Here is a 57,502-nt window from a genome sequence, read left to right as displayed (position 1 = left end):
CGGACGCCATCGCCTTCAACAATACCAAGCACAAACGCACCGATGTCAATATCGACTGGACGGCCCTGGCGCGCTATACCTTCAATGACATGCAGACTTACGAACTGGGTGTCGCTAGAAAAACGCGCTCGCCAAGCCTGTACGAGCGCTACGCCTGGTCGCGCGGCACCCGAATGGGCATGATGGTCATGCCGATGAACATGTTCATGAACAATTGGGTCGGCGACGGTAACGGCTATGTGGGCAATATCAACCTGCAGCCCGAAGTCGCTCATACGATCAGCGCGACCGCCGACTGGCATGACGTGAATCAGGAAGACTGGCAAGTCAAGGTCACGCCTTTTTACACCAATGTCGACAATTATATCGATGCCGAACTGTGTCAGCCGGCCAACGGCCTGACCTGCGCCAGCCCGTCGCACGGGGGCTTTAATCTGCTGCAACTGAACAACTTTGAAGCGCATCTGTTCGGCGTCGATGTGTCCGGCAAGAAATTGTTGCTGGAAACCAGCCGATACGGCAGGCTGACCGGCAGAACGGTCATGAGTTATGTCCGGGGACAAAACAACGATACGGGCGGCAATCTGTATCAGCAGATGCCGTTCAATGCGCTGATCGCTCTGGAGCACCAGCTGGGTGGCTGGTCCAACACGATCGAAACCCAGATCGTCGATGCCAAAGACGACGTGCAGGACGTGCGTCTGGAACCTAAAACCGCAGGTTTTGCGTTGCTGAATCTGCGCAGCAGCTACAGCTGGAAGCATATGCGCGTCGATGCCGGCATAGACAATGTGCTGGATAAGAACTACGCCCTGCCGTTAGGCGGTACTTACATAGGCGAAAGACACCCTGTCTCAGGGCAGTATATAGCCGGAACCGCCGTGCCCGGCATGGGGCGGTCGTTCAACGTCGGGCTGACGTTGACCTACTAGCCCTTCTCCGGTTGGCGTATGACAACCGGACTCTCTATGACGCAACCGCGAAGGACACGAAGTTTTATTTTGATTTTCTTTGTGTCCTTCGTGGTTTATCAATTTAATTGACTGTCGCTTATTTCAAAGCCGGCGTCACATGCGACTCGATCGCCTGATACATGGTTTGGTGCATTCTGGGATTGGCCGCAATCACATTGCCCGATTCCATGAATTTGTCATTAAAGGAAAAATCGGTGACGACGCCGCCGGCTTCTTTGATCAGCAGGATGCCCGCCGCCATGTCCCACTCGTGCAGGCCAATTTCCCAAAAACCATCCAGCCGTCCGGCGGCCACATAAGCCAGATCCAGCGCCGCGGCACCGGCTCGGCGAATACCGGCCGAATCCGACATGGCGCGGAACATGCCCAGATAAGCATCAAGATGCTGCAGATTTTTAAAAGGAAAGCCTGTACCGATCAGCGCACCCACCAAGCCGGTCTGCGTTGTGACCCTGATGCGGCGGTTATTCAGCATCGCGCCGCCGCCGCGCTTGGCGGTAAACAGCTCATCGCGCAACGGATCATAAACCACGCCGACTTCGATTTTGTTTTTATGCATCAAGGCAATGGAAACGGCATATTGAGGGAAGCCGTGCAGAAAATTAGTCGTGCCGTCCAGCGGATCGATCACCCAGACATAATCATTGCCTTTGTGCGCGCCGCTTTCTTCAGCCAGGATAGCATGCTCGGGATAAGCGGTTTTGATGATATTGATGATTTCCCGTTCGGCCATCTGATCGACTTCGCTGGCAAAATCATTTCTGCTTTTTTGATTGATGCGCAAACGGCCGACATTGTCGGATGAACGTATGATAAGGTCGCCGGCGCTTCTTGCAGCGCGGACGGCAATATTAAGCATTGGTTGCATAGGCTGAATTTATAATGAGCAAGTAGAAAACCTCCATAGCATACCAAATCTTTTGGTAAACTTGGCTCTTTTTTCCACGAAGAGACAATCATTGCTGTCTAATATCAAAATCGTTCTGGTCGAAACTTCGCACCCGGGCAATATTGGCGCCGTTGCCCGTGCCATGAAGAATATGAAAATGAATAATCTGTGGCTGGTTGCGCCTAAAATTTTTCCGAGCGCCGACGCAACCTCGCGGGCATCCGGCGCCGATGACGTGCTCGCGCGCGCAACCGTCTGCCAGACCTTGGAGGAAGCCATTGCCGATTGCCAGCTGGTCATCGGCGCCAGCGCCCGTTGCCGGACGATCAGCTGGCCGGAAATGACGCCTCGGGAATGCGCCGAGAAACTCGCCGTCGACGCGCAAACGGCTAAAGCCGCCATTATTTTTGGCCGCGAAAATTCCGGGCTGAAAAACCATGAACTGGACCTGTGCCGCTATCTGCTCCGTATTCCCTGCAATAGCGAATACAGCTCGCTGAACCTTGCCGCGGCCGTGCAAGTGATCTGCTATGAATTATTCGTCGCCTCCGGCCAGCCGCACGAACTAATGATCGGCGACAAGGGCGAAGACCCTTCAGCCACGACGGCGCAGATGGAGATGTTCTATGACCATCTATACGAGGCCTTGACCGATATCGGTTTCATGCATCCTGACAAGTCAAAGTCGATTATGCGGCGTCTGCGCAGACTTTTTAATCGCGCGCAACTCGATACAAAAGAAGTGGACATCCTCAGAGGCATCTTGAGAATGTCCCAGGGCCATAAAAGGAATCAGTGATATGCTTAACAGATTGAGAGAAGACATTCTGTGCGTTTTCGAGCGTGATCCGGCGGCACAATCCGTTTTCGAGATCATTACCGCCTATCCCGGCATTCACGCCATCTTGATTCACCGCATCAGTCATTATTGCTGGAACGCCGGCCTCAAATGGCTGGCGCGCTTTATCGCCCACATCGGCCGCTGGCTGACAGGCATCGAAATTCATCCCGGCGCCCAGATAGGCCGCCGCTTCTTTATCGATCACGGCATGGGCGTCGTGATCGGCGAGACCGCCGTGATCGGCGATGACTGCACGCTGTATCACGGCGTAACACTGGGCGGCACGACCTGGCAGAAAGGCAAGCGCCATCCGACGCTGCACAATGGTGTGGTCATAGGCGCCGGTGCGAAGGTTTTAGGACCTATCGAGATAGGGCAAGGCGCTCGCGTCGGCTCGAATTCAGTCGTACTGAAATCCGTACCGGCCGGCGCAACGGTAGTCGGCATTCCGGGCCATATTGTCGATTCCAAAACCAGAAAATCAACGCTGGGGCGCGATGCAATCGCCACCAAGATGGGGTTTGATGCCTATGGCGCGACGGCCGATATGCCGGACCCTATCGCTAACGCGATTAACCGCATGCTTGATCATATCCATGTGCTGGACGAGCAGATAGAAGGCATGAAAAAAGCGCTGAATGATGCCGGCATCGCCTACTCGCAGCCCCCGGTGCCCGATCTGGAGGGCTGTGAAATCGAGGACAGCTACGTGAAAGACAGGAAAGAAGAAATTTAATCAGTTATTTGTGTCCCTGGACATGTCATCAATCCAGGGACACAAGCGCATTCCCTTCCCCTGCCTGTTCAATTCAAACAAACTGCCGGGCTTTACCATCAAGCCGGCAACTCCTGCTTAATTAATCCTTAACTATCTGATTACAATAGTTTAATACTTCAATAATAGTCATGATTTATCTGTAAAAAAACAACCTTTTAAAAGTTGACTATTTTGCTAGGTTAAGTATAGTAATGAGAACCTATTGTATTTTTGAAGGATAGTTTTATGCGCTTAACCACTAAGGGTCGCTACGCCGTGACTGCTATGCTGGACTTGGCTTTTCACAGTCAAAAAAAGCCGGTCACCTTAACCGAAATAGCAACTCGTCAAACTATTTCCCTGTCTTATCTGGAACAGTTATTCGCGCGTTTACGCCGTGCCGGCATGGTAAAAGGCGTACGCGGACCGGGCGGCGGCTATAAGCTTAGCCGCAAAGCCAATGAAATCAATATCGCCGATATCATTGCCGCTGTGGACGAGCCGCTTGATTCAACCAAATGCGGCGGCGAAGGCAACTGCCAGAATAACCAGGCCTGTTTAACTCATGACCTGTGGATGGGCCTGAGCGAGCAAATCCGCCATTATCTGACAGACATCAGCCTGGGCGCGCTCCTGGAAAGGCATCAGGTTCAGGAGGTTGCCAGAAGGCAGGAACAAGACGCTCAGCACGTCATTGTAGTCCATCGCCAAAACGGAGTTAGCGCTTAAATTAAATGATCTACCTTGATCATAACGCGACAACGCCGATAGACGAGCGGGTGTTGGACGCCATGCTGCCTTTCCTGACCACCTTCTACGGCAATCCTTCCAGCCTGTACCGCCTGGGCCGTGTCGTTCGAAGCGCTATAGAGACGGCCCGCGAGCAGATTGCGTCACTGGTCGACGTACAGCCTGGGCAAGTCATTTTTACCAGCGGCGGCACCGAAGCCAACAATATGGCCCTCGCGACAGGCAGATCCGATGCCGGACTTGCCGTTTCAGCCATTGAACACCCTTCCATTGCTGAGCCGGCCCGGCGCTTGGAAACCCAGGGACGAGAGCTTGCCATCATTGACGTGGATGCCGACGGACTGATCACGCAAGAAGCCATCGATCATATCGTCAGGCGCAAGCCCGGCCTGGCGTCTTTCATGCTGGCAAACAACGAAACCGGCGTTATCCAGGATGTAGCCAAGTACGCGCAGCAATTAAGAGAGCACCAGATCCTTGTTCATACGGATGCGGTGCAAGCCCTGGGAAAAATACCGGTGGACTTCAACCGACTGGGCGTGCATTTAATGTCTCTGTCCAGCCATAAAATCTACGGACCGAAAGGCTGTGGCGCCCTCGTATTCGAAAAAGGCGTCGAAATCAATCCGCTATTGCTGGGCGGCGGCCAGGAGCAGGAACTGAGAGCAGGAACCGAAAATGTAGCGGCCATCATCGGGTTTGGCAAAGCAGCGGAACTTGCGAAAGCAGAACTTGCCGAACGCGGCCAACGCCTGCTCGCTTTAAGAGAACAACTCGAAGATGGCTTAATGGCCATTCCCGGTTTAACGATTTTTGCCCGGAAGGCTCAGCGGCTGCCCAATACCGTCCAGTTTGGCATTGACGGGCTCGACGGCGAAATGCTGCTCATGAAGCTGGACCAGAAAAATGTCTCCGTCTCCAGCGGCTCGGCCTGCGCCAGCGGCGCAAGAGAACCCAGTGCCGTGCTGACGGCCATGGGCATCGAGCCCGATCTGGCCAAAAGCGCCATTCGCGTCAGCCTAGGGCAAGCCAATGCGGCCGCTGACATCAGCAAATTCATTGAATTATTGAAATCCTTGTTGTAAAGGAAAAAAGTACCCAGAGGTTATTATGTCTGTTTCACTAACAGAAAGCGCAGCGCGTCAGATTCAAAAACAACTTGAAAAACGCGGCAAAGGCATCGGCTTAAAACTCGGCATCAAAAAATCCGGCTGCTCCGGTTACGCTTATGCCCTAGATTATGCCGATGCACTCACTGAAAGCGACGTCGTCTTTGAAAACTTCGGCGTTAAAATCATCGTTCAGGAGACCGATCTGCCTGTGGTTGACGGCATCGAGGTCGATTATCGCCGCGAAGGCATCAATGCGGCGTTTCAGTTCAACAATCCCAATGTCAAAGGCACCTGCGGCTGCGGCGAGAGTTTTTCTGTTTGATAGCCAATAGACAAGACGACTAACGAAGGTTAGCCGCCCCTCCACTATCAATCTGCTCAAATTCAACAAACTCAACGATGCAACCCATTGGCAAAGCGTCCTTGTTGAATAAAATGCAGCGCCTGCTCTATGGCATGCTCTCGCCGCATAATAAAAGGATGTGAATAAGGCACGACAATAAAGTCTCTCATGCCATCCACCTTCGCCCGGTTTACCGACACCTTGCCATCGTTAATGCCGGAAATGATCAGAGAAAGTAAGGGATTGACGCTTCTATCGCCGGCAATAATCCCTACAGGAAAATTCACAGGCCCTAATGCGCTAGGCAGACTGTCTTTATCCGTACCCAACTGTAATCCGGCAGGACCGTTTATACGATAAAACAACGGCCAGCCTGCCAGTCTGTCCACAATTTCACTGCCTTGGCTGGGCGGAGCCAGCATAACTACCTGCCCCAGTTTGTCGATGTTTTTTGCCGATAAGTAATAGCGAACCAGAATCCCGCCCATGGAGTGGGTCAGGAAATGAATTTTTTTAATCCGGCTTGAATCACATCCTTTCAGCGCCTGGGCTATATACTCCAACGCTAACGACTCAATTTCCCTTTCGCGAGACGGATAATTCACATTGATGATTTTATAGCCGTATGCCGCAAGCAATTTACCGGCCTTATTCATGCTGAAACTGGTCCTGGCCAAACCGTGCAGCAGAATAATGGCTTCCGACCCCTGCTCTATATTTTTTAATCTATGTTTTAAATTTTCCATAATGTAACAATACGCCCGGCAATAATAATAAGTTCAGCAATGTTGAAGACGCCAGCCCGCCGATAATAATTGCTGCCATCGGCCCCATGATTTCGCGCCCCGGATTGTCGCTGTTGAAGGCGATCGGGAACATGGCCAGCCCGGTCACCAGCGCCGTCATCAGGATGGACGGCAAGCGCTCCTGGGCGCCCTGAGTGGCGGTTTCCAGGTTCCAGCTTTTTCCCTCGACTTCGACCAGATAGCGGTAGTGCGACAATAGCATGATGCTGTTGCGCACGGTAATGCCGAACAGGGTCACGAAGCCGACCACCGAGCCGACCGATAAGGTCGCGCCGGTCAATACGACCGCGGCAACGCCACCGATCAGGGCAAACGGCAGATTAGCCAGCGTCAGCAGGACGTGACGAAAACTGCCTATGGCAATATAGATAAAAATCAGCACGCCGGCGCCGGCCAGCAAGGCATGCAGAATCAGCTCGTTACGGGCCTGGGCCTGCTCGATCGCGGCCCCCGTGAATTCAGGGTAAACATCGGCCGAGAACGGAATATCCTCCAGCACGCGCGTTTTAAGCTCCCGCATGAAATCATCCAGGTCCCGGTCGATGATATTGCAGGTAACGGTTTGCCGGCGTTGCACGCCCTGATGCAGGATGTTGTAGCGACTGGCCGCGTGCCTGATCTCAGCGACTTGCGACAGCATGATCAAACTACCGTCCTGAGTTCTGATCGGCAGTTGCGCAATCGATTCGGGCTGCTTTCTTAACGCCGGCGCAAGGGCCACGGCAACATTGAAGATTTTATTGCCTTGGGCGTGCTTGCCGACAAGGCGCGTCTCGTAGGCGGTCTGCAGGGTATCGATGACCTGCGACGGCAATATGCCCCAGAAGCCAAGCTGATCCAGATCCAGATCGATTTGCAGCAGCGGCGTGCCGGGCGGCGAGCGCAACTGCACGTCGGAGGCGCCGGGAATGCTGCGCATGATTTCGGCCAGTGTCTGGGCCTTGTCGTCAAGAACACCCAGGTCGTTGCCATAAATATTGACGACGACCGGCGAGGTGTAACCGGAAATGGTCTCATCGACCCGCTCCGTCAAAAAAGTATTGGCTTCGAATAAAATGCCCGGAAAATCACTCAGAATGTCTCTGAGCCTGTTCAATATCTGCTGCTGCTCCGATCCAGACATGGGCTTGAGGCGGACCTCGTACTCGCTGTAATGGCTGCCGTACGTGTCGGCGCCGCGTTCGGCCCGCCCGGCCCATTGCGATACGGATTCAACGCCTTCAATCTTCATGAATTGCTCGGTCAGTCTGGTGCCGATCCTTAGCGATTCCTGCAAGGACGTGCCAGGCATGCTGGTCGTATGGACAATGTAATGGCCCTCGCGCAACTCGGGCAGGAACTTGCTGTCAAGGCCTAAAAACGCCAGTAAGCCGGCCAGACACACGATCATGCTGCCGGTCATGACTGTCTTGAAATGCCCGATCACGAAACTTAACAAGGCCCCGTAGCGCGGCTTGATGCGCCGGATCAAAGGCGGCTCGTCATCGCCGGCACGACTGCCGAGCAGCACGTAGCACAAGGCCGGCGTCAGAGTCAGCGCCACCAGCAGCGACATTAGGATAGCCAGAATGTAGGAATAGCCCAACGGCGCAAACAGGCGCCCTGCCACGCCGTTCAATGTCAATAACGGCACAAACACCAGTGCGACGATAAAGCTCGCGTAAACGACCGAACTGCGCACCTCCAGCGATGCCTTGTAAACGACGTCGACCACAGGCAGAGGTCGCTCTGACAGGCGGTTCTCGCGCAAGCGCCGGAAAATATTCTCGGTGTCGATAATGGCGTCATCGACGACTTCGCCCAAGGCGATCGCCAGGCCGCCGAGCACCATGATATTGAGATTGACCCCGGCTTCCAGCAGGACGATGACGGCACTGATCAGCGACAACGGAATGGCCAGCGCCGAAATAAAGGCCGTGCGGAAGTTAAACAGAAACAGATACAGAATAATGACCACGAACAAGCCGCCGATCAGCAAATGCCCTGACAAATTGGCCAGCGACGTTTCGATATAGTCAGCAGGCCGGAACAGGTGCGAATGGAACGTGAGGGCCTGCTTGCTGAAAATAGGCCCGAATTCCTTCAGCGCCTGCTCCACCTGCCTGGACACAGACAGAGTGTTGGCCCCGTATTGACCGATCACCATCATGACGATGCCGGGCTTGCCCATGATTTGCGCGGCGCCAATCGGCGGCTCCGGCGCATAAGCAATCGTGGCCACCTCGCCCAGCGTAATGTTGCGGCCCTGATCGCGTTTAACGATGATTTTGACGAACTGTTCGGGCGTGACGGGTTGACCGGTCACCTGTAATGTAAATCGCTGGCTGTCGTTTTCGATAAACCCGCCGCCCTGAATAGTACCCGCTTGTGAGGCAGCCCGAATAATGTCATCGAGCGCCAGATTAAAGCGATGCAACTGCACGGGATCGACCTGAATCTGCAACTGCGCGATCTCGCCGCCGAACACATTGACATCGGCAACCCCGGGCACGGACAAAAGGCGCGGCACGAGCGTCCAGTCGACCAGGCTGCGCAAGGCCATCAGGTCTTTGCTGTCGGAACTTAAGCCGATAGTCAACACCGTGGCTGACGACGAAGACAGCGGAATTGCCACAGGCGTGCCTATGCCTTGCGGCAGCCGACCCGATAAACTGGCCAGCCGCTCGCTGACCAGCTGCCGGTTGCGGTAAATATCGCTGTCCTCGCTGAATATCGCAGTCACAATCGACAGGCCCTGAATCGACTCGGAGCGCACCGATTCCATGCCGATCAGGCCGCTGATCGCCATTTCGATCTGCTGCGTCACCAGCACTTCAACCTGTTCGGAAGAAAGTCCGGGCGATTCGGTTTGGATAATGACCTGTTTGGGCGAAAAAGCCGGAAAAATATCGAGTCCCGCCGTCGAAAAGCGATAAATGCCATACAGCAGGATCAGCACGGCCAGCGCGATGACGATGCCGTAGAAGCGGATGGAAAAACGGACGAGAGCGGCCAGCATGATTTTGTTAATATTCCCGATTAAACACGATTTCAGTCGTCGACTGTAAGGCTTCCTGGATGGATACGCTTCAGCCGGCCAGCGGCTGGATGAACCGTATGACTATGACGGACTAATCATCATCCTCATCGGGAATCTGCCCGCGCAACTCTTCCGACAACAGCATTTGAGCGCCCGTCGTCACCAGTTCCTCGCCGGGCTCGATGCCGCTGCCGACAAAATAACCGTCGGCTGCGGCTGAGAAATGCGCGACAGGGCGACGACTGAACCGATCCTTATCGGTTTTGACATAAACATACGCCTGATCCAGATGCCAGATCAATGCCGGTTTGGGAATCATCACGCCGACCCGGTCTTCATCCTGCTGCGTAATCCATGCCGCGACGCGCATGCCGGGCCTGATGCGGCCGCTATCGGCCTGGAAGAAGTAGCTTTCACCCTGAAGTGCGCCATCGATTTGCGGCGCGGCCGATATGAGCGTAGCTTTACTGGCTTTGCTGCGAACGCCTGACGGTTCAATATGAATTTCTTTAATGCCGTCGGCCAAATGACTGTTGGCTGGCAGGGTGATTAAAAGCAGGATTTGTCGGCCCGATAAAAAAGGTGCCAGCTTGCCCGAGTCAGGCGACAGAACCCAGTCGGTCAATTCCTTGCCCCAGCTGATCAAGGCTTCGTCATAAATAACCTTGAGGCGGAGTTGTGAAGCGTCCAATAGAGCTTTGTCGGTTTGCCATAGCGACTGCTGATTTTGCAAGCTGCGTTTTGACGCGATGTCATTATTATATAGGTCCTGCTGACGCTTGATGCCCTGCTCGGCCAGCTTGAATTTTGCCGTCGCGTTCTTGTGCTCGGCCAGCGCGGCCAGATACTGACTGCGCAGGGCGAGCAGCGGCTGGATGGCAACAGCCTTCCCGTATGCGGTAAATTCAGGCTGATAATTTGAAGCGGTCAGCGTTATAGACTCCAAACCTGATAATTTCTGCGCTTCATCGCTCAGAACCACAGCCGGCTGCCCTGTTGTAATCTGTACTGGCTGAGTTCGATTATCGTCATCATCGGCAAAAACGGGAAAAATGCCGACAGCAAAAAAAACGGCTATTAAATACGCATAAATTCTGGCAGAGAAAAGCATGGAGTCGACGAGCCTTATAGAGATTGACTGAAATTATAAGGCCAGCCCATCGGTTAAATAAATTTTTTTGTTGTTTTTAAAAAATAGCGCGTTATCCTTGAAATCAACAATACAAGCTACGTAAACACTATTTTGAGAGATGAATATGAGTGATTTGCCGGAAAACCTGAAATATGCCAAAACCCATGAATGGGCATTGCTGGAAGACGACAATACAGTACGCGTCGGCATAACGGATTTCGCCCAGCAGGAATTGGGCGATCTGGTTTATATCGAACTGCCTGAACTGGGGCGCAAGGTAGCCGCACAGGAACAATGCGCGGTCGTCGAATCGGTTAAAACCGCATCGGACTTGTTCAGCCCAGTTGCCGGCGAGATTATCGCCGTCAATGCCGCCCTGGCCGATGAGCCTGAACAGGTTAATGACAATGCCTATCAGGCCTGGCTTTTCTGCGTTAAAGCGGACAACTTGTCCGATCTGGATCAATTAATGGATGCCGAGGCTTATGGTCAGCTGATTGAACAGTAAACCTGCCTGTGAGTTATGCACAAAATCTGTGGATAAGTTTGCGGATAACGCGTTTATATTAAATGCAAGCTTTTGACTTTGTATAATTTTTTTAAATTGTACAGAGTTTGGGCGATTTATTCTGCTGTTTATAACGAAATTGCCCTTCAGATTGTGTATCATTGGCGGCTTTTGATCACTTAACGAAAAATAATGGCGAATCAAAATGCAAAAGGCCTTGAACGGCTCATAAACGCATGTTTCTTTTCTTTTGCCGGCTTCAAGGCGACCTGGACACACGAAGAGGCCTTCAGGCAGGAAGTACTGCTGTTTGTCATCGCGACGCCGCTGGCAATCTGGCTGGGAGAGACCGCTATCGAAAAACTGCTGCTGATCGGCAGTATCGTGCTGGTAATGCTGGTTGAGTTATTGAATTCAGCGGTAGAGACGGTCGTCGACCGGGTCGGCCTCGAACGTCATGAATTATCCGGCAGAGCCAAGGATATTGGTTCTGCCGCGGTTATGCTGTCCATGGCCTGGGCAGCGGTCACCTGGACTTTAATAATTTTAATATAAGAGGAACACAATGAGCGCACTGATATGCGGATCAATGGCTTACGATACCATCATGGTTTTTCGTGACAAGTTTAAAAACCATATTCTGCCGGAAAAAGTCCATATTCTGAATGTATCGTTTCTGGTTCCCGCTATACGCCGTGAATACGGCGGCTGTGCCGGCAACATTGCCTACAATCTGAAATTGCTGGGCGAAGAGCCTTTGGCGATGGCGACGGTCGGCCATGATTTCGAACCGTATGCGCAATGGATGTGCCAGAACGGCTTGTCCAGCGAATTCATCCAGATCCTGGATGGCCATTATACGGGCCAAGCCTACATCACGACCGACGAAGACGATAATCAGATTACGGCCTTTCACCCGGGCGCGATGAACTTCTCGCATTTAAACTCCGTGCCTGTGGACCGGGATGTCTGCATCGGCATCGTGGCACCAGACGGGAAGGAAGGCATGCAATTGCATGCCGAGCAGTTCGCCGAACTGAGCATCCCATTTATTTTCGATCCCGGTCAGGGCATGCCGATGTTCAATGGCGAAGAGCTGATCAAGTTTGTGGATCTGGCCACATGGGTCACGCTGAATGATTATGAGTCCGAATTGATGCAGCAGCGTACCGGTCTGTCACTGGAGCAAATCGCTGATCGAGTCGAAGCTTTGATCGTCACGCTGGGCGGCAACGGCTCCAAGATTTATACCGATGGCGAATGCATTAATATCCCTGCCGCCAAACCTAAGACCCTGCTCGATCCTACCGGCTGTGGCGATGCCTATCGCGCAGGACTTCTATACGGCTTGATGAACGAGATGGACTGGGAAATGACCGGCCGGATCGCTTCGTTAATGGGCGCGATTAAAATCGAACATCACGGCACCCAGAATCATGCCTTCGATATGGACGCGTTCAGGGAAAGATATCGCGAAAATTTCGGGTCCTCATTTTAATTGCGTCTGATGCTGAAAAATACGCAAAATCTGTTGGACATCATGTCCCGCCTGCGCCACCCGGAGCACGGGTGCGAGTGGGACGTCAAACAGGACTTTTACAGTTTGATTCCTTATACGATTGAAGAAGCCTACGAAGTCGCCGATGCGATAGAGCGCAATGATCTGGATGATTTGCGCTCGGAACTGGGGGATTTGCTGTTACAGGTGGTCTTCCATTGCCGCATCGCCGAGGAACGCGGTCTGTTCGATTTCGAACAGGTCGCGGCAGCGATTTGTGAGAAACTGGTGCGCCGACATCCTCATGTTTTTTCGGATGCGGTATTTACCAGCGATGAGGAACGCAAGCAGGCCTGGGAACAGGCGAAAGCCCTGGAAAGGCAGCAAAAAAACAAGGCCGTGGAGCAGGACAGCGTTTTATCCGGCGTGGCCGTCAATCTGCCGGCCCTGGTGCAATGCGAGAAAATCCTGAACCGCGCCGCCAGCCATGGCTTTGACTGGCCCGAGGTGCTGCCGGTTTTCGATAAAGTCATGGAAGAACTGAATGAGGTCAAGGACGCCTGGCAGTCCGGCGATCAGGCGCATATCCAGGAGGAAATCGGCGACTTGCTGTTGGTGGCCGTGAATCTGGCGCGGCATTTAAAGGTCAATCCCGAAATCGCGCTCAAGGAGAGCACGAAAAAATTCTCCAAACGCTTTCAATATATAGAGCAGCAGGTTCAGGCGTCGGGCCGTGATCTGAGAGACTGCGAACTGGCCGAACTGGATGCTTTCTGGAACGAGGCGAAAGCGGCGCTAAAAAAATAAGAACCGGCAGACTATTCCCGCACCGGCCGTTTCTCCAGTTTCCTTTGCAATGTGCGCCTATGCATGTGCAAGGCCCTGGCCGCGGCCGATATATTGCCGTCATGCTGCATCAGTACCTTCTGCAGGTGCTCCCACTCCAGACGCTTTACCGACAAAGGTGTTTCGCTGATCGATACCGACGAATCGCCTTCGTTTTTATGCAGGGCGCTCACGATTTCATCGGCGTTGGCCGGCTTGGTCAAATAATGGATAGCACCGAGTTTGATGGCTTCAACGGCGGTGGCAATGCTGGCGAAACCGGTCAGCATAACGATCTGGGTATTGTCGTCCAAAGAGATCAGTTTTTTGACCAGTTCCAGGCCCGATTCATGGCCGATGCGCAAATCAATGACCGCGTATTCCGGCAGATTTTGTTCGGCAAGCAGGATGCCGTTTTTGACATCATTGGCCACCAACACTTCATAATTTCTTTTTTGCAAGGCACTCTTGAGAACATTGCAAAAAGTCTCATCATCATCCACGAGCAGCAGGCGCGGCTTATCAATATCCTGGGTTGTCATCGTTCCTCTCTGTATTCAAAAGGGGCAGTGTGATTTCTACACAGGCACCACCGGTTTCTACATTATAAAAATTGATTTTACCGCCTAAGCGATTGATAGTGGAATAAGTCAAAAACAACCCGACACCCAAGCCGCGTGTCTTGCTGATAACGGGTTGCTTACCTGCCAGTTCGATCAATTCCGGCGGCAGACCGGGGCCATAATCACGAATCCTGATATGGGCATGATCCAAGTCCCATGATGCATGGAATTCGATGCCCAGTTCGGGCGGAGAAGCCTCTGCCGCATTATTCAGGATATTGATGATCGAATGTGTCAGCGTGCGCTCCGCAAGGATTTTAGCGTTCACGGCAACATGAGGATCGATAAAAAAGTTCAACTTCGCACCGGACTTATGCGCGCGCCATTGCTTGAGCACACCATCGATATATTCGGTCAGCAACATGACTCTGCCCGATTCGGCGCGCATTTCACCGGCCGAGGCTGACATGACCGACAGCGCCTCTTTGCAGCGGTCAATCTGTTGCTGCATGATCAGCACTTTCTCGTGCAGATCGGGAAAACGATGAATCGGGTACTCCTGTTCCATCTCGTGAGCGACTATGGCAATCGTGCCCAATGGCGTACCCATGTCGTGGGCCGCGCTGGCAGCCAGTGTACCCAATGAGACGACGCGCTCGTCCCTTAATGCGTTTTCGCGCGCTTCAGCCAGATACCGTTCCTGGCTTCTTAATGTCTTAGCCAGTTCCACGACAAAGAACGCGACCAAACCGGCACTGAATACGAAACCAAACCACATGCCGAACATATGCAGATTGAAGTAATGCTTGTCGCTCATGGCATGCATTTTCTGCAACGTATCGTAATGCGCCATCTCCAAAGGCATCAAGTCCGGATTGGGCATGTGAGGCTCTATTGAAGGCAAGGGAATATTGTAACCAATCAAGACCGTATACATGGACGTGGTTAAAATCACCATATACCAGGCATAGGATTGCGGCAGCATGATCGCGGTAATAATAAGCGGCAATAAGAACATCCAGATAATAGGGTTGGATGCGCCGCCGGTCAGATACAGCAAGGATGCGATCCCAAAAACATCGATGGCCAGCTGCGAGAAAATTTCAAGCTCAGTAACCAGGTCCTCCGTTTTTAGGCGCATCCAGGTATAAAGGTTGACAGCGGCTATCGACAGTATCACCAGCCATAACTGCTCTTGCGGCAGGGGAATATTAAGTCCGTATATGGATAGAAAAACAAGCCCCGCCTCACTGACGATCATCAGATTTCTGAGGATGAAGATCCACTTCAGGTTTTGCAGGGCAGAAATTTCTGATTTGGGTGAAACGTGTGAGAGCATTGACATTAAAAAGTGACGTATGTAGCAAAGTTTTCAATAAATTTACCGGTCTTACCGCATAAAATCCACCACTAATTCAGCTGCGACAATATGTCACATTTTTATTTGCCAAATCCGTTGCTATTATTAACCTAACTTTTAAGGCTCTGTTAGAGCCAGATAGCTGAAAGTTGCGTTATATCTTCCTAATGTATTTTTGAGGCGGTTTTTTTAACCGCCTTTTTTTTGCCTGCCATAAATACGCTTGAACGAGATTGTCCGTTCTTTGAATTAAAGTTTCCTCAAAAAGTTGCGAGATAAACTTTGCCACATCTGAATATTTAAAAATCCCGGATCAGGCCTGTGATACTTTTGAGAATCAACGTCTCTAGTTCTGCCGCAATACCCTTTCCAATTTCAGGCACAGGGAATGCCGGGCTCCATACATCAGATCGGCGTGAGCGTTTTCTGTCTCTTCCAGAGCACATCATTCAGGGCTGTAGCGCATTTGCAGCGAGTCATAGTTGCTTGATACGAGCTTCGTGGTTCTTAAAGAAAGAAGGAACTGCTGAATTCATAAATCCTGGAATTATCTGAATTATTCATGCTCGGTCTTTACGATGCCTTTAAAACGATGGGACGTGATGACTGCTCAGTCAGCGCGGCGATGCCCTGGCCAATTTTCCGAAGTCGCACCAGGGGCAGCGCGGCCAATCCGTCCTGCAGCCAATCCCATTCCGCCGCAGTGAGACAGGGGGCTTCGGCGAGTCGTCGGCAACAGCCACGCAGCCCAGGCGGCATAGCCAATCAGGATTGTCGTCAAGGATAGCTCGTACGTACGCTTCGATATCAGAATGGAGTTGGGTAAGAGTGTACATCTTTGAATCCGGCCTTTGTAACCGGGCTTTGAAAAAGCCTTTATTATGGGTTGAGTAATAGTGGAACTGAAATTCCGAATGACCGGAATAATGCCCTAAAACGACATTTACCGTTTAAGGATCTGATCTAACAGGTGGATTTGGTTCGATCCGAGACAATCAATGTCGGCGCTGTTTTACAATCGATTGACATGCGCCTGATAATAGGCGCTAATGCTCGTTTTCATACCATTGAACTTCAAGCCCTTTATTCAGAAATGTCTTAAGGAGTTGATAACCTCATGCGCTGCGAGCTTCAACCTTCCTGTCCAGGTGCCCATCGATGGATGCCGAAAGCCGTTCTGCTACTCGCCCTGACCTTGGGTGCGAGCGGCTGCAATTTACTCAAAAGCACCCTGGAATTGCCGGAGCAAGGCATCCGCTCCCTGTTTTCGCTCAACCAGGAAAACGGCGCGCCCGATCCCGTCGAACTGCAATCCCAGCTGTTGCGCTTTGCTGACCATGCTATCGAAGCGCTTAATCTTGCCTCCGACAAGTTGCAGCACGAAGACGATCAGCTCTCCCGAAGGCGCCCCCTTCTGATGCGCATCACCACTACCAACGATATACTAGCCATCGCCACCGGAGCCAACGCTTATGCCAACCTGCTCGATATGATCATCTTCGCCAGCTTGAACCGGATGAATGTCGAGGACTATTGGATGCCCAAGTTCTACGGCGAATCAGCCAGACCTTATCTACGCGCCTCTCAAGAAGTAGAGAAGGAAATTTGGCGGATTGCCTCGGATAAGCTGAAAAAAGAACAGCTCTCGGAACTGCGTGCCGCCATCCGCACCTGGCACGAGCAACATCCGGATGCACGCACGCCCCGTGATCTCGGCTCGCTGGGCTTCGCGTCTGAAATCGCGCAGATGAACCGTGATCCCCAGACCGGAATCACCAGTAGTGTCTTCGACCTGTTAGCCATCGATCCATTGGCGGATCTCGACCCCGCAACTCGCGAACTGGCCGACACTCGCCTGTTTGCGGAACGCGGCATGCTCCTGGCGCGGCACATGCCGACTCTGATCCGCTGGGAAACCGAATTACTGGCCTTCCAGACGGCGGAAATGCCCCAGATGGATAAGCTGCTGGCCAATACCACCCAACTGTCCGAATCGGCGGACCGGCTCAGCCAGACGACAGAGCGCTTGCCCGATTTCATCAGCGCCGAGCGCCGGCAGATCGTCCAGGCCCTGAACACGCATCAGCCAGGCCTCATCAGCCTCGCTGCACAGGCCGAGAAAGCTCTGGACGCAGGCAAGCAGATGTCCGATGCATCCAACGCCACCCTAAAGTCTTTTCAAGATGTGTTGCGCCAGCTCCAAGCCAGATCATCCGACCCGAACATCGAGCCCTTCCGCATCAACGACTACACTGCCGCCGCCTCGCAGATCAATAGCGCTGCGCAGAAACTGACGGGATTGCTGCAAGCCTTCGAGCAGACCCTGGTCCCCGGCAAGGAATTAGTGGACTATACGCTCAGGCAGACCTTGTTTCTGGGCTTGATGCTAATCGGTTCCGCTTGCCTGATGGTGCTGGCTTCCGCCGTGGTTTTCTGGCGGTTGAAGAAGAAATTTGCTTGAGCAATTGGTTGATGGCGGCGAGGGATGTAGGGGCAATAGCTCGTAGGCTGGGTTGGAGCTTTGCGGAAACCCAGCTTTGGCGGCTTCGAAATGCTGGGTTTATCAACCCAGCCTACGAGCTTGAGCAATTGGTTGATGGTGGCGAGGGATGTAGGGCAATAGCTGCATACGGCGTAATACGGCTATCGCCTATTACGCCCTATAATTACACCTTATCGCGTTAAAGTTGAGTTAACCAGCATTCAAATGCGTAGCATCGCGGAGTTTTTGAATGTCCCCCCTGTGTCAGGATAACTGTCGCCTCTAATTTTCATTGATTGACTATTAGAGGTAATGAAATTGAAAAAGAAGACTTATTATACGAAAGCTTTTCGCCAACAGGCGTTGGAGAAAGTTTATAACCGGGGCGATCGTACCGTTCAAGCGATTGCCGATGACTTGAACATAAACAGCTGGACGTTGAAGAACTGGATGAAATTACCGAAAAACGTGGTTGAGGGCCAAGCCGACCTGATGACAAAACGACCTCAAGACTGGAATCAGAGCGAACGTTTTCAACTGATCCTGGATAGTCAGGGCAAGGCAGGGGAAACATTGCATGCCTGGTGCCGGGAACAAGGGATTTTTCCGCATCATTTACACGCCTGGCGTAAAGCCTTTGAAACCGGCACGTCGGAGACTGCCGTCAGTCGCGCTGACTGGCGAGAACTGCAAGTGAGCCATCAAGCGTTACAGCGGGAGCTGAAGCGCAAGGAAAAAGCCTTGGCGGAAGCGGCGGCCTTACTGGNTCTGCAAAAAAAGTATCAGGCGCTCTGGGAGGAAAAGGACGCATGATTTCCCTGTCAGAGCGCCAACAAATTGTGTCTTGGCTAGACGAAGCCCACGCCGCCGGAGCCCGTCGGCATCGAGCCTGCGACTTATTGGGGATCACCTTGCGCACATTGCAGCGCTGGCAGCAATCGGGTGAAGTCGCGGAAGACGGTCGTCGCGGCCGCCAGCTGATTCCCGCGAACAAACTCAGTGAGCAGGAGCGTCAGTCCGTGTTGTCGGTAGCCAATTCGGCCGAATTTGCCGCGCTGGCGCCCAGCCAGATCGTGCCGATTCTGGCCGAGCGGGGTCAGTATCTGGCTTCGGAATCGACCTTCTACCGGATCTTGCGCGAGGCGAAGCAACTTCAGCATCGCCAGGCCAGTCGGGCGGCCACCGACTGCCGCAAGCCGAAAGCCCTGAAGGCCACGGCGCCCAATCAGCTGTACAGCTGGGATATTACCTATCTGCCCACGGCCGTCAAAGGGGTATTCCTGTATCTTTATCTGTTTATGGATGTTTACAGCCGCAAGATTGTCGGTTGGCAGGTGTACGAACGCGAAAGCAGCGAATGGGCGGCGGACATTGTGCGGGATATCGTGCANCGGGAAGGCNTCCCCCGTCAGCAGGTGACNNTGCATTCTGACAACGGCGGCCCCATGAAGGGNGCCACGATGCTGGCGACCCTGCAGGCCTTGGGCATCCTGCCGTCGTTCTCGCGACCGGCGGTGAGCAATGATAATCCGTATTCGGAAGCCTTGTTCAAGACCCTCAAATATCGGCCGGACTATCCGGTCCACCCCTTTGCGGATTTGAATCAGGCCCGACGCTGGGTGGCTGGCTTTGTGGACTGGTATAACCATGAACATCGGCACAGCGCCATTCAGTTTGTCACGCCAGATCAGCGGCATAGCGGACAAGACTTCGCGATTTTGAAACAGCGAAAGGCGGCCTATCAAGCCGCCAAAAAGCGCCGTCCGGAACGCTGGCGGAGCAAAACACGAAATTGGGAGCCTGTACTTGAGGTCTATTTGAACCCTGACCAGAAGGACAAAAATATAATTCGGCAGGCGCTGAAAAAAGCGGCCTGATTTAACTGTTGAGGCGACAGTTATTTTGACAATTACCGTGTCTGCGTTTAGCTCTCTGTTAGAGCTTTCCCTCTGCTCTTCTTCTGATTTTTCTTCGCTCTCTTTTCGGCTTTCTTCAGCTAACTCACTCAGCTTACTTATATATGGATATCCGTAAATATCCTTGTACCCATCAAGGAAACACTCCTTGTCCCTAAACTCTCGAAACAATGGCCACTCGTGGTATGCCAATTCGTTAATCATTTCACCTTGTTTACCAATTAGCCTCATCAATTCAATTGATTTATCGTAATCTCCCCTCAACACGGCCACGGCGAGCTTAAAATCTGGAATCATTGCACTCCAATCTTCCTTTTCTAAGAGCCTGTTCAATATCTGCTGAGTATGATAGATAATGAGGGCATGAGAAAAGTGTACCCCAGCGACATCAGTCGCGAACAATTTGAACCGATCAGAGCTCTGCTAGAAAATGCTCGCAAGAAAACCCGACCTCGTACAGTGGACTTGTATGAAGTGTTCTGTGCCATTCTGTACTTGCTGAAGAGCGGCTGCCAGTGGCGCATGCTGCCGAGCGACTTTCCGAAATGGCGCACGGTCCATCATTATTTTTCGTTATGGAGCGAGAAACCTGAAGGTGGAACCAGCCTGCTGGAGCAGGCATTAAAAAAATCAGGTTGGCGAGGCCCGTACCAGACAGGGGCGCAACGCCAGGACGAGTTTCTGCATCGTTGATGCACAGAGTGTCAAAAACACCGACTGCGCACGCAGCAAAGGTTATGATGCCGGCAAAAAGGTTTCAGGTATCAAGCGACATATTTTTGTCGACACGCAAGGGTTACCCCATGCAATTGCCATCACCACGGCGGACGTCAGTGATCGCCAAGGGGCGCTAAAAACCATTGAACAGAACTGGAAAGACTTAACTGAGGTCACTTCGCTGCTGGTCGATGGCGGCTATAGTGGCCAACCCTTCGCCGAAGCTGTTCAGAGTCTGCTTGGCGCTTCGGTGCAGGTGGCCAAACGCCATGAGCTTCATACCTTCGCTGTCATTCCGCAACGCTGGGTAGTAGAGCGTTCGTTTGCCTGGCTGGAGAAGTGCCGAAGATTATGGAAGAACACTGAGCGCTTGCTCAATACCAGCTTACAGTTCGTTAATCTGGCCTTCCTGGCGCTGTTGCTACGGAGATATTGAACAAGCTCTAATATATTGATGGCGGATTCCTTCTTGCCAATTGCATTTAGTGCAATTGCATAATTAATAAGAATAATTCTTCTTGTTATTTCATTTGAGTGCCGTGGAAGGTCCTTGGCGAACTGACTCAACCTAATAGCGACTCCCGAATCCTCCCATGTCAAGAAGTCATAGATTAGCCGTTGAAGGTGATTGTCAGCATCTGATAGCTCTTTAGGAAGAACCTTTCTCCATAGAGTCTGCGCCAGCATCACGCCCACCTCAGTAACAACAATACAGGATGTGTAAAAATACTGACCGTCTATATCTAAATGATCTCCGACTCTTCGGTTTTTATCGGTCTTGTACCCAACTCCTTTGCATACAGATATATATTGCTGACTTATAACCCCATCACAATGGGTTAATAAGTTTCTCCTTTGGGAAGCCTCTACAAACATTGGCCATGTCTTGAATTTTCTAAGATTGATACCGAACCTGCTTTCTAGATCCTTAAATTGCTCGATGTAGCTTTTTCTTCGCAAAGTTTCAATTTCATTATCAAGAACTCCATTCTTTAAAGATTCTATTGAATCAATCTGCAAAACTTCTGCCAGTGATATTTCTCTGTTTATTGAATTAAAAAGCTGAGGTTTTTTGTTGTAAAGACCAAACAACAGATTCCCTGTCAATTTATCAAATGCACTAAATAAGTTGATGAACAGGCTTTCCACGAGAGTTTGGATCAGCTTTGACCTATCAAACCTATCAGCTAATCGACGCCCTTTTTCAAGCTCTTTGATTCCGAGTATTATCTTGTCATCCTCATCTTCCTCTGAGTTGTCAAGCAGTTCCCATCCTTTTTTAAGTGTCTCATTTATCCTATCAGCTTCATCATTCAACTCTTTAACAGCAAGAGGAACAAGGCGTTCGACACATTCCCTAATATCTAATACTGAGTGCACAAAATCATCTATTGATGCTGCAATCGGGTGGACGATTTCACTGTCCTCGTTACTCTCAGATTGTGGTTCAGCATTAGCTGTCACTTCGTTTTCATCTTCCGACTTGTTTGTCATTGGTTTCCTTTTTTCTAAGCTCTAGCAAATAATTAACCATATCGGCATATCGTATATACTAGAGTAACTGTAGGACAACAATTCTTTGAAAGCTCTGTATTTTTAAATGGGACAACATGCATTTTGATCATGATAAATGGCTATGGGTATTACCTGGATCTATTGATTGATAGAGCCATCCTGCGCTTGCCATTTTTTAACTGTTTTAAAATCCAGGCAAAACTTGCCAAGAAACTGGATAACCCGGTGGCTGTCGTTGGCGGACGCTTTATTCAACCGGCTGACGTTGAACAATTTCCTGCCGGCTTCCGCGGCGGTCTGCGAGGCTTGGCAGATCTGGATGACGCTGGCCAGTTGCAGCCGGTCAAACAGATCAGCGGGTTCGTCGAGCAACGATTCAATGGCGGCTGCTTCGTTCCTTCCGCCTGATTGCCGCCAATCGTGCCGCAGGCGCCGGATTTCTTCCTCCACTGTCTCTGGCGTAATCCGGCCGCCGTCGCTCAACGTCGCCATGCGGGTAATGCTGGCATTGAGATCGCGAAAATTGCTGTTCCAGGTCGCTTCCGGCGATTTGGCAAAGCTCAGATAGCAGTCCCTGGCCTTTTTATTAAAACCGATCAACGTATTGGCCTTCTGACTGTATTTTTCCAGCTCGTAATCGATATTGGCCTCCAGGTCTTCCAGGCGCTGTTTCAGCGACGGCAATTGATACGACCACAAGTTGATGCGGGCCAGCAGGTCTTCCCGAAACCGCCCCTGCTCGACCTGCTGAAACAGATTGCGGTTGGTGCCGACGATCAATTGAAAGCGGCTGCTTGTTTCTTTGTCGGATCCCATCGGCATAAAGCATTTGTCTTCAACCGCTCGCAGCAGCATGGCCTGTTCGTCCAGGCCCAGTTCGCCGATTTCATCGAGAAACAGCAAACCATTGTCGGCTTCGGCCAATAAGCCTTTACGGGCCGTCGCGGCGCCGGTAAACGCGCCTTTGACATGCCCGAACAATGCCGACATGGCATTGTCGCCACGCAAGGTGGCACAATTGACTTCAACCAGATTCCCCGAAAACTGACCTCGCTTCTTTTTCAGTTGGTAAATGCGTTTGGCCAGCAGCGATTTGCCGGAACCGGACGGCCCAGTCAACAAGATCGGCTCCTGGGAACGGATCGAAACCTTCTCGACTTGCTCAATCATCCTGTTAAACGCCGGATTGCGGGTTTCGATACCGCCTTTCAGATAATGGGTGCCTTCCTGATGCTCCCTGGAGAACCGCGAGGCAATCAGGTCGTATTTGGATAGGTCGAGATCGATGATCTGGTAATGCCCGGCTGCCGTTTCCTGGCGTTGCGGTGGCGAGGTTTGTATCAGGCGTCCCGGCAGATAACGGGCTTCGGTCAACAGATACAGGCAGATCTGCGCGACATGCGTGCCGGTGGTGATGTGCAGCAGATACTGTTCCTGCTCGATGTCAAACGGATAGCTGCGGGCAAAATCCAGCAAGTCGGCATAGACGCTTTCAAAGTCCCACGGATCGGCCAGATTGATAAGGTGATGATTGACCTCGGTTTCCGGCGAGACGGTTTTAATGTCCTGGCTCAACTGATCGGCGATATTTTGGTAATGCCGTTGGAATAACAGCTCCAGTCTGTCAACGACCAGATCCTCGTGCTGGCAGAGCGATAAGGTAGGCCGCCAGCGTTCCCAGCGCTTGCCGTTAAAGCCGCGATTATCGAGTGCTGTGCCGAGCAGGCTGATGACAACGGTTTTCATGCTATCTATTTCGATAAATGGCTATTCGATTAAATAGCAATAACTATAGCTCATCCTTTAGAAAATACCTTTTGCTTGACGTAATCGATTGATACTTCGTGAATAAATTTAAAAATGCCGACCTGGCACCGCATTTGCAATATCAGGATTGCCAGATATAAAAATCAAGGAACAACCATGAGACAACAGAATTATGAAGTCACCCAGATCCCCGGCGGCGTACCGATCAAAACCTGGACACGCGGCGTGCATTTTGAAGAAGAAGCCCGTCAACAATTAATTAATCTGTCGAGATTGCCGTTTATCCATAAATGGATAGCGGCGATGCCGGATGTGCATCTGGGCAAAGGCGCGACCATCGGCAGCGTCGTGCCGACCGTGAACGCGATTATCCCGGCAGCAGTGGGCGTGGACATAGGTTGCGGCATGATGGCGGTCAAGACCGGCGTTCGCGCCGACCAATTGCCCGATTCGTTGCGCGATGTCCGACATGCAATTGAGCGCGCGGTACCGCATGGCCGGGAAATGCAGCGTAATCGCGGCGGACGCGACAAAGGCGCCTGGGGCGAGTTGCCGTATGATGTCGCCCTGGCCTGGTCGAGCTTGGTGGAGTCGTTTAACCGCCTGTGCGAAAAATACAAGCTGCTGAAAAACACCAACAACGCTCATCATCTCGGCACCCTGGGGACCGGCAACCATTTTATCGAAGTCTGCCTGGACGAAAGCAATGCGGTTTGGGTGATGCTGCACAGCGGTTCGCGCGGCGTCGGCAACCGCATCGGCACGCATTTCATCGAGCTGGCGCAGAAGGAAATGCAGCGTTGGCAGATTCAGCTGCCGGATCGCGACCTAGCTTATCTGCCCGAAGGCTCCGAGTATTTTGCCGACTATGTGCAGGCGGTGGAATGGGCCCAGCATTTCGCACGCGTTAACCGCGACGTGATGATGACGCGGGTGTTGAAAACCCTGTCGGCGGTACTGAACCTGAATTTTGAAGCCCGGCTGGCTGCGGTGAATTGTCACCACAACTACGTCAGCCGTGAGCATCACTACGGCAAAGACGTGCTGGTAACCCGTAAAGGCGCTGTGCGTGCGGGTTTGGGTGAATGGGGCATCATCCCCGGCAGCATGGGCGCCAGGTCGTTCATCGTCCGAGGACTGGGCAACGAGGAAAGTTTTTGCAGCTGCAGCCACGGCGCCGGACGAATCATGTCGAGAACGGCGGCGAAAAAGCAGGCGTCGCTTGAACAGCATATCGCTGCGACCGAGGGCGTGGAATGCCGTAAAGACCAGTCGGTGATCGACGAAACTCCGGCCGCCTACAAACCCATCGAACAGGTCATGCAGGCGCAAAGCGATCTGGTGGAAATCATGCACACCTTAAAGCAGGTGGTCTGTGTCAAAGGCTAGCAACGTGATCGAAAGCGACGACGCTCAGGACGAAAGTGGAAGCCCTGTTTTATAAAACCCAAACTCGCAGACAAAAAAAGCCCGTCATAAGACGGGCTTTTTAAAACGGTTAAACTGAATTTGATCAGTTTTTGGTTTTATCAACAATCTGGTTGGCTTTGATCCAAGGCATCATGCTGCGCAGTTTTTCACCGACAACCTCGATCGGATGCTCTGCATTCAGGCGACGTTTGGCCGTCATTTCAGGATAGCCGGTCATGCCTTCCAGGATGAATTTCTTGGCGTATTCGCCGTTTCTGATGTTGTTCAGCGCTTCGCGCATCGCCCAGCGGCTTTCTTCGTTAATCACTTTTGGACCAGTGACATACTCGCCATACTCGGCATTGTTGGAGATCGAGTAGTTCATGTTGGCGATGCCGCCTTCGTACATCAGGTCGACTATCAGTTTCAGTTCGTGCAGACACTCAAAGTAAGCCATTTCAGGCGCGTAGCCGGCTTCAACCAATGTTTCAAAACCGGCTTTAACCAGTTCAACGGCGCCGCCGCACAATACCGCCTGTTCGCCGAACAGATCGGTTTCGGTTTCGTCGCGGAAGGTTGTTTCGATGATGCCTGAACGGCCGCCGCCGATAGCCGATGCGTATGACAGACAGATGTCCTTGGCTTTGCCTGATGCGTTCTGATGGACAGCGATCAGATCAGGGATGCCGCCGCCGCGGACAAATTCTGAACGTACGGTGTGGCCCGGCGCTTTAGGCGCGATCATGATCACGTCCAGATCGGCGCGTGGCGTAACCTGGTTGTAAAGAATCGCAAAACCATGCGCGAATGCCAAGGCGGCACCCTGTTTGATGTTCGGCTCAATTTCGGTTTTATACAGTTGCGCTTGGAACTCGTCGGGAGTCAGGATCATGACCACATCGGCGCCGGCTATGGCTTCGGGCACGTCTTTAACGGTCAATCCAGCGCCCTGCGCTTTCGCCACAGAGGCAGAACTCGCGCGCAAGCCAACGACAACATCAACGCCGGAATCTTTTAAGTTGTTGGCATGGGCGTGACCTTGTGAACCGTAACCGATGATGGCTACTTTTTTACTTTTGATGATTGAAAGATCAGCATCTTTGTCGTAATAAACTTGCATGAGTTTTCCTGTGTTTTAAGTTTTTAAATTTTAAACCAGACCCGGCTGACCGGATTCTGAATAATCAAAGCAGGGCTACAAGTGTAGTCCTTTCTCGCCGCGCGAAATGCCGGTCGGACCGGAACGCACGACTTCAATAATATTGTCCGAATCAATAGCCGCGACGAATGCGTCCAGCTTATCAGAAGCGCCGGTCATTTCAACCACATAGGTTGTCGGCGTCACATCGATGATGCGGCCTCGGAAGATATTGGCCAGGCTTCTGATTTCCTCGCGCGTCTCATCCGTGGTTTTTACTTTCAACATCATCAGCTCACGTTCAATGTGCACGGATTCAGCTAGATCAATAAGCTTGACCACATCGATCAGCTTATTGAGCTGTTTAGTGATCTGCTCGATGACGTCTTCACTGCCGCGCGTGACCAATGTCATTCTGGACAGGCTGGGATCTTCCGTCGGCGCCACGGTCAGCGACTCGATATTGTAGCCGCGCGCTGAAAACAAGCCGGCAACGCGCGATAATGCGCCAGCTTCATTTTCCATCAGTATCGAAATAATATGTCTCATTATGCTAATTCCCTGTCTGTCGGTGTTCCCGGTGCTACTCTCAGCTTCATGTCCTGATGGCCTTTGCCGGCTTCGATCATCGGATATACGTTCTCGGTTCGATCGGTCATGATGTCCAGAAACACTGTGCGGTCCTTCAGCGCAAAGGCCTCTTCCAGCGCCGGACGCACTTCTTCCGGTTTATCGATGCGTATGCCGACATGGCCGTAGGCATCGGCCAGTTTTACGAAATCGGGTATTGTGTCCATATATGAATGCGAATAGCGGCTTTCATAAGAGAATTCCTGCCATTGCCGCACCATACCCATATAGCGGTTGTTCAGGTTAACGATTTTGATCGGCGTATTGTACTGCAGCGCCGTCGATAACTCCTGGATGCACATCTGGATGCTGGCCTCACCGGTCACACACGCCACATCAGCTTCGGGAAAGGCCAGTTTAACACCGATCGCCGCCGGCAGACCGAATCCCATCGTGCCCAGACCGCCGGAGTTGATCCAGCGGCGAGGTTTGTCGAAATGGTAATACTGGGCGGCATACATTTGATGCTGCCCCACATCCGAGGTGATATACGCATCGCCTTTGGTCACTTCATAAAGCTGCTCAATCACATATTGAGGCTTGATCAGGACGCTGTCTCTATCGTAATCCAGGCAGTTGACGGCGCGCCATTTTTCGATCTGATTCCACCAGTTTTCCAGAGCCTTTTTATTCGGCTTCTTTTTGCTTTCCTTGATCAGTTCGAGCATTTGTTCCAGCACCGGTTTCACATCGCCGACAATGGGGATATCGACTTTAACGGTCTTGGAAATAGAAGCCGGATCGATGTCGATATGGATAATCTTGGCGTACGGGCAGAACTGGTCGAGTTTGCCGGTGACGCGATCATCGAAGCGCGCACCGATCGCGATGATCACATCGCTCTCGTGCATGGCCATATTGGCCTCATAGGTGCCGTGCATGCCCAGCATGCCGATGAACTGTTTGTCTGTCGCAGGAAACGAGCCCAGCCCCATCAGGGTATTGGTAATGGGATAACCCAGCAGGTGGGTCAATTCCGTCAATTCCCGACTGGCTTCGCCCAGCACCACGCCGCCGCCTGCATAAATCATCGGTTTTTCGGCGTCCAACAACAGCTCCACGGCTTTTTTTACCTGGCCCTTGTGTCCAGCCACGGCCGGACTGTAGGAACGCATCGTGACTTTTTTGGGGTATTTATAAGGGATCTTGATTTTTGGATCGGTTATATCCTTAGGTATATCGACGACGACCGGCCCGGGGCGTCCCGTTGTCGCCACATAAAACGCCTTTTTTATCGTTTCAGCCAGCTTGGTCACGTCCTTGACCAGGAAATTATGCTTCACGCAAGGCCGGGTAATGCCGACCATGTCGACTTCCTGGAACGCATCACTGCCGATCACTGGTGATGATACCTGACCGGAAATAACAACCATCGGAATCGAATCCAGATAAGCAGTGGCAATACCGGTGACCGCATTGGTCGCGCCCGGCCCCGAGGTCACCAACACTACGCCGGGCTTTCCGGTTGCCCGGGCATAGCCGTCGGCAGCGTGTGTTGCCGCCTGTTCATGCCTGACCAGAATATGTTTGACATCGTCTTGCTGGAAAATAGCATCATATAAATGCAATACCGCTCCGCCAGGATAGCCAAAAATATATTCCACGCCTTCGTCTTTGAGACTCTGAATTACGATTTGTGCGCCATTTAGCTCCACGCTAATTTCCTCAATAAACTTAATAGGACTTTCGATTCAAGTCGATTATATTCGTTTTTCAAAATTCAAGCCCGATGTCACCGGTTTTATTTTGAAAAAAGTTGCATAAACTACTGATATTGTCTTTTTCCGTCAAGATAATCTGGACTATTTTACTAGGTTCTTAATCAAATTGTAATTTTGATCTGATGTTACACACGGACTGTTTTTTTATGCCGTTTACCACGCCGGACACCAAAACTCTTTAGTCTTCCCGACCCAAAGCGGCTAACTATTCGCGTTGGCACGCATTTATTTGTGCCTCGAAGAATATTCGCACTCCATATCTTGCGCGTCTCGGGTTGAATAAATTCGACCCTGCAACTGCATAACATCAGTTTTAATATTTACCGTATTGTTTAAAGCTTGTCTAGCCGATAACAATCCATTATTGTTTGAAAAGTCACGCACTCACATAAGGAATCAATAAAATGTCAATAAAAAATGCTTTCTATGCCCAATCAGGGGGAGTTACGTCCGTCATTAACGCCAGCGCTTGCGGAGTTATACAAACCGCCCGGCAACATCCTGACAAAATAGGCACGGTTTATGCCGGCTTCAATGGCATTATCGGCGCTTTAAAGGAAGAACTGATCGATACCAGCCTTGAATCCGATGCCGCTATTGCCGCTTTAAGACATACGCCGGCCGGCGCTTTCGGATCCTGCCGTTATAAACTGAAAAGCCTGGAACAAAATAAGGCCGAATACGAGCGCCTGATTGAAGTCTTTAAAGCGCACAATATAGGCTATTTCTTTTATAACGGCGGCGGTGATTCCCAGGACACTGCGTATAAAGTTTCACAGTTGGGGGACCAGATGGGTTATCCGATGGTTTGCGTCGGCGTACCCAAAACCGTGGACAATGACCTGCCCATTACCGATACCTGCCCTGGTTTCGGCTCCGTGGCCAAGTACATCGCCGTTTCAATGCGCGAAGCCAGTTTCGACGTAGCCTCTATGTGCTCCACATCTACGAAGGTTTTCGTGCTGGAAGTCATGGGGCGTCATGCCGGCTGGATTGCCGCCGCGGGCGGACTTGCGGCCGATGCGGACAACGATATCCCGCTGGTCATCCTGTTTCCGGAAGTCAAGTTTGATCAGGCCAAGTTTCTGGCCAAAATTGACGAAAAAGTTAAAAAGCACGGCTACTGTTCTGTCGTTGTATCGGAAGGTGTTAAAGGCGCCGACGGCAAATTTCTGGCCGAGGCCGGCGGCACCGACGCGTTCGGTCACGCCCAATTAGGCGGAGCGGCACCAGTAGTTGCCAATATCGTCAAAGAGGCGCTGGGTTACAAGTATCACTGGGCGGTCGCCGATTATCTACAAAGGGCGGCACGCCATATCGCCTCAAAAACCGATGTGGATCAGGCTTATGCCATGGGCAAGGCCGCAGTGGAACTGGCCATCTCCGGCAGGTCGGCCGTCATGCCCACTATCGTCAGGACATCGGATTCGCCTTATCAATGGCACGTAGGCCATGCCGAGCTGAAGGATGTCGCCAACGTCGAGAAAATGATGCCGGCCGAGTTTATTTCAGAGGACGGCTTCGGCATTACCGAAGCGTGCCGCCGCTATCTGCAGCCTTTGATCATGGGCGAAGATTATCCGCCTTATAAAAACGGCCTACCGGATTATGTGACCATGAAAAAACAGATGATCGCCAAAAAATTGGCTGAGTTTTCCATCTAATTTTTAACCGACGCTCTTCTTGAAGAGCTCGGACGCAAGCTCACACCGATAACCACGGAAGCCTGGCATTCCGTGGTTATTTAATAAGGACAGACCATGCTGAACACTATTCCGCTTAACCTGTCACTCGCACAATGGTGCATTCTTTTTGCCCTGCTCGCATCCCTCAGCGCTATTTTGTATGGTCTGATATCGATCAAATGGATTAAAAAACAACCTGCCGGCAACGAGCAGATGCAGACTATAGCCTTGGCTATCCAGCAAGGCGCGCAGGCTTATCTGGCCAGACAGTATAAAGTGATCGCGCTGGTCGGCACCCTGCTCTTGTTACTGATCGGTTTTTTGTTGAATTGGCAGACGGCCGGCGGTTTTGGCCTGGGCGCGCTGTGCTCAGCAATGGCAGGCTTTACGGGCATGCATATTTCGGTTCGCGCCAATGTCCGCACGGCCCAGGCCGCCTACACAGGTACATCTCATGCTTTTCTGATCGCCATCCGGGGCGGCTCCATTACCGGCATGTTAGTCGTAGGCTTAGGACTCCTGGCAATCAGCAGTTATTACAGCCTGTTACAACTGCTAGGTTTTCCGGACCCGCTGCATGCCATGATAGGCGTCGCTTTCGGCGCATCGCTGATCGCTATTTTTGCGCGTCTTGGCGGCGGGATCTTTACCAAAGGCGCTGACGTTGGCGCCGATATCGTCGGCAAAATAGAGGCCGGCATACCCGAGGATGACCCTCGGAACCCGGCCGTGATCGCCGATAATGTCGGCGATAATGTCGGCGACTGCGCCGGCATGGGGGCCGATCTATTTGAATCCTATACCGCATCCGTGATTGGCACCATGCTGCTGACCAGCCTGCTGACACCCGGCAACAATGAAAACCTCATCATCTATCCTCTGGTTCTAGGCGGCATATCGATCCTGACCTCCATGATCGGCATTTTATTCATCAGAGTCGGCAGCAGCGGCAACATTATGGCCGCCTTGTATAGAGGCGTCATTATTTCGACGGCGCTGTCCTTCATGTTGTTTTATGCGCTCACCGAATGGTTGCTCGGCGATACACTCGTTATCGGCATACAGCTCATTCCCTCCATTAATCTGTTTTACTCGGCAATTATCGGACTGGGTTTAATGGCCGCGTTAATGGTTATCACCGAATACTATACCTCCAGCAGGTACGCCCCGGTCAGGCAAATCGCACTGGCATCGACCACAGGAGGCGGCACCAATGTCATTGCCGGCCTAAGCCTGTCCATGAAAGCCACCGCCATACCGGCTATCCTGATCTGCACCGGCATGTGGGGGACTTATCAATTGGCAGGCTTGTTAGGCATCGCCATTGCCGCAACCGGCATGTCGTCATTGACAGGCATTGTTGTCGCGATGGATGCTTACGGCCCGATTACGGATAATGCCGGCGGCATTGCCGAAATGGCAAAAATGCCGCAGGAAATCCGCAAAATCACCGATCCGCTCGATGCTGTCGGCAATACGACCAAAGCCGTTACGAAAGGCTATGCGATAGGGTCAGCCGGGTTGGCGGGACTGGTGTTGTTCTCCGACTTCACGAGCCAGCTGAGCGGCATCATTTGCGACTTGTCCGATTACCGGGTCATCATCGGTTTGTTGCTGGGCGCGCTGATTCCTTACCTGTTCAGCGCCCTGGCCATGGAAGCGGTCGGCAAGGCGGCCGGTGACATCGTCAATGAAGTGCGCCGCCAGTTTAAAGAAATCCCCGGCATTATGGATTACACGGCGAAACCCGATTATTCAAAAGCCGTCGATATACTGACGATTTCAGCGATCAAAAAAATGATTGCGCCGTCCCTGTTGCCTGTGTCCGTACCGATTATCGTCGGACTCTCGTTGGGCAGGGAGGCCTTGGGCGGCGTTTTGATAGGCTCTATCATCACCGGCCTGTTTGTCGCGATCTCCATGACCATCGGCGGCGGCGCCTGGGACAATGCCAAAAAATATATCGAGGCAGGCCATTATGGCGGCAAAGGTTCAGATACGCATAAGGCGGCCGTTACCGGCGATACCGTAGGCGATCCTTACAAGGATACCGCCGGCCCTTCCGTCAATATCATTATCAAAATGGTTAACAGCGTGGCCTTGCTGATCGTGCCTTTGCTGTAGACGAGCCTTTAACCCGATGGACTACGGGGCGGTAAATTCGACCTCGTAGCCGGTAAATTTTCGAATATTGATTACGCCGGTGTCGAGCATCAGGTACTGACCTTTAATGCCATGCAGAACGCCTGAGACTTCGGGTTGTGTATCAAGATTGAAGGATTTGACCTTTACCGGGTAATTGTCCACCGGATAATGAATATCGACCACCTGCTCATGCGTCAGGAATTCAATCGCCTGCGGGCCGAAGCGCTCGCTTATCTCAGCCAGTTCCGCTTTGCACACGACGATCAGCTCATCACGTTTGGCAGTCAGATCGACGGGCTCGGCATGATTTTTCAACATCTGCTGCCAGCTGGTCTTGTCGCTGACATGTCTGGCAATAGCCACCTCGACCAGCCCGGAAATATAGCGCGACTGCACTTTAAGAATCGGCAAGGCCTGGACAGCGCCCTGATCGATCCAGCGCGTTGGAACCTGGTTATGACGCGTAATGCCCACCTTGATGCCGGAAGAATTGGCCAGGTAAACGATATGCGGCTGAAAGCAAAATTCGGCTGCCCACGACGGCTCCCTACAGGTACCTGCCTCATAATGGCAGGTTTCCGGCTTCATAATGCACATATCGCATTGCGCCAACGTAGTAAAACAAGGATAACAATAGCCTTGACTAAAACTTTTTTTGGTCTGCCTGCCGCAATGCACGCAAAAAATCCTGCCTGTATAGACCAGCCTGACCGGCTTGCCGATCAATGGATTCAATGCGATCAACTGATCCGTCAACGGCAATTCATACCGAACCGGATTGTCCAGTTGGGTACGCATTTTTCTTAATTGTCCCTGCATGCAGGTATTCCTCTAAAAAAGCTTATAACAGCTGATATAATGTCATGATTTGATAATCTACTAAAGAGGACACGCATGTCATTAATGAGAGTTTCGTCTGGAAAAGACCTTCCAAACGATATTAATGTTGTAATTGAAATACCTGCCTTCAGCGACCCGGTTAAGTATGAAGTCGACAAGGACACGGGCGCGCTGATGGTTGACCGTTTTATGGGCACCTCAATGCAGTACCCGACCAATTACGGCTATGTTCCGCACAGTCTCTCAGACGATGGTGACCCGGTTGATGTTCTGGTTATTACGCCTGCGCCGTTGTTGAGTGGTTGCGTGGTGCGCTGCCGCCCTATCGGCGTTCTCAAAATGACTGACGAAGCCGGGGCGGATGCCAAGGTACTGGCTGTGCCGGTACAGAAGCTGACGCCATTCTACAACCGCGTCAAGAGCTACGAAGACATCCCCGAAGATAAATTAGCCAAAATCGCGCATTTCTTTGAGCACTATAAAGATCTGGAACCGGGCAAATGGGTAAAAATTGACGGCTGGTTCGGGCTGGAAGAAGCTCAAAAAGAAATCATGTCAAGCATAGAACGCTATAACTCGGCTAAAAAGAAGCCACACTTCTAGGCCTACTTATCATACTAGAGGGGGGCGATGGCAGCGCCCCCACAAAATTTATTCGGCTATCTCTTTCAGCGTTTATAACCATCGGTATTCTTCCCGACCCAGCGCTGATCCTCCGACGTTAAAACTTCCTTTTTCCAGAAAGGCGCTTTCGACTTTAGCGCTTCCATAATATACCGGCTCGCATCAAACGCGTCACCGCGGTGCGAGGTCCAGACCGCCACCAGCACAATCGGCTCATTAGGCAGAATATCCCCCACGCGATGCACGACCAACGCATCGATGACCGGCCACTGTTGCTGCGCTTCGGCAACGATTTTTTCGAGCTGCTTTTCGGTCATGCCCGGATAATGCTCGAGATTCATGGCTTTGACATCATCGCCTTCATTGAAATCGCGCATCGTGCCGATAAAAATATTGGTCGCGCCGAATTTGCCGGACATATGCTGCGCCGCGTTTTGATAAGCCTGAACTTCCTGCCAGGGATCAAAACTCTGCGCATAAATTTTTATCGCCATCGTCAGCCTCCGGTTACCGGCGGAAAAAAAGCCACCTCATCGCCGTCACTGACAACACTGTTCCAGTCCACATATTCCATATTGACAGCCGCCAGCAGATGATTCGGCGCCGCTTTACCGGCATTGGCCCGATGCCAGACATCGCTGACGGTGACAATGCCTGTAAACTCAAGATCGTCTTCCGAGCGTCCCAAACTTTCTTTCAAACTGGCGAAATAACGCACTTTAATTGACATAGTCATTCACGCGGTCATAAAAACAATAGATAATAATACTTTGAACCTCGCCGCGGCAAAACTGCTCAGATAACTGCAAAACGCGCGGGCAAAACAGCTGCCTCGCCCTCTTGCACTTTCTGATATTACATTTATGCAATTAAGCAATTGCCAGAAGGTCTAATTTTTTCAGCGATAATTTTACAGACTTGTGACTCAACTAACCCATTTTAATCAGGCCGGCGAAGCCCATATGGTCGATGTCGGCGACAAAGCTATAACCCAGCGCACAGCTGTCGCCGAAGGCTATATTGAAATGCAGCCTTCGACGCTCAAGCTGATCATCGAAGGCGGACATAAAAAGGGCGATGTGCTGACCATTGCCAGAATTGCCGGCATCATGGCCAGCAAGAAAACCGCCGATTTGATTCCGCTCTGCCACCCTTTGCCCATCACACACGTGGAAATCAGCCTGACTGCGGAAACCGACAAAAACCGCGTACGCTGCCAGACCACGGTAAAAACCAACGGCCAGACCGGCGTAGAGATGGAAGCGCTTAACGCCACGCAGATCGCTCTGCTGACTATCTACGATATGTGCAAGGCTGTAGATCGGGGCATGGTCATCCAATCCGTACAGCTGTTGGAAAAAGATGGCGGCAAATCGGGACATTGGCAGCGCCAATAGCCGTCCGGATACAGGCTTGCCACAATGGGCGAAGCCTGCCAGATCCAGTCCATCATCGTGAACTGGCGCTAGCCGCTGCACAATCGGCTCATGCCAACACTAAAAATGCCGGGGCAGCCATGATGCCGGGCGACAACATTCAAGACTCGACCAGCGGCCTGCCCTGAAAACCGGCAAAAGTGATTTTGAAACGGGCCTGTTGCTGCTGATCGTCTTTATCATCAACCTGCCGTAAAGCTGCTGAAAAGCAAAGCTTGGTGAGATATCGAGCTGAAATGGGAGAATTGTGCGAGTCGGAAAAGACGCCCTGGCTTTTTATACCGCGTAACCTTGGGATCTTGCATTATAGCCATAGGAAAGTTGGCTATGCCTTGTTTTTTCTTAACCCGCTTAATGCTTTAAACAGCTTTCCTGTTTTATTATTATCAGGCTTTTGCTGAGCAAATAATTCATCACGACGAACCAGACTCAGCCATTCCTCATATTCTCGTTGTGTTTCTTCCAATTTGCTGCGAATTATCCTTTTATGCTCACTGGTAATCTCAAGCCGAATGAAATCACTGTCTATTCTGAGCATGAATCGGGCAACTTCGTCCAGCAAACCGTCATCAACTTCTTCAGGCGCGAAGCTCTTTTTATATACGCCAAAATTTTCGTGATTATTGATGAGTATATTTATATTTGATGCGGCATAATCCACTTCAAACTTAAACCGCACCGGAATTTTTCGCGTTACCGTAAATTTAGCATTTTGTACCACATCGATACCTTGAAAATATTTCCATTCAAAAGGCACTTTGTGCGCGCTTAAAAAAGCAACCTCCTGCTCAATCAGACTTTTTCCCTGAAGATGATAGGTAAAGACACCTTCACCCAGGCAAAAGAAATTGACATTGACCTGCATCAGCTTATTGGGATCTACATACCCAATAATACCGTCGGTGTTGATTTTGTAATCGGTTTGGATCAATCGGCCGAACTGGGGATATTTGGAACTGTAGTCATCAATAAAAACAGCCTGTTCAAGATAGGTTAAATGCTCCACCATTTCCTTCATGAACACAAAAATACTTTGCATTTTAGGAAGGATCGATTCCTTATAGCGCGCTGCCAATTCTTGTTCAATATTCTGTTGATCCAGGGCATCATCTTGCTTTCGATTTACCTGATCCCTTAATTGCTCAAGAACCCCCATAATCACTCCTTTAACTTTTATTACAGATTACTGCGGGTAAGTGTAGCGCAGATTTCATGATAAATCTGGGATCTGCGCTACTTTAGGCCTTTTAAATTTTATGATAAATGGCCGCGCCTTCTTCAACAAACTGCTTTGATTTCTCATCCATGCCTTTTGTCAGCGCCTCTTCTTCGGCGATGCCTTTTTCAGCGGCATAATCCCGCACATCCTGGCTGATTTTCATCGAGCAGAAATGCGGACCGCACATCGAGCAGAAATGCGCGATTTTGGCCGATTCCTTGGGCAGGGTTTCATCATGGAATTCGCGGGCCCGCTCGGGGTCCAGGCCGATATTGAACTGGTCTTCCCAACGAAATTCAAAACGCGCCTTGGACATGGCATTATCACGTGCCTGCGCCCCAGGATGCCCTTTGGCCAGATCGGCGGCATGCGCGGCAATTTTATAAGTCACGATGCCTTCTCGCACGTCTTGCTTATTAGGCAGCCCTAAATGCTCTTTTTGAGTGACATAACAGAGCATCGCACAACCATACCAGCCGATATTGGCGGCGCCGATAGCCGAAGTGATATGGTCGTAACCGGGCGCGATATCGGTCGTCAAAGGGCCTAAGGTATAAAAAGGCGCTTCGCCGCATTCTTCGAGCTGCTTGTCCATGTTGACCTTAATCATGTGCAGAGGCACATGTCCCGGACCTTCTATCATGGTTTGCACGTCATGCTTCCAGGCGATTTTCGTCAGCTCGCCCAAGGTTTCCAGTTCACCGAACTGCGCCGCATCATTGGCGTCATAAATTGAGCCCGGACGCAGCCCATCCCCTAATGAGAAAGATACGTCATAGGCTTTCATGATTTCGCAGATTTCTTCGAAATGCGTGTACAGAAAGCTTTCCGTGTGATGTGCCAGACACCATTTCGCCATGATGGAACCGCCACGCGACACGATACCGGTCATTCTTTTGGCGGTCAGCGGCACATGATGCAGGCGCACGCCGGCATGAATCGTGAAGTAATCGACGCCCTGCTCGGCTTGCTCGATCAACGTGTCGCGGAAGATTTCCCAGGTCAGTTCCTCGGCCTTGCCGTTGACTTTTTCCAGCGCCTGATAAATGGGCACGGTGCCGATAGGCACGGGCGAGTTGCGCAAAAGCCATTCGCGCGTTTCATGAATGTTCTTGCCGGTCGACAAATCCATAATTGTATCGCCGCCCCAGCGTATGCCCCAGAGCATCTTTTCGACTTCTTCCTCGATAGACGACGTGACGGCCGAATTGCCGAGATTGCCGTTGATTTTAACGAGGAAGTTGCGGCCGATAATCATCGGCTCCAGTTCGGGGTGATTGATATTGGCCGGAATGATGGCCCGGCCGCGCGCGACTTCGGAGCGCACAAACTCGGGGGTAATAACCGATGGAATCGATGCTCCGAAGGATTCGCCCGGATGCTGATTTTTCCATAACTCGCGCATTTCTTCCATTTTCTGGTTTTCGCGGATCGCGATAAATTCCATTTCCGGCGTAACAATGCCCTGTCTGGCATAATGCATTTGCGTGACATTGACGCCGGCTTTGGCGCGGCGCGGCTTGCGGATATGCTCAAAACGCAGATCGGCGGTCGCCGGATCTTCCAGGCGCTGACGGCCGAATTCCGAGCTCGGGCCAGACAGTTCTTCGGTATCATTACGCTCTGCAATCCAGGCCGCGCGGATGGCGCTCAGGCCTTTTCTTAAATCGACTTCAACCGCAGGGTCGGTATAAACGCCTGAGGTGTCATATACATACAATGGCGGGTTTTTTTCCGCGCCAAACTGGGCCGGCGTATCGGACAGGGTAATCTTGCGCATCGGAACGCGTATATCAGGCCGACTGCCTTGAACATAGATTTTTTCCGACGCCGGATAGGAATCAATTTTGACACTGCTGGTAGCAGACGTAAGATCTTTAAGAACAGCGCTCATGCTTATCTCCAAAATTCAATAAAACAAGACGCAGGGAAGTGTGGGCTTTCCTACGCCGGTATTAACCGGGGTCAGGTTCAAAGGGTTTCTCTCAGCCTCAAGACACATCTCGAAGCACCCCTAGCCTTTACGGATATCTCGTTAAATTAAAGGAAAACGGTCTATTTTGCAAGTCAGTCCCATATACCCGCCATCATAAACACCTTATAAATCAAAAGGTTTTATTAAAGAAGATTAATTTAAAATTATCTTTTCCATTAATTAAATCAACACCCCCTTCTGTCTCGGGATAAAATGTGCGGTTGTTTATTGCTATATTTAAAAAAAGGGGAGTATGTGGACTTAACCAATATCAACCAGATCGAGCATGCCGGCTCATCGACTCGAAAAGAGATAATGCGGGTCGGGCTTGCGCTAATCTTCATGATCGCCGTCATGCTTTATGTAGGCAATACTACCGAGCCAGTGCCCCATCATTACCTGCTGATTATCGCAGCCTTCATCGGTGGTTATATGGCTTTAAACATAGGTGCGAACGATGTAGCCAATAACGTCGGCCCGGCGGTCGGCTCGCAAGCCTTAACAATGACTGGCGCAATCATCATCGCGGCCGTCTTTGAAGCCTCCGGCGCGCTCATCGCCGGAGGTGATGTGGTCAGCACGATCAAGGACAGCATTATCGACCCGGCCATGCTCAAGGATACGGCTACATTTATCTGGCTGATGATGGGGGCTCTGTTAGCCGCCGCCATCTGGCTTAATATTGCGACCGCCTTTAACGCACCGGTGTCAACGACGCACTCGATCGTCGGCGCGGTATTGGGCGCGGGGATTGCTGCAGGAGGCTTCGATATCGCCGACTGGTCGGTAATGGGCAAAATTGCCGCAAGCTGGGTTATTTCTCCGATAATGGGCGGCATCATTGCTGCGGCTTTTCTGTATCTCATTAAACGCACGATTACTTACCAGGAGGACATGCTGCAGGCAGCAGCAAAAATTGTGCCTCTGCTGATTGCGGCAATGGTCTGGGTTTTTTCCACTTACCTGATCATGAAGGGCTTGAAGCAGCTCTGGAAGGTCGAGTTTCTACCCGCCAGCAGTATCGCACTGGCGCTGGCTGTCACCGTCTATCTGGTCGTCAAACCGATGATCAGCAAGGCGGCGTTAAAAATGGATCAGTCTAAAGCCAGCATTAATTCACTGTTCACATTGCCGCTCATATTTTCAGCGGCGCTGCTCAGTTTTGCGCATGGCGCTAATGACGTTGCCAATGCCGTAGGCCCATTGGCGGCAATTAATGATGCCATATTCAGCGGCGGCGTAGTATCCAAAGCATCTATTCCTGTCTGGGTCATGATGGTGGGTGCTTTCGGTATTTCTATCGGCCTGGCCTTGTATGGACCTAAATTGATCCGCACGGTCGGTAGTGAAATTACCGAGCTCGATAAGATGCGTGCCTTTTGCATAGCCATGTCGGCGGCCTTCACGGTCATCGTTGCCAGTCAGCTAGGCTTACCCGTCAGCTCGACTCACATTGCTGTCGGCGCCGTATTCGGCGTAGGTTTTCTGCGTGAATACCTAAAACACAGCGATGCAAAAAGAATAGAAGAAATTAAAGCCCATCACGAGCATGATGCTCCGGAAATAGTGGATGAGTTCTTGAGAAACTTCAAGAAAGCATCTATTGAAAGGAAAGGACAGATGCTTAAAGAGCTGAAACAGGCAAAGGCTTTATCACCGTTGACTAAAAAAGAGCGCAAAAGCCTCAAAAAAGTCTACCGCAAACAATTGGTCAAGCGCTCGCACATCTATAAAATTGCTGCGGCTTGGATTATTACAGTGCCTTTATCTGGCGTACTGGGCGGTCTGTTGTTTTTTACAATCAGAGGCATGCTGCTGCCTTAAAACAATATCCGGTAAAGTCTTTATGACCGGGTGAGCAAAATATTATTGCCGCTGTTCACCCGGAAATGCTCCACTGTTTCCTATACCAAAATTAGTAGCGTTAGAAAAATGCTTTTTTCCAACAGCAGTGTTAGAATTTCCCAACTAGTGACTAACCAGATTTAACGGATGTCGACAGACCCTCAACAAACGCCTTATCTCCCGCCTGCCCTGGAATTTAAGAGCAGTACATTTTCTGTACCCGTCTTGATTTTATTCGATAATGAAACGGCAATTATCGAGCAACAACTCCAGGAAAAAGTTCGTCTAGCGCCTGAGTTTTTCAAAAATTCACCACTGGTATTTGACTTACAGGAACTGAACAAGCAGGAGCGCGAGATTGATATTGCCGTACTGACCAAAATCATCCGCAAGCTGAATTTGCTGCCGATCGGCATACGCGGCGGCACCACACAGCAGAATCAGCAGGCCATAGCGCTGGGCATTCCGGTCCATTCCATTCATAGCGGTAGCGCCTCCGCGTCTGCAGAAACTGTGAATCCGAAAAAAATCGCTTCGGAACCTACCCCCAAGGCAGAGCCTGTAATGAGCACGCTTATTACTCAGCCTATCCGTTCCGGCCAGCGCCTTTATGCCGAAGGGGATTTGATCATTCTGGCCCAGGTCAGCGCCGGCGCCGAAATCATAGCCGAAGGCAATATTCATATTTACGGGACGTTAAGAGGTCGGGCGCTGGCCGGTGTACAGGGCAATCCGGACGCGCGCATTTTCTGTTCCGATCTGCAGGCTGAGCTTGTTTCAATTGCCGGCACTTACAAAATCAGTGAAGATCTGAATGAATCCGTCCGTGACAGACCCGTTCAGATCTTTTTACAAAACGAAAATTTGATCATTAAAGATCTTTAAATTAATACCGCTAACTTGGAGGAACAACCCTTGGCAAGAATCATCGTCGTAACATCCGGTAAAGGTGGTGTTGGCAAAACAACAACGAGTGCAGCCATCTCCATGGGGCTGGCAAAAAGAGGCTATAAAACAGCCGTCATTGATTTCGACGTAGGCTTGCGGAATCTGGATTTGATCATGGGCTGTGAACGCCGGGTCGTCTATGATTTCATCAATGTCATAAATGGCGAAGCCAACCTTAATCAAGCGTTGATTCGCGACAAACATTGCGATCAGCTTTACGTTCTGCCTGCCTCCCAGACGCGCGACAAAGATGCCTTAAGTATCGAAGGCGTAGGTAAGATTTTGGAAGAATTATCCAAAGATTTTCAATACATCGTGTGCGATTCCCCTGCCGGCATTGAAAAAGGCGCTCATTTAGCGATGTATTTTGCTGATGATGCTTTTGTCGTAACCAATCCGGAAGTGTCCTCGGTTAGAGACTCAGACCGCATGCTAGGCCTGTTGGCGAGCAAATCACGTCGTGCCGAACAAAACGAAGAGCCCATCAAGGAATACCTGCTGCTGTCCCGTTACTCGCCGGATCGCGTAAAATTAGGGGAAATGCTGAGCGTAAAAGACGTGCAGGAAATTTTATCCTTGCATTTACTCGGTGTTATTCCAGAATCAAAATCGGTATTGAATGCTTCAAACTCTGGTGTTCCTGTTATTCTGGATGAAAAAAGCGATGCCGGCCAGGCCTATGCCGATATCGTTGCCCGCTATTTAGGCGAGGAGAAACCCCATCGTTTTATTGATGAGAAAAAAGGTCTTTTCGGGAAGTTTTTCGGGGGTAAATAATGAGTTTACTCGACTATTTTAGAATCACTAAAGCCAGTTCGGCATCGGTGGCAAAAGAAAGACTGCAAATTCTGGTGGCCCATGAGCGATCCTCCCGAAACCAGCCGTCTTATCTTCCCCAGCTACAAAAAGAGTTGCTGGAAGTTGTACGAAAATACATTAACGTAGGGCAGGATGCCATTTCAATTAATTTCGAGCAGGATGAGGATCAGGAAATACTTGAACTAAATATTGTATTGCCCGAACATCATCACACTAAGAAATCTTAATTTTTAATCAATTCTATAAAAGGTGATCTATATGTCTAATAAAATCGGCGAGGCCGCGGGTAAAATCTGGCATTATTTGGATAAGAATGGGCCCGCTAGCGTATCTAAAGTGACCTCTGAAACAGGGCTCAATAAAAATGATATTCAACGGGCCATTGGCTGGTTGGCTAAAGAAGGCAAACTATCCATCGAAATCAACGGTCGGGCTGAAACTTTATCATTGAAATAAAGTGAGGCCAAAGGCTAAAGTTGAGAAACTTGCTGCTTTAGCCTTACAGTGACTCTACATCAGAAAAAAGGTAGCCAATCCCAAGAAGGCCATAAAGCCCACAACATCAGTCACCGTGGTTAACAACACACCGCCTGCCAAGGCTGGATCTATTCCCATCTTTTGCAGCATCAGCGGAATGCTCGCACCGGCAAATGCGGCGCAGGCAAAATTAATAAGCATGGCGCAGCCTAATAATAACCCGATACCGGCGCTTTGGAACCAAATTCCCGCAATACATGCAACTACAGTCGCCCATAAGGCACCGTTCACAACACCGACAGCGATTTCTTTTTTAAACAACCTTATCGCATTGGTACTGCTGATCTGCCGCAACGCCAAACCACGTATAACCAGCGTTAGCGTCTGACTTCCGGCTATACCCCCCATACTGGCGACGATAGGCATCAATACCGCCAACGCGACAATTCGGTCTAAGGTTGCTTCAAATAAACCGATAACCCAGGACGCCAGGAAAGCCGTCAGCAGGTTAATGCCTAACCAGACTGCACGCCGCTTTGCACTTGTCACAACCGGAGAAAACATATCCTGTTCTTCATCCAGGCCGGCCATGCTCATCAGTGAGTGGTCCGCTTCCTCGCGAATGACATCGACGATATCATCGACCGTGATTCTTCCCAACACCTTGCCGTCTTCCGCAACGACCGGCGCGGAAATCATATCGCGCTGTTCAAATAATAAAGCGACTTCTCCGGCCGGCATCTGATAGGGAATGCCGCTCATACTGAAATCCATCACTTCCGATACCATGGCATGAGGATTTTTAGTCAATAATACCGCTAAAGGCAAAACGCCCTGAAAATGATCATTTCGATCGACAACGATCAGATTGTCCGTCGCTCTGGGCATGGACCCGCGCTTTCTTAAATAACGCAGCACAACATCCAGTGACACATCGGCGCGCACGGTTAATACATCAAGGCTCATTAAACCGCCCGCTGTATTGTCATCGTATGATAAAGCCGATTCCAGGCGGCGCCTTTCCTGTATGCCGATCGATTCCGTTACTTTGGAGAGCAGCGGCTCGGGGAGTGTGTGCAACAAATCGATCAGATCATCCGATTCCAGACTTTCCAAGGCGGTAGCCAGATCTTTCCAGTCAGTAATTTCTATGAGTCCACTCGCCACTTCGACATGCAGATCGACCAGAATCTCTCCAACAGTAGTCGGCGGAATCAGCTTCCAGATTATTTTTCTATCTTCAGGCGCCAGCGATTCAATTAAAAGCGCTATTTCTGCAGGATATAACTCTTGAATAAACTGTCTGACTTCGTTCAGCGAGCCTGTGCTCAGCAGCTCTGTCATGCGCTTAAGAAGAAGCTCGTTATTGTCTTGTTTTGCAGTAGCTGACATAGAAGAAATATCCATAAAAACCAACACAACAGATCATTGCCGTGCCAGTTCCAGTTGATAAATGCGGAAAGAGACTAATGTAATTCTCTATGACGAACAATGACGTTCATAGAAGAATTCTTAAAATGCTGGGCTAATGAATCAACCAGATAAACCGATCGATGCTGCCCGCCTGTGCATCCTATCGCGACGGTCAAGTAACTCCGCCCTTCGGCCTCAAAACGAGGTATCCAGCGCAGAAGAAAATCGGTAATATCCTGAAAAAACTCAGCCACTAAAGACTCGCTTTTAAGAAAATCAGCGACCGGCTGATCCTTTCCGGTTAAACCGCGCAATTCCGGAATCCAGTGAGGGTTTGGCAGAGAGCGGGCATCAAATACAAAATCAGCATCCAACGGCACGCCATGCTTAAAGCCAAACGACTGAAACTGTAAGGCAATATGCCGAGCGTTCCTTTCGCCTATCTGTTCCTTGATCAGCTCCCGCAACTGATGGTAATGCGTTCGGCTGGTATCGATAACGACATTGGCATGCCTGGCAATCGGGGTCAGCATTTCTCTTTCAATTTTCAGCGCTTCTTTTAACGGTATATTAAAATCCGTCAATGGATGGCGCCGGCGAGTTTCGCTATAACGCTTCAATAATGTCGATTCTTCGGCCTGCATGAATATAATCTCGCAGTCTATCCCTTTGCTGCGAATCAAATCCAGGCACTCGGAAAAACTGAGCAGGCTTTCGCTCTGGTTCCTGGCATCAATGCCAATCGCGGTCTTGTTATAAGTTTTTTTATCGGCCAGCATGACGTGGTTGATAAAGTCTTCCAGCAATGTGACCGGCAGATTATCAATACAAAAATAACCACAATCCTCTAGCGTTTCTAGCGCGATACTTTTACCGGAACCGGAGAGGCCGCTGACGATTATTAGCTTCATAATAATTGGGCGCAAGATTAAAAGCTTATTTTAACCTTGCGCCTACACCTTATCTATGGCTTCCGATTTTTTCTTTATGCTTGATAATTTGGCGATCCAATTTATCAACCATATTATCAATGGCTACGTACATATCTTCCTGTTCATCTTCGGCAAATAATTTAGCACCGCTCAGCTGCAAAGTGGCTTCAGCTTTTTGGGCTAATTTTTCAACACTCAAAATAACATGTACATCAGTCACATGATCAAAATGACGAGCCAGCTTTTCAAATTTGCTGTCAACATGCGCTTTTAGCGCATCAGTTATTTCAAGATGATGACCTGTTACATTAACTTGCATGGAATAAACTCCTAAGGGTGGATGATTTTTTGTTGTTATCAGTCAGCGCTATAAGATGCGCTTTCTCTGACTGGATGGTGAAATAAACATCGCTTCACGATACTTCGCAACTGTCCTTCTCGCTACATTGATGCCTTTTTCTTTTAATAAATCGGATATTTTACTGTCGCTTAGCGGTCTTGCGGGATTTTCATTTCCGATTAATTCTTTAATAAATGCTCTGATAGCTGTCGCTGAACATTCTCCACCGTTTTCCGTCGATACATGACTGGAAAAGAAGTATTTGAATTCGACGATACCATTCGGCGTATGCATATATTTCTGCGTAGTTACGCGGGATATGGTTGACTCATGCAATTCCAGTTCCTCGGCAATATCCCGGAGCACCATGGGCTTCATCGCTATAGGGCCATGCTCAAGAAACGCCGGCTGCTTTTCCACGATACAGCGCGCCACTCGCAACAAGGTATCGTTACGGCTATGCAGGCTCTTAATAAACCATCTGGCCTCCTGCAAGTGATCCTTCATGGCCGTATTATCTTTACTGTTATCAGATCTTTTGATCAGTGCGGAATAAAAAGGATTTATGCGCAGCCTGGGGGCAATATCCGGATTAAGGTGTACTTGCCATATGCCCTCATGTTTAGTCACATAGACGTCAGGGATTACATATTCGGAATCGGCCTCCTGTATGCACGCACCGGGCTTGGGATCCAATGTCCGGATCAATGCAATGATCGCCTCCAATTGCCGCTCGTTAACACCCAATCGGCGCATCAGCTTTGACTGGTCATGCGCCGCCAATAAATCCAGGTGCCGGGTAACGAGAACCAGCGCCTCTTCCTTAAAAGGCATTGAATCCGGCAACTGTTGCAGTTGTATTCTCAGGCAATCACTTAAATCAACTGCCGCAACGCCTGCCGGATCAAAATTCTGCACGCGATGCAACACCGCTTCAACTTCATCAAAGTCCAGATCCTCCAACTGCGCCTGCAGCCCTTGAAAGATATCATCCGGGCTGGTTCTCAGATAGCCGTCCTCATTCACCGCATCGATAATAGCCATGGCGATGGCGTGATCGCGCTCGGAAAAACGGGTCAGCTCCAATTGCCATAATAAATGATCCAACAAGGTTGAAGACTTGCTGCGCTGCGTTTCAAATTCAACGGAATCATCAGCGGAGCCGGTGCCCGAGGCCATTACAGTGTCATAAATGTCATCCCAGGAAGAATCTATCGGCAATTCATCCGGAATGTCGGTTTGCGAGCCTTCGCTGGTTTGTAAATCCGAATTATCAATTTTCTTTTCGGGCACAGGCTCTGCATCCGAAGCCCCGTTTTCTTCCTCGCTGATCTCCAGCATTATATTGGATTCCAGCGCCTGCTGTATTTCCTGCTGCAGATCCAGGGTCGACAATTGCAGCAATCTGATCGCCTGCTGCAATTGCGGCGTCATAGTCAGTTGCTGGCCCAGTCGAAGATGTAAGGATTGTTTCATCAGAATATAATGTTTTCTAAGAATTTTAACTTAAAGACTAAAGTTATCGCCTAAATAAACTTTTCGCACTTCCTGATTGGCAACAATAGCTGCCGCTCCGCCCTCCGCAATCACCCTGCCATCGTTAAGTATATACGCTCGGTCACAAATACTTAATGTTTCTCTGACATTATGCTCGGTAATCAATACGCCGATGCCACGATATTTTAAATGTTCTATAATTTTTCTGATATCTTCTACCGAGATCGGATCAACGCCGGCGAAAGGCTCATCCAGCAATATGAATTGAGGGTTGGTGGCCAGTGCCCTGGCAATTTCAACGCGTCGACGCTCTCCGCCGGACAGCCCTACGGCAATCTGGTCGCGCAGATGCAGGATATGAAACTCCTGCAACAGTTCTTCTATTACCAGTTCGGCCTGTCCCTTGGTTAAATCGGAACGGATTTGTAGCACCGCGCGCAAATTATCCGCCACGCTCAGTTTGCGGAACACCGAGGGTTCCTGCGGCAAATAACCGATCCCCATTTGCGCCCTTAAATGCATGGGATGATAGGTTAAGTCGTGCGAGTCCAGTGTAATCTGGCCTTCGTCGGCCTTAATCAGGCCCACCATCATATAAAAACTGGTCGTTTTACCGGCTCCGTTAGGGCCCAACAAACCGACCACTTCGCCGGTATTGACATGCAATGACACACCGTTAACTACATTACGCTTGTTGTAATTTTTAATCAGCTGTTTTGCTGCTAGTTTAGCCATTTTTACTTAGCTTCTTTGGATTTCGGTTTCAGTATGACGCGCACGCGCTTTGAATCGGAGGATTTTTCTCCGGCCCTGACGACCGAGTTTTTACTGTCGTATTCGATCAATTTACTGGAATAAGTGGCATTGCCTTGCCAGACCGTTGCGTCATCGATCAGGATCAGCAGGTTCTTTTTGGGGTAATACTCACCGGTCAATGCTTCACCGGTGATGTCTTCTTCGCCCTCGCTGGGCTTTTGCCTGAACTTTGCCTTATTGCCTGTAAATACCAACTTCTCCGCATCGCCATCAACAAAATAAACCACCAGCTTATCGGAATTGACCTTAATACTGCCCTGAATGGAGATCACATTACCGGTATAAGTACTTATAGCTTTACTATCGTCATAAGTCGCCGTATTGGAGTCTATTGTGATTGGTTGCTCGGAATCACTTTCTAGCGCCATGGACGTGGAACTGAATAATCCTGATAGCAATACAAAGCAAAGAAATGCCGGTTTTTTATTTCGTCTCATACTTTCCTCGCACATTAGCGAGCAATTTAATATTAATCGGGTTGGAAAAAACAAGTTCCATGCCGGTGCCCGTAGTTACATTGGGAGGGCTTATCAGCTCTGCCCATTCATCGGTTTCCGCATAACTGGTTTTCGGTTTGACCCTGACATTAGAGGTGTTGATTATAAGCTGATTGACGCCCTCGCCTTTGGCTCTTTCGACATTGACCTTCCCCATCAGCAGCAAATCAGTACCATTGGGCGATAAAACGCCGATTTCCGATTTAACGACCCAGGGCGGCGTTTTCTGGTTATAGAAAAACATCACGGGCTTTTTCAAATGCGTTCTATTGTCATCGTTGTAGTGCGTCATTTTATCGGCCAGCAATCTATTTTTTAACTTGCCTGCTTCATCCATTTCCCACTTTATATAGCCTGTGCTGAAATAATCGGGACTGTGGGGTGGAACCGGTGCGCGCAACTCATCCAGACCAGTCAATTTAACCAGCCACCAGCTCATTACCGCAATAATGGCCGCATACAGATAAATATATTTTCCGCTCAAGCTGATCATTTCAGATAAGCATTCACAACGTCATCAAAATGCCCCTGGGCCTGCATGATCAGATCGCAGACTTCCCTGACAGCACCATGCCCGCCGGGCAACGTTGTACACCAGTCGGCTCGCTGTTTGACAGCAAAATTCGCGTCGTCAACCGCGATTGCAAGGCCGACTCGGGTCATGATCGGCAGATCCAGCAAGTCATCGCCAACATGGGCCGCCTGATCCGGCGTTATCCGCAGCTTCCCGATAATTTCATTAAACGCGGCAATTTTGTTTTCATGGCCTTGATAGACATATTCAATGCCCAGATTTTTCATGCGCAGCGCTACCGAGCTTGATTTACGCCCTGAAATAACAGCGACTTCCACGCCAGTTTGCCGCAACAGCTTGATGCCGTGCCCATCGCGGGAATGAAAGGCTTTGTATTCGTTACCGTCATTATCAAAAAAAAGCTTGCCGTCGGTTAAGACGCCATCCACATCCAGAATCAGGAGTTTCAGTTTTTTGGCCTTTTCCAGCACGGCCTGCATTTGGCCTGTTTTTGTCATCAAACTATTCCCGCATGGATCAAATCATGCATATTCAAAGCCCCTATCGCACGCCGCTGCCCATCGACGACAATCAGCGCATTAATTTTTTTCTGTTCCATGATGCGCATGGCCTCCGCAGCGAGAATATCGGCCGGAATAACGGCACAATGCGGCGTCATGACTTCGGTAATGGCGGTATGATGAATATCCAGATTCCGCCCCAGCATGCGCCGTAAATCGCCATCGGTAAAAATCCCGACCACCCGATTGTACGCATCGACAACGGCGGTCATGCCCAGTTTTTTTTCGGTCATTTCCAGCAAGGCCTCACTGATCAGCGCCGTCTCCGGCACTGACGGCACTTTATTGCCAGCGTGCATGATATCGCTCACCATCAATAACAGCCGTTTTCCCAAACTTCCGCCGGGGTGCGACAAGGCAAAATCATCGCGTGTAAAGCCACGCGCTTCGAGTAATGATACAGCCAAAGCATCGCCCATCACCAGCGCCGCGGTTGTACTGGAGGTCGGAGCCAGGCCCAGCGGGCAAGCTTCCTGCTCAACCCCTACATGAATATGTGTCGTGGCGAATTTAGCCATCGTGGAAGCAGGATTTCCGGTCATCGCGATTAAAGGCACACCCAGTCGCTTGATGATCGGCAAAATAGTCAAAACTTCGCCGGTCTCTCCGGAATTTGACAAGGCCAGCACGACGTCCTGCCGAGTGATCATCCCCAGATCACCATGACTGGCTTCCCCCGGATGCACAAAGAAGGCGGGCGTTCCGGTGCTTGCCAACGTGGCGGCAATTTTGCCGGCAATATGCCCTGATTTGCCCATCCCCGTGACTACAACGCGGCCGGTACAGTTAAACATCAACTTGCAGGCAGCAACAAAATCGTCATTGATCTGATCAACCAATGCGGCAATCGCGCGATGTTCTACCTGGATGACAGCCAGAGCCAGTTCACGGAGCTTATGATCGTGTATTTTCATGTTCTGCCGGAAAAATCAAGCGACAACCGCGCTTTGATAGAGGAACCATCCATAAACAGTATAAGCCGACACCAAGCCGAATCCTTCCCAACGACTGATGTACCCGGCTTTCGATATACCATAACCCAAAATAAACAATATGCCGGTAAAAGCCAGCATGACCGGAAAATCGCGTGCCAGGACACTTTCGGCAACAGGCCCTGGTGCCAGCACGCCCGGCATTGAATAAACAGCCAACAAATTATAAATATTCGAGCCGACGACGTTCCCGACCGCCAGATCATCTTCATTTTTCAGAACACTGCCGACTGAGGCGGCCAATTCCGGCAGGCTCGTGCCTACAGCGACAATCGTCAGGCCAATCACCACATCACTGACACTAAAAAACTGGGCGATATTGACCGCCGACATCACCAATACGCGGGAACTCAGCAATAGTCCGATCAATCCAAACCCAAAATAAAGCCACGCTTCTTTGTTGGGCAGATTCCCGGGTAACTCGACCACCATCTCCTCGCCTAAAGGATCGCGTTGCTTTTCATTGGCCGCCGCACGAATCAGCCAGCCCGTAAATGTGATCAAACCTGCCAGCATCAAAGCGCCGTCAAAGAAATCCCACCCGTCAAGAGACAGCAGGTAGCTGCCGATACTGATGGCCATCAAAACCGGCAACTCTCTTCTTAAAATACGGTAATGAAACGCCAAAGGCGCCACCAGCGCCGTAACCCCCAGAATCAAGCCGATATTGGCTATATTGGAGCCCAGCGCGTTGCCTATAGCGAGACCGGCATTCCCCTGCCAGGAGGCGATGGCTGATACCAGAATTTCCGGCGCGGATGTTCCCACGCTGACTATCGTCAAACCAATGAGCAATGGAGAAACGCCATAATTTCTGGCAATAGAGGCCGTTCCCATAACGAACTTATCCGCTGAATAGACTAAAACAGCCAATCCCGCTAACAAAGCAATAAAATTGATAACCATGGGTTGCCAGCTCAAAATTGCTTATTATGCCATGTTTATTCCATTCATGTACTATGGGAACTTCTATTAAAATACTCTCATAAGTCTTGGTTTTGTCGTTTACTGCCCAGTCTTCCTGGAGCAGCCATCCATACATGTCTCTATGACGTTTTGAAGATGCAAAGCGTTACTTTTTCTTTCTCAAACAACCGTATATTGACTTAGCAGGGACTAGTCATAGAAAATAGCGGGTTTAGATTCCGAAATATATGTCTTAACCACGCATGGATAACAGCGTTTCCTCTCAAAACAGCTTAGTTTCTGTTCATAATTTGTCGTTTTCCCGGGGCAATAAGAAAATATTTGACGATATTTCGCTGGAATTCGAACGCGGCAAAATTACCGCCATCATGGGCCCCAGCGGCACGGGTAAAACCACGCTGTTGAAGTTGATCGGCGGCCAGCTGTTTCCATCCCAAGGCTCTGTAACGGTAGACGGACAGAATGTCCACCGCTTGCGCCGGTCGGAATTGTACAATTTGCGCAAACGCATGGGCATGCTTTTTCAAAGCGGGGCCTTATTAACGGATATGAACGTCTATGATAATGTGGCTTTTCCGTTACGCGAACATACTCATCTGCCCGAATCCATGATCCGCACGCTGGTGCTGATGAAACTGCAAGCCGTAGGACTGAGAGGCGCGCGCAATATGATGCCTAACGAACTGTCCGGAGGCATGGCCAGGCGCATCGCCTTAGCCCGTGCGATCGCACTGGATCCTATGATGATCATGTATGACGAGCCCTTTACGGGCCAGGATCCCATTTCCATGGGCGCGCTGGTGCATTTGATCAAATCGTTAAATAACACCCTGGGCCTGACCAGCATTATCGTCTCGCACGACGTCCATGAAACAGCGGCGATCGCCGACTATATTTATGTGCTGTCGGAAGGAAAAATCATCGGCGAGGGCACACCGAAGGAAATTCAGCAATCGAAATCGGAATGGGTTCAACAATTCATGACCGGAGCAGCGGACGGCCCGGTGCATTTTCATTATCCTGCAACAGACTACGTTGACGACCTTCTATTATCTAAAAAACGTTCTGGCCGGGTATCAAAGCGTTACGGACAGCTATAAAAACATGATGCAATTGCTACAATATCTAGGCAGAACGACGCGCGCCAGTTTTACCAAACTGGGACGCGGCACATTCTTCCTGCTCCATACGCTTGCAGGCCTTGGCAGCATTCTGCCCAGACCCAGACTGATTCTTAATCAGATGTATTCTGTTGGCGTCCTGTCCTTTCTGATTATCACCATTTCAGGGCTTTTTGTCGGCATGGTGCTGGGTCTGCAGGGCTATTATATTCTGTCTGATTTTGGCGCCGAAGAAACACTCGGCGTCATGGTTGCGGCGTCGCTGGTCAGGGAGTTGGGTCCTGTCGTGACGGCTTTGTTGTTCGCCGGCCGGGCCGGGTCCGCTTTAACGGCTGAAATCGGACTGATGAAAGCGACAGAACAGCTTTCCGGCATGGAAATGATGGCCGTTGATCCGATTAAACGTATTATTTCTCCGCGCTTTTTGGCCGGCTTCTTATCCATGCCTTTGCTGGCGGCATTATTCAGCATGATCGGCATTCTGGGCGGGCTCATGGTCGGCGTCGGCCTGCTAGGTGTGGACGAAGGCGCTTACTGGTCACAGATGCAGGCCAGCATGGATTTTCATGATGATATTGTCAATGGCGTCATCAAGAGCATTGTTTTTGGTTTTGTAGCGACCTGGATAGCGCTGTTTGAAGGCTATGACACCATCCCGACTTCCGAAGGAGTCAGCCGCGCCACTACGCGCACCGTCGTCAATTCAGCTTTTAGTATTTTAGGTCTTGATTTCATTCTGACCGCACTCATGTTCGGAGATAATTAACATGCAGCACACCAGTACCCAGGACACGCTTGTCGGGCTTTTTGTCGCCTCAGGCATCGTTGGCCTGCTCTTTCTTGCTTTGCAAGTCAGTAATTTAAGCTCTTTTATTAAAGAAGACACTTATACTGTGACTGCCCGTTTCGAGAACTCCGGCGGACTGAAGGTTAAATCGGCGGTTTCCGCGGCCGGCGTTAAAATAGGGCAAGTCAGCGCCATCAATTTCGATCCAACCACTTACGAATCTGTCGTTGAAATGCATATCAACGCAAAGTACACCACCATACCGGATGATACGAGCGCCAGCATTTTTACCGCCGGCCTGTTAGGCGAACAATACGTCAATCTGGTGCCGGGCGGCTCGGAAGATTATCTGAAAAACGGCAGCGCAATTGAAATCACGCAGTCCGCCATCATCCTGGAGAAAGTGATCGGCCAGTTCCTGTTTAAGTCGGCCGAAGAAAAAGCGGAAACAAAAAAGTGACTCAGCTGAACATTATCGATCAGGGAGCGGGGCATTTTATTATCGATGGTGATTTGACCTTTTCAACGATAGACAAGCAGACAGTAAAATCATTTACTTTCCTGAAGACGGCCAAACACATCACCATCGATCTTAGTCGAGTCTCATCTACAGACAGCGCAGGGCTTGCGCTCATGATCGAATGGATAAAATATACGCGCGATCATAAAATCCAGTTGCGCTTTAAAAACATTCCCGAGCAACTGCTCAACCTTGCCAGACTGAGCGGCTTCGATAAGACGAGCCATTTTACAAGTCAGCCAGATTCGCCAGAGTTTACTGATCTTTAGCATTTACCAAGATAACCCAAGACATTCTGTATGGATAAATTAATCATTACCGGCGGCAAAAGACTTTCAGGAGATCTGCGTATCTCCGGCGCCAAGAACGCCGCCTTACCCATCCTGGCTGCAACGCTGCTCTCGGAAACGCCCGTGAGCGTCGGCAACATACCGCATCTGCACGACATCACGACCACGATGGAATTACTGGGCCGCATGGGTGTTCATCTCATCGTTGACGAAAAAATGAACATCGAGGTCGACACAAACTCGATCACCAGTTTCGAAGCGCCGTACGAACTTGTCAGAACCATGCGCGCCTCGATCCTGGTGCTGGGCCCCCTGCTGGCCCGGCATGGCGAGGCGCATGTCTCATTGCCGGGCGGATGCGCCATAGGCACACGCCCAGTTGACATTCACCTCAGTGGATTGGCTAAAATGGGCGCGGATATCACCGTCGAAGGCGGCTATATCCATGCCAAAGTCGACCGCCTGAAAGGCTGTCGACTGGTACTCGAACAGATTACCGTCACCGGCACCGAAAACCTGCTCATGGCAGCCACGTTAGCCGAAGGCACCACGATTATCGAGAATGCCGCCAAGGAGCCGGAAGTCAGCGATCTGGCTTATTTCCTGAACAAAATGGGCGCCAAAATTTCCGGCATCGGCACCGATGTCCTGGTCATTGAAGGCGTTGAAAAGCTGGGTGTGGAAAATCTGCACTATAATATTCTGCCCGACCGCATCGAAACCGGTACCTATCTCGTCGCCGCCGCCATCACCGGCGGGAAAGTCAAGCTGAAGAATACGCGACCGGATCTGCTGGATGCCGTTCTGGCAAAATTGACCGAAGCGGGCGCCGACATCACAACCGGCGAAAACTGGATTCAACTCGATATGCACGGCAACAAGCCAAAAGCCGTCTCTGTGCGCACGGCTCCCTACCCGGCTTTTCCAACCGACATGCAGGCCCAGTTCACGGCCATGAACACTGTCGCGGAAGGTGTCGGGATTATTACCGAAACGGTTTTTGAAAACCGGTTCATGCATGTCCAGGAAATGCAGCGCATGGGCGCCGATATCAAGCTGGAGTCGAACACCGCCATCTGCACCGGCGTTAAAAAGCTGACTGCAGCGCCAGTTATGGCGACTGATTTAAGGGCTTCCGCGAGTCTGGTCATCGCCGCCCTCGCCGCCGAAGGCGATACGCTGGTTGACCGCATCTACCATATAGACCGCGGTTACGACCATATCGAAGAAAAACTCTCACAACTGGGCGCGACCATACGCCGCGTACCAAGATAAGGGATCTGCCATGCTGACTATCGCCGTATCCAAAGGTCGAATTTATGAAGAAGCCCTGCCCTTGCTGGAAGAGGCAGGCATCACACCGATCGACGATCCCAAAAAATGCCGCAAGCTGATTTTGCAAACCAGCCGTGACGACGTTCAACTGGTCATCATCCGCGCGACCGACGTGCCTACGTTTGTCGAATACGGCGCCGCCGACCTCGGCATCGCCGGCAAGGATGTGTTGCTGGAACACGGCGCCGAAAGCCTGTACGAACCGCTGGACCTGAAAATCGCCTGCTGCCGGCTCATGACCGCCGCGCCTAAGGATGCGCCGGATATCTCGGGCAGAATCCGCGTGGCGACCAAATACGTCAAAACCGCCCAACGCTATTTTGCCAGTCGCGGTATTCAGGCCGAAATCATCAAATTATACGGTTCCATGGAACTGGCGCCCCTGGTTGGCCTGGCCGATTGCATCGTTGACCTCGTCGATACCGGCAATACCCTGAAGGCCAACGGTCTGGAACCGCGCGATCTCATTATGAACATCAGTTCGCGCCTGGTCGTGAACAAAGCGGCCATGAAGATGAAACATCAGGCTATTCAGTCTTTACTCGATCAATTTGAAAAAACCCTTGCGGAAAGATAACGCTATGTCCGATTTAAACATTACCAAACTGGATGCCTCATCAGCTGATTTTGACCGGCAACTGAAAAACCTGCTGGCCTGGGATGAAACCGACGATTTGGAAATTCATCAACGCGTGCTGTCCATTATTGCCGACGTGCGCAAAAACGGCGATAAGGCCGTGATCGAACACACCAACCGCTTTGATCACTGTCGGATTACCGATGCCAGCGAACTGGAATTGTCCCGGGAGACGCTGAAATCGGCTTGGGAGAAGTTGCCTGCCGACCAGGCCAAGGCATTGCAGACAGCGGCCGACCGCATCCGCGCCTACGCGGAAAAACAAAAGATGGAATCATGGCAATACATTGAAGCTGACGGGACGCTATTGGGGCAGAAAGTTACGCCGCTGGATCGCGTAGGGCTTTATGTACCAGGTGGCAAGGCGGCTTATCCGTCTTCAGTCCTCATGAACGCGATCCCGGCAAAAGTCGCCGGTGTCGGCGAATTAGTCATGGTCGTGCCTACGCCTCATGGCGAAACCAATGAACTGGTGCTGGCGGCCGCGTATCTGGCGGGCGTTGACCGCGCCTTTGCCATCGGCGGCGCACAAGCTGTCGCGGCACTCGCTTACGGCACGGAAACGGTTCCGGCTGTAGCCAAAATCGTCGGCCCCGGCAATATCTATGTCGCTACAGCCAAAAAACTGGTTTTCGGGCAGGTCGGCATCGACATGATTGCCGGCCCTTCGGAAATTCTGGTGATCTGCGACGGCAAGACCAATCCCGACTGGATTGCCATGGACCTGTTCTCACAGGCTGAGCACGATGAAGACGCGCAAGCCATTCTGATCAGTGATGACGCAGATTTCCTGGCTGCCGTCGAGCAAAGCATCCGCAAATTATTACCGCAAATGGAGCGGGCGGACATCATCAGAACCTCGCTGACCACTCGCGGCGCGCTAATCAAAGTCGGGAATTTAAAGGAAGCCGCCGAGGTAGCCAATATCATTGCACCGGAACATTTGGAATTGTCGGTTGAAGACCCTGTCGCCTTATGCGATCACATCCGTCATGCCGGCGCTATTTTTATGGGCCGCTATACCGCCGAAGCCTTAGGCGACTATTGCGCCGGCCCCAATCATGTCTTGCCGACATCGAGCACCGCCCGCTTCTCATCGCCTTTAGGCGTTTACGATTTCCAGAAGCGCTCCAGTCTGATCAACTGCTCCGAGGCAGGTGCGGACATGCTGGGCAAAACCGCATCGATATTGGCGCGAGGCGAAAGCCTGACCGCTCATGCGCGTTCCGCCGAATACAGAATCAAATCAGACTAAAGACCCAAGGCGCAAGGCGGACAAGTTTTCGCCCTGCGACTTGACAATTACTTTTCACCTTTGTCTTGAGTCTTAATTTATGTCACAAAATGATTTGATTGCCTCCGTATTTCGCCAGGAAGTGCTGGCCCTGTCTGCCTATAAAGTGGCCGATGCCAAAGGTCTGATCAAACTCGACGCCATGGAAAACCCCTATACCTGGCCCGACGATATCAAGGCCAGCTGGCTGGAAGCGTTGAAAGACTGTCCGTTAAACAGGTATCCTGATCCTGAAGCCAAAACGCTTGCGGCAACGCTGAAACGCCTGAATCAGCTGCCCGACCAGTTCGACATACTGCTGGGCAATGGCTCCGATGAAATCA

Annotated in this window: 56 protein-coding genes, 1 pseudogene and 1 riboswitch (2 of these 58 running past the window's edge); of the genes and pseudogenes, 32 read left to right on the top strand and 25 right to left on the bottom strand. The window is 50.9% G+C overall.

Annotated elements, in window-relative coordinates:
• Positions 1-932, top strand: partial view of a TonB-dependent receptor plug domain-containing protein gene (locus tag METLU_RS0122675; RefSeq protein WP_027160196.1) — the final stretch only. 1,330 nt of this gene lie to the left of the window's left edge; the window shows 932 of its 2,262 coding nt (coding positions 1,331-2,262); its start codon lies beyond the left edge, outside the window; it ends in the stop codon at positions 930-932.
• Between the two features lie 118 nt (positions 933-1,050).
• Here METLU_RS0122675 and METLU_RS0122670 read toward each other — a convergent pair whose 3' ends face one another.
• Complete coding sequence (locus METLU_RS0122670) at positions 1,051-1,842, bottom strand: inositol monophosphatase family protein (protein WP_027160195.1); 792 nt, start codon at positions 1,840-1,842, stop codon at positions 1,051-1,053.
• Between the two features lie 91 nt (positions 1,843-1,933).
• On the opposite strand from METLU_RS0122670, the gene METLU_RS0122665 reads away from it, so the two are divergent.
• The 5 genes from METLU_RS0122665 to METLU_RS0122640 all read left to right on the top strand — a co-directional run bounded on the left by METLU_RS0122665 (position 1,934) and on the right by METLU_RS0122640 (position 5,645).
• Positions 1,934-2,662, top strand: a complete 729-nt coding sequence (locus METLU_RS0122665; protein WP_027160194.1) for an RNA methyltransferase — start codon at positions 1,934-1,936, stop codon at positions 2,660-2,662.
• A gap of 1 nt (position 2,663) precedes the next feature.
• A complete protein-coding gene (cysE, locus tag METLU_RS0122660; RefSeq protein ID WP_027160193.1) occupies positions 2,664-3,440 on the top strand; it encodes a serine O-acetyltransferase in 777 nt (258 codons plus the stop codon).
• 267 nt (positions 3,441-3,707) lie between these two features.
• Positions 3,708-4,190: a Fe-S cluster assembly transcriptional regulator IscR gene (gene iscR, locus METLU_RS0122650; protein WP_027160192.1), complete on the top strand. Its 483-nt coding sequence runs from the start codon at positions 3,708-3,710 to the stop codon at positions 4,188-4,190.
• Positions 4,191-4,195: 5 nt separating this feature from the next.
• Positions 4,196-5,296 carry a cysteine desulfurase family protein gene (locus METLU_RS0122645; RefSeq protein ID WP_027160191.1) on the top strand — a complete coding sequence of 367 codons (1,101 nt, stop codon included), beginning with the start codon at positions 4,196-4,198 and terminating at the stop codon, positions 5,294-5,296.
• 25 nt (positions 5,297-5,321) lie between these two features.
• Complete coding sequence (locus METLU_RS0122640) at positions 5,322-5,645, top strand: HesB/IscA family protein (RefSeq protein ID WP_027160190.1); 324 nt, start codon at positions 5,322-5,324, stop codon at positions 5,643-5,645.
• Positions 5,646-5,716: 71 nt separating this feature from the next.
• Here METLU_RS0122640 and METLU_RS0122635 read toward each other — a convergent pair whose 3' ends face one another.
• The 3 genes from METLU_RS0122635 to METLU_RS0122625 form a co-directional block, all read right to left on the bottom strand.
• Positions 5,717-6,412 carry an esterase/lipase family protein gene (locus METLU_RS0122635; protein ID WP_027160189.1) on the bottom strand — a complete coding sequence of 232 codons (696 nt, stop codon included), beginning with the start codon at positions 6,410-6,412 and terminating at the stop codon, positions 5,717-5,719.
• Complete coding sequence (locus METLU_RS0122630; protein WP_027160188.1) at positions 6,393-9,470, bottom strand: efflux RND transporter permease subunit; 3,078 nt, start codon at positions 9,468-9,470, stop codon at positions 6,393-6,395. The genes METLU_RS0122635 and METLU_RS0122630 overlap by 20 nt, the downstream gene beginning before the upstream one ends.
• A 112-nt stretch (positions 9,471-9,582) precedes the next feature.
• Positions 9,583-10,602, bottom strand: a complete 1,020-nt coding sequence (locus tag METLU_RS0122625) for an efflux RND transporter periplasmic adaptor subunit (RefSeq protein WP_231383681.1) — start codon at positions 10,600-10,602, stop codon at positions 9,583-9,585.
• A gap of 145 nt (positions 10,603-10,747) precedes the next feature.
• Here METLU_RS0122625 and gcvH point away from each other — a divergent pair, with 145 nt between their 5' ends.
• The 4 genes from gcvH to mazG all read left to right on the top strand — a co-directional run bounded on the left by gcvH (position 10,748) and on the right by mazG (position 13,436).
• Complete coding sequence (gcvH, locus tag METLU_RS0122620; protein ID WP_027160186.1) at positions 10,748-11,131, top strand: glycine cleavage system protein GcvH; 384 nt, start codon at positions 10,748-10,750, stop codon at positions 11,129-11,131.
• A 192-nt stretch (positions 11,132-11,323) separates the two neighbouring features.
• A complete protein-coding gene (locus METLU_RS0122615) occupies positions 11,324-11,686 on the top strand; it encodes a diacylglycerol kinase (protein ID WP_027160185.1) in 363 nt (120 codons plus the stop codon).
• 10 nt (positions 11,687-11,696) lie between these two features.
• A complete protein-coding gene (locus METLU_RS0122610; RefSeq protein ID WP_027160184.1) occupies positions 11,697-12,629 on the top strand; it encodes a carbohydrate kinase family protein in 933 nt (310 codons plus the stop codon).
• 9 nt (positions 12,630-12,638) lie between these two features.
• On the top strand, positions 12,639-13,436 hold the full coding sequence (mazG, locus tag METLU_RS0122605; protein ID WP_027160183.1) for a nucleoside triphosphate pyrophosphohydrolase: 798 nt from the start codon (positions 12,639-12,641) through the stop codon (positions 13,434-13,436).
• 11 nt (positions 13,437-13,447) lie between these two features.
• On the opposite strand, the gene METLU_RS0122600 is transcribed toward mazG, so the two are convergent.
• Both METLU_RS0122600 and METLU_RS0122595 read right to left on the bottom strand, forming a co-directional pair.
• Positions 13,448-13,996 carry a response regulator transcription factor gene (locus METLU_RS0122600; protein ID WP_027160182.1) on the bottom strand — a complete coding sequence of 183 codons (549 nt, stop codon included), beginning with the start codon at positions 13,994-13,996 and terminating at the stop codon, positions 13,448-13,450.
• Positions 13,977-15,356: an ATP-binding protein gene (locus tag METLU_RS0122595; RefSeq protein WP_027160181.1), complete on the bottom strand. Its 1,380-nt coding sequence runs from the start codon at positions 15,354-15,356 to the stop codon at positions 13,977-13,979. Before METLU_RS0122595 ends, METLU_RS0122600 begins: the two co-directional genes overlap by 20 nt.
• A gap of 1,183 nt (positions 15,357-16,539) precedes the next feature.
• Here METLU_RS0122595 and METLU_RS0122585 point away from each other — a divergent pair.
• The 3 genes and pseudogenes from METLU_RS0122585 to METLU_RS27585 all read left to right on the top strand — a co-directional run bounded on the left by METLU_RS0122585 (position 16,540) and on the right by METLU_RS27585 (position 20,928).
• Complete coding sequence (locus tag METLU_RS0122585) at positions 16,540-17,838, top strand: hypothetical protein (protein WP_231383680.1); 1,299 nt, start codon at positions 16,540-16,542, stop codon at positions 17,836-17,838.
• A gap of 333 nt (positions 17,839-18,171) precedes the next feature.
• A pseudogene (locus tag METLU_RS0122575) lies at positions 18,172-19,736 on the top strand (IS3 family transposase).
• A 402-nt stretch (positions 19,737-20,138) separates the two neighbouring features.
• A protein-coding gene (locus tag METLU_RS27585; RefSeq protein WP_155920432.1) for an IS5 family transposase occupies positions 20,139-20,928 on the top strand; the annotation gives its coding sequence in 2 pieces (ribosomal slippage) (positions 20,139-20,401 and positions 20,400-20,928; 792 coding nt in all).
• A gap of 1,217 nt (positions 20,929-22,145) precedes the next feature.
• Here METLU_RS27585 and rtcR read toward each other — a convergent pair.
• On the bottom strand, positions 22,146-23,753 hold the full coding sequence (gene rtcR / locus METLU_RS0122555; RefSeq protein ID WP_027160176.1) for an RNA repair transcriptional activator RtcR: 1,608 nt from the start codon (positions 23,751-23,753) through the stop codon (positions 22,146-22,148).
• A gap of 177 nt (positions 23,754-23,930) precedes the next feature.
• On the opposite strand from rtcR, the gene METLU_RS0122550 reads away from it, so the two are divergent.
• On the top strand, positions 23,931-25,163 hold the full coding sequence (locus METLU_RS0122550) for an RtcB family protein (protein WP_027160175.1): 1,233 nt from the start codon (positions 23,931-23,933) through the stop codon (positions 25,161-25,163).
• A 124-nt stretch (positions 25,164-25,287) separates the two neighbouring features.
• Here METLU_RS0122550 and ilvC read toward each other — a convergent pair whose 3' ends face one another.
• The 3 genes from ilvC to METLU_RS0122535 form a co-directional block, all read right to left on the bottom strand.
• Positions 25,288-26,304: a ketol-acid reductoisomerase gene (gene ilvC / locus METLU_RS0122545; RefSeq protein WP_027160174.1), complete on the bottom strand. Its 1,017-nt coding sequence runs from the start codon at positions 26,302-26,304 to the stop codon at positions 25,288-25,290.
• Between the two features lie 75 nt (positions 26,305-26,379).
• On the bottom strand, positions 26,380-26,871 hold the full coding sequence (gene ilvN, locus METLU_RS0122540) for an acetolactate synthase small subunit (protein ID WP_027160173.1): 492 nt from the start codon (positions 26,869-26,871) through the stop codon (positions 26,380-26,382).
• Complete coding sequence (locus METLU_RS0122535) at positions 26,871-28,607, bottom strand: acetolactate synthase 3 large subunit (protein WP_027160172.1); 1,737 nt, start codon at positions 28,605-28,607, stop codon at positions 26,871-26,873. The genes ilvN and METLU_RS0122535 overlap by 1 nt, the downstream gene beginning before the upstream one ends.
• Positions 28,608-29,077: 470 nt before the next feature.
• On the opposite strand from METLU_RS0122535, the gene METLU_RS0122530 reads away from it, so the two are divergent.
• Together METLU_RS0122530 and METLU_RS0122525 are read left to right on the top strand one after the other, a co-directional pair.
• On the top strand, positions 29,078-30,337 hold the full coding sequence (locus tag METLU_RS0122530) for a 6-phosphofructokinase (RefSeq protein WP_027160171.1): 1,260 nt from the start codon (positions 29,078-29,080) through the stop codon (positions 30,335-30,337).
• Between the two features lie 96 nt (positions 30,338-30,433).
• Positions 30,434-32,482, top strand: a complete 2,049-nt coding sequence (locus METLU_RS0122525; protein ID WP_051300146.1) for a sodium-translocating pyrophosphatase — start codon at positions 30,434-30,436, stop codon at positions 32,480-32,482.
• Between the two features lie 21 nt (positions 32,483-32,503).
• Here METLU_RS0122525 and METLU_RS0122520 read toward each other — a convergent pair whose 3' ends face one another.
• Positions 32,504-33,322, bottom strand: a complete 819-nt coding sequence (locus tag METLU_RS0122520) for a DUF2797 domain-containing protein (RefSeq protein WP_027160169.1) — start codon at positions 33,320-33,322, stop codon at positions 32,504-32,506.
• Between the two features lie 75 nt (positions 33,323-33,397).
• Here METLU_RS0122520 and ppa point away from each other — a divergent pair, with 75 nt between their 5' ends.
• On the top strand, positions 33,398-33,946 hold the full coding sequence (ppa, locus tag METLU_RS0122515) for an inorganic diphosphatase (RefSeq protein ID WP_027160168.1): 549 nt from the start codon (positions 33,398-33,400) through the stop codon (positions 33,944-33,946).
• Between the two features lie 65 nt (positions 33,947-34,011).
• Here ppa and METLU_RS0122510 read toward each other — a convergent pair whose 3' ends face one another.
• Together METLU_RS0122510 and METLU_RS0122505 are read right to left on the bottom strand one after the other, a co-directional pair.
• Complete coding sequence (locus tag METLU_RS0122510; RefSeq protein ID WP_027160167.1) at positions 34,012-34,461, bottom strand: molybdenum cofactor biosynthesis protein MoaE; 450 nt, start codon at positions 34,459-34,461, stop codon at positions 34,012-34,014.
• 2 nt (positions 34,462-34,463) lie between these two features.
• A complete protein-coding gene (locus tag METLU_RS0122505; RefSeq protein WP_027160166.1) occupies positions 34,464-34,697 on the bottom strand; it encodes a MoaD/ThiS family protein in 234 nt (77 codons plus the stop codon).
• Positions 34,698-34,887: 190 nt separating this feature from the next.
• Here METLU_RS0122505 and moaC point away from each other — a divergent pair, with 190 nt between their 5' ends.
• Both moaC and METLU_RS28155 read left to right on the top strand, forming a co-directional pair.
• Positions 34,888-35,364 (top strand): cyclic pyranopterin monophosphate synthase MoaC, encoded by a 477-nt coding sequence (gene moaC, locus METLU_RS0122500; RefSeq protein ID WP_027160165.1) that lies wholly within the window; start codon positions 34,888-34,890, stop codon positions 35,362-35,364.
• Entirely contained in the window at positions 35,349-35,531 is a 183-nt protein-coding gene (locus tag METLU_RS28155; protein ID WP_155920681.1) for a hypothetical protein, read from the top strand. Before moaC ends, METLU_RS28155 begins: the two co-directional genes overlap by 16 nt.
• Before the next feature lie 197 nt (positions 35,532-35,728).
• On the opposite strand, the gene METLU_RS0122495 is transcribed toward METLU_RS28155, so the two are convergent.
• Positions 35,729-36,559 carry a hypothetical protein gene (locus METLU_RS0122495; RefSeq protein ID WP_027160164.1) on the bottom strand — a complete coding sequence of 277 codons (831 nt, stop codon included), beginning with the start codon at positions 36,557-36,559 and terminating at the stop codon, positions 35,729-35,731.
• A gap of 91 nt (positions 36,560-36,650) precedes the next feature.
• Positions 36,651-38,516, bottom strand: coding sequence for a phosphomethylpyrimidine synthase ThiC (gene thiC, locus METLU_RS0122490; RefSeq protein ID WP_027160163.1), 1,866 nt, complete (start codon positions 38,514-38,516; stop codon positions 36,651-36,653).
• Between the two features lie 30 nt (positions 38,517-38,546).
• Positions 38,547-38,648: riboswitch (TPP riboswitch) on the bottom strand.
• Between the two features lie 204 nt (positions 38,649-38,852).
• Here thiC and METLU_RS0122485 point away from each other — a divergent pair.
• The 5 genes from METLU_RS0122485 to METLU_RS0122465 all read left to right on the top strand — a co-directional run bounded on the left by METLU_RS0122485 (position 38,853) and on the right by METLU_RS0122465 (position 42,665).
• Positions 38,853-40,421 (top strand): inorganic phosphate transporter, encoded by a 1,569-nt coding sequence (locus tag METLU_RS0122485; protein ID WP_027160162.1) that lies wholly within the window; start codon positions 38,853-38,855, stop codon positions 40,419-40,421.
• 168 nt (positions 40,422-40,589) lie between these two features.
• Entirely contained in the window at positions 40,590-41,327 is a 738-nt protein-coding gene (gene minC, locus METLU_RS0122480) for a septum site-determining protein MinC (protein WP_027160161.1), read from the top strand.
• A gap of 30 nt (positions 41,328-41,357) precedes the next feature.
• Positions 41,358-42,167 carry a septum site-determining protein MinD gene (minD, locus tag METLU_RS0122475; RefSeq protein ID WP_027160160.1) on the top strand — a complete coding sequence of 270 codons (810 nt, stop codon included), beginning with the start codon at positions 41,358-41,360 and terminating at the stop codon, positions 42,165-42,167.
• Positions 42,167-42,436 carry a cell division topological specificity factor MinE gene (gene minE, locus METLU_RS0122470; protein WP_027160159.1) on the top strand — a complete coding sequence of 90 codons (270 nt, stop codon included), beginning with the start codon at positions 42,167-42,169 and terminating at the stop codon, positions 42,434-42,436. Before minD ends, minE begins: the two co-directional genes overlap by 1 nt.
• Before the next feature lie 31 nt (positions 42,437-42,467).
• A complete protein-coding gene (locus METLU_RS0122465) occupies positions 42,468-42,665 on the top strand; it encodes a winged helix-turn-helix domain-containing protein (protein WP_027160158.1) in 198 nt (65 codons plus the stop codon).
• 54 nt (positions 42,666-42,719) lie between these two features.
• On the opposite strand, the gene mgtE is transcribed toward METLU_RS0122465, so the two are convergent.
• The 10 genes from mgtE to METLU_RS0122415 all read right to left on the bottom strand — a co-directional run bounded on the left by mgtE (position 42,720) and on the right by METLU_RS0122415 (position 51,174).
• Positions 42,720-44,078, bottom strand: coding sequence for a magnesium transporter (gene mgtE, locus METLU_RS0122460; RefSeq protein ID WP_027160157.1), 1,359 nt, complete (start codon positions 44,076-44,078; stop codon positions 42,720-42,722).
• A 74-nt stretch (positions 44,079-44,152) separates the two neighbouring features.
• Positions 44,153-45,010: an RNase adapter RapZ gene (gene rapZ, locus METLU_RS0122455; protein WP_027160156.1), complete on the bottom strand. Its 858-nt coding sequence runs from the start codon at positions 45,008-45,010 to the stop codon at positions 44,153-44,155.
• Positions 45,011-45,059: 49 nt separating this feature from the next.
• Positions 45,060-45,350, bottom strand: coding sequence for a ribosome hibernation-promoting factor, HPF/YfiA family (hpf, locus tag METLU_RS0122450; RefSeq protein ID WP_027160155.1), 291 nt, complete (start codon positions 45,348-45,350; stop codon positions 45,060-45,062).
• Between the two features lie 48 nt (positions 45,351-45,398).
• Positions 45,399-46,847 (bottom strand): RNA polymerase factor sigma-54, encoded by a 1,449-nt coding sequence (locus tag METLU_RS0122445; RefSeq protein ID WP_027160154.1) that lies wholly within the window; start codon positions 46,845-46,847, stop codon positions 45,399-45,401.
• A 30-nt stretch (positions 46,848-46,877) separates the two neighbouring features.
• The gene (gene lptB / locus METLU_RS0122440) at positions 46,878-47,603 is read right to left on the bottom strand and encodes an LPS export ABC transporter ATP-binding protein (RefSeq protein WP_027160153.1); all 726 of its coding nucleotides are present in this window, start codon (positions 47,601-47,603) and stop codon (positions 46,878-46,880) included.
• 2 nt (positions 47,604-47,605) lie between these two features.
• A complete protein-coding gene (gene lptA / locus METLU_RS0122435) occupies positions 47,606-48,121 on the bottom strand; it encodes a lipopolysaccharide transport periplasmic protein LptA (RefSeq protein ID WP_027160152.1) in 516 nt (171 codons plus the stop codon).
• The gene (gene lptC, locus METLU_RS0122430) at positions 48,108-48,674 is read right to left on the bottom strand and encodes an LPS export ABC transporter periplasmic protein LptC (protein ID WP_027160151.1); all 567 of its coding nucleotides are present in this window, start codon (positions 48,672-48,674) and stop codon (positions 48,108-48,110) included. Before lptC ends, lptA begins: the two co-directional genes overlap by 14 nt.
• Complete coding sequence (gene kdsC / locus METLU_RS0122425) at positions 48,671-49,213, bottom strand: 3-deoxy-manno-octulosonate-8-phosphatase KdsC (RefSeq protein ID WP_407939102.1); 543 nt, start codon at positions 49,211-49,213, stop codon at positions 48,671-48,673. The genes lptC and kdsC overlap by 4 nt, the downstream gene beginning before the upstream one ends.
• Positions 49,213-50,190: a KpsF/GutQ family sugar-phosphate isomerase gene (locus tag METLU_RS0122420; protein WP_027160149.1), complete on the bottom strand. Its 978-nt coding sequence runs from the start codon at positions 50,188-50,190 to the stop codon at positions 49,213-49,215. Before METLU_RS0122420 ends, kdsC begins: the two co-directional genes overlap by 1 nt.
• A gap of 15 nt (positions 50,191-50,205) precedes the next feature.
• A complete protein-coding gene (locus METLU_RS0122415) occupies positions 50,206-51,174 on the bottom strand; it encodes a calcium/sodium antiporter (protein ID WP_027160148.1) in 969 nt (322 codons plus the stop codon).
• A gap of 263 nt (positions 51,175-51,437) precedes the next feature.
• Between METLU_RS0122415 and METLU_RS0122410 the strand changes: the two genes are divergently transcribed.
• From METLU_RS0122410 to hisC, 8 genes are all read left to right on the top strand, one after another.
• Entirely contained in the window at positions 51,438-52,295 is an 858-nt protein-coding gene (locus tag METLU_RS0122410; protein ID WP_027160147.1) for an ABC transporter ATP-binding protein, read from the top strand.
• Positions 52,296-52,299: 4 nt separating this feature from the next.
• Entirely contained in the window at positions 52,300-53,082 is a 783-nt protein-coding gene (gene mlaE, locus METLU_RS0122405) for a lipid asymmetry maintenance ABC transporter permease subunit MlaE (RefSeq protein ID WP_027160146.1), read from the top strand.
• 1 nt (position 53,083) lies between these two features.
• The gene (gene mlaD, locus METLU_RS0122400) at positions 53,084-53,563 is read left to right on the top strand and encodes an outer membrane lipid asymmetry maintenance protein MlaD (RefSeq protein ID WP_027160145.1); all 480 of its coding nucleotides are present in this window, start codon (positions 53,084-53,086) and stop codon (positions 53,561-53,563) included.
• A complete protein-coding gene (locus METLU_RS0122395; RefSeq protein ID WP_027160144.1) occupies positions 53,560-53,892 on the top strand; it encodes an STAS domain-containing protein in 333 nt (110 codons plus the stop codon). Before mlaD ends, METLU_RS0122395 begins: the two co-directional genes overlap by 4 nt.
• 30 nt (positions 53,893-53,922) lie before the next feature.
• Positions 53,923-55,188, top strand: coding sequence for a UDP-N-acetylglucosamine 1-carboxyvinyltransferase (gene murA, locus METLU_RS0122390; protein ID WP_027160143.1), 1,266 nt, complete (start codon positions 53,923-53,925; stop codon positions 55,186-55,188).
• Between the two features lie 10 nt (positions 55,189-55,198).
• Positions 55,199-55,825 (top strand): ATP phosphoribosyltransferase, encoded by a 627-nt coding sequence (gene hisG, locus METLU_RS0122385; RefSeq protein ID WP_027160142.1) that lies wholly within the window; start codon positions 55,199-55,201, stop codon positions 55,823-55,825.
• A 4-nt stretch (positions 55,826-55,829) separates the two neighbouring features.
• The gene (gene hisD / locus METLU_RS0122380; RefSeq protein ID WP_027160141.1) at positions 55,830-57,140 is read left to right on the top strand and encodes a histidinol dehydrogenase; all 1,311 of its coding nucleotides are present in this window, start codon (positions 55,830-55,832) and stop codon (positions 57,138-57,140) included.
• A gap of 79 nt (positions 57,141-57,219) precedes the next feature.
• Positions 57,220-57,502, top strand: partial view of a histidinol-phosphate transaminase gene (hisC, locus tag METLU_RS0122375; RefSeq protein ID WP_027160140.1) — the beginning only. It continues 806 nt past the right edge of the window; the window shows 283 of its 1,089 coding nt (coding positions 1-283); the start codon lies at positions 57,220-57,222; its stop codon lies off the right edge, out of view.

Source organism: Methylobacter luteus IMV-B-3098 (assembly GCF_000427625.1).
Lineage (GTDB): Bacteria > Pseudomonadota > Gammaproteobacteria > Methylococcales > Methylomonadaceae > Methylobacter > Methylobacter luteus.
The sequence above is the reverse complement of the archived record's forward strand: the minus strand, read 5'-3'. Positions and strand labels throughout refer to the sequence as shown.

Excerpts from the sequence above, each read along its gene's own strand:
- METLU_RS0122670 (WP_027160195.1), bottom strand. The coding sequence starts at position 1,842 with ATGCAACCAATGCTTAATATTGCCGTCCGCGCTGCAAGAAGCGCCGGC.
- cysE (WP_027160193.1), top strand. The coding sequence starts at position 2,664 with ATGCTTAACAGATTGAGAGAAGACATTCTGTGCGTTTTCGAGCGTGAT.
- iscR (WP_027160192.1), top strand. The coding sequence starts at position 3,708 with ATGCGCTTAACCACTAAGGGTCGCTACGCCGTGACTGCTATGCTGGAC.
- METLU_RS0122645 (WP_027160191.1), top strand. The coding sequence starts at position 4,196 with ATGATCTACCTTGATCATAACGCGACAACGCCGATAGACGAGCGGGTG.
- METLU_RS0122640 (WP_027160190.1), top strand. The coding sequence starts at position 5,322 with ATGTCTGTTTCACTAACAGAAAGCGCAGCGCGTCAGATTCAAAAACAA.
- METLU_RS0122635 (WP_027160189.1), bottom strand. The coding sequence starts at position 6,412 with ATGGAAAATTTAAAACATAGATTAAAAAATATAGAGCAGGGGTCGGAA.
- METLU_RS0122630 (WP_027160188.1), bottom strand. The coding sequence starts at position 9,470 with ATGCTGGCCGCTCTCGTCCGTTTTTCCATCCGCTTCTACGGCATCGTC.
- METLU_RS0122625 (WP_231383681.1), bottom strand. The coding sequence starts at position 10,602 with ATGCTTTTCTCTGCCAGAATTTATGCGTATTTAATAGCCGTTTTTTTT.
- gcvH (WP_027160186.1), top strand. The coding sequence starts at position 10,748 with ATGAGTGATTTGCCGGAAAACCTGAAATATGCCAAAACCCATGAATGG.
- METLU_RS0122615 (WP_027160185.1), top strand. The coding sequence starts at position 11,324 with ATGGCGAATCAAAATGCAAAAGGCCTTGAACGGCTCATAAACGCATGT.
- METLU_RS0122610 (WP_027160184.1), top strand. The coding sequence starts at position 11,697 with ATGAGCGCACTGATATGCGGATCAATGGCTTACGATACCATCATGGTT.
- mazG (WP_027160183.1), top strand. The coding sequence starts at position 12,639 with ATGCTGAAAAATACGCAAAATCTGTTGGACATCATGTCCCGCCTGCGC.
- METLU_RS0122600 (WP_027160182.1), bottom strand. The coding sequence starts at position 13,996 with ATGACAACCCAGGATATTGATAAGCCGCGCCTGCTGCTCGTGGATGAT.
- METLU_RS0122595 (WP_027160181.1), bottom strand. The coding sequence starts at position 15,356 with ATGCTCTCACACGTTTCACCCAAATCAGAAATTTCTGCCCTGCAAAAC.
- METLU_RS0122585 (WP_231383680.1), top strand. The coding sequence starts at position 16,540 with ATGCCGAAAGCCGTTCTGCTACTCGCCCTGACCTTGGGTGCGAGCGGC.
- rtcR (WP_027160176.1), bottom strand. The coding sequence starts at position 23,753 with ATGAAAACCGTTGTCATCAGCCTGCTCGGCACAGCACTCGATAATCGC.
- METLU_RS0122550 (WP_027160175.1), top strand. The coding sequence starts at position 23,931 with ATGAGACAACAGAATTATGAAGTCACCCAGATCCCCGGCGGCGTACCG.
- ilvC (WP_027160174.1), bottom strand. The coding sequence starts at position 26,304 with ATGCAAGTTTATTACGACAAAGATGCTGATCTTTCAATCATCAAAAGT.
- ilvN (WP_027160173.1), bottom strand. The coding sequence starts at position 26,871 with ATGAGACATATTATTTCGATACTGATGGAAAATGAAGCTGGCGCATTA.
- METLU_RS0122530 (WP_027160171.1), top strand. The coding sequence starts at position 29,078 with ATGTCAATAAAAAATGCTTTCTATGCCCAATCAGGGGGAGTTACGTCC.
- METLU_RS0122525 (WP_051300146.1), top strand. The coding sequence starts at position 30,434 with ATGCTGAACACTATTCCGCTTAACCTGTCACTCGCACAATGGTGCATT.
- METLU_RS0122520 (WP_027160169.1), bottom strand. The coding sequence starts at position 33,322 with ATGCAGGGACAATTAAGAAAAATGCGTACCCAACTGGACAATCCGGTT.
- ppa (WP_027160168.1), top strand. The coding sequence starts at position 33,398 with ATGTCATTAATGAGAGTTTCGTCTGGAAAAGACCTTCCAAACGATATT.
- METLU_RS0122510 (WP_027160167.1), bottom strand. The coding sequence starts at position 34,461 with ATGGCGATAAAAATTTATGCGCAGAGTTTTGATCCCTGGCAGGAAGTT.
- METLU_RS0122505 (WP_027160166.1), bottom strand. The coding sequence starts at position 34,697 with ATGTCAATTAAAGTGCGTTATTTCGCCAGTTTGAAAGAAAGTTTGGGA.
- METLU_RS0122495 (WP_027160164.1), bottom strand. The coding sequence starts at position 36,559 with ATGGGGGTTCTTGAGCAATTAAGGGATCAGGTAAATCGAAAGCAAGAT.
- thiC (WP_027160163.1), bottom strand. The coding sequence starts at position 38,516 with ATGAGCGCTGTTCTTAAAGATCTTACGTCTGCTACCAGCAGTGTCAAA.
- minC (WP_027160161.1), top strand. The coding sequence starts at position 40,590 with ATGTCGACAGACCCTCAACAAACGCCTTATCTCCCGCCTGCCCTGGAA.
- minE (WP_027160159.1), top strand. The coding sequence starts at position 42,167 with ATGAGTTTACTCGACTATTTTAGAATCACTAAAGCCAGTTCGGCATCG.
- METLU_RS0122465 (WP_027160158.1), top strand. The coding sequence starts at position 42,468 with ATGTCTAATAAAATCGGCGAGGCCGCGGGTAAAATCTGGCATTATTTG.
- mgtE (WP_027160157.1), bottom strand. The coding sequence starts at position 44,078 with ATGTCAGCTACTGCAAAACAAGACAATAACGAGCTTCTTCTTAAGCGC.
- rapZ (WP_027160156.1), bottom strand. The coding sequence starts at position 45,010 with ATGAAGCTAATAATCGTCAGCGGCCTCTCCGGTTCCGGTAAAAGTATC.
- hpf (WP_027160155.1), bottom strand. The coding sequence starts at position 45,350 with ATGCAAGTTAATGTAACAGGTCATCATCTTGAAATAACTGATGCGCTA.
- METLU_RS0122445 (WP_027160154.1), bottom strand. The coding sequence starts at position 46,847 with ATGAAACAATCCTTACATCTTCGACTGGGCCAGCAACTGACTATGACG.
- lptB (WP_027160153.1), bottom strand. The coding sequence starts at position 47,603 with ATGGCTAAACTAGCAGCAAAACAGCTGATTAAAAATTACAACAAGCGT.
- lptA (WP_027160152.1), bottom strand. The coding sequence starts at position 48,121 with ATGAGACGAAATAAAAAACCGGCATTTCTTTGCTTTGTATTGCTATCA.
- lptC (WP_027160151.1), bottom strand. The coding sequence starts at position 48,674 with ATGATCAGCTTGAGCGGAAAATATATTTATCTGTATGCGGCCATTATT.
- kdsC (WP_407939102.1), bottom strand. The coding sequence starts at position 49,213 with ATGACAAAAACAGGCCAAATGCAGGCCGTGCTGGAAAAGGCCAAAAAA.
- METLU_RS0122420 (WP_027160149.1), bottom strand. The coding sequence starts at position 50,190 with ATGAAAATACACGATCATAAGCTCCGTGAACTGGCTCTGGCTGTCATC.
- METLU_RS0122415 (WP_027160148.1), bottom strand. The coding sequence starts at position 51,174 with ATGGTTATCAATTTTATTGCTTTGTTAGCGGGATTGGCTGTTTTAGTC.
- METLU_RS0122410 (WP_027160147.1), top strand. The coding sequence starts at position 51,438 with ATGGATAACAGCGTTTCCTCTCAAAACAGCTTAGTTTCTGTTCATAAT.
- mlaE (WP_027160146.1), top strand. The coding sequence starts at position 52,300 with ATGATGCAATTGCTACAATATCTAGGCAGAACGACGCGCGCCAGTTTT.
- mlaD (WP_027160145.1), top strand. The coding sequence starts at position 53,084 with ATGCAGCACACCAGTACCCAGGACACGCTTGTCGGGCTTTTTGTCGCC.
- murA (WP_027160143.1), top strand. The coding sequence starts at position 53,923 with ATGGATAAATTAATCATTACCGGCGGCAAAAGACTTTCAGGAGATCTG.
- hisG (WP_027160142.1), top strand. The coding sequence starts at position 55,199 with ATGCTGACTATCGCCGTATCCAAAGGTCGAATTTATGAAGAAGCCCTG.
- hisD (WP_027160141.1), top strand. The coding sequence starts at position 55,830 with ATGTCCGATTTAAACATTACCAAACTGGATGCCTCATCAGCTGATTTT.